The following is a 55,850-nucleotide window of genomic DNA, read 5'->3' as shown; positions in this document are numbered from 1 at the left end:
CGCGCACCGCACGGGGACGGTGGCCGGCGCCGGGCGGGCACGGTACGGCCGGCGGCGGCAAGGCCCGGTGGCACCGGCCCTGTTCAGCCCTGGATCTCGACGTGGCGCGGCTTGGCGGCCTGCGCCTTCGGGATCGTCACGGTGAGGACGCCGTCCGTGAGCGAGGCGGTCACGTCGTCGGACCGCACGTCCACCGGGAGCAGCGCCCGGTACTCGAACCTCCCGGTGGGGCGGCCGCGGTGGCGCAGCACGCCGGGCCGCTCGCACTCCTTGAGCTCCCCGGAGATGCTCACCTCGTGCTCGCCGACCTCGACGTCGATGCCCTCGCGCCTGATGCCGGGCAGCTCGCACTCGACGACGTACGCCTCGTCGGTCTCGTGCAGGTCGGCCGGCGGCGCGAAGGCCGGCGTCTCGGCCAGTGGCGAGGTGAACGCGGCGGACTCCAGGAAGTGGTTCATCCGGTCGAACAGCTCCTGGAACTCGGCCATCGGCCGGGGCCAGCCCGTCCCGCGCTCCCACAGGCTTCCGCGCTGGTGGCGGCTCGGCAGGTTCATCGGGGGTCACCTCCCGTACGGCGACTGAACGCTCCTGCTGCTTCCATGCTGGCCACCGCTGTCGGGCCGGCGCGACTCGGACGGGCCCCGGGTAGCTGACGATGCGTCAGGGATGGGCGGTCACTCGCCGTGGTAGAGCCGGTCCGCGCCGACCAGCAGGACCTCGCCCTTGGCCTCGGCGGCGCGCAGCTCCGGGCCGAAGCCGACGCCGCTGTAGCAGGTGAGCACGGTCTGGGCGGTGTCCTCGCCGGCCGCGGTGGCCAGGGCGAGGATCCGGCGCAGCCGGGCCAGGTGCGAGAGGTCCATGACCTCGTTCCAGCGGGCCAGCCCGACCGAGAGCAGTGCCCCGGGCCGCCCGTCGGCGGTGCCCCGGACGACGACCTCGACGTCGAGCCGGGTGTTCCCCTCCGGATCGGGGACGGTTCCGCGGACCGCCGAGTGCACCGCGCCGCCGAAGGTGTCCCAGGCGACGTACCGGGTGACCCACTCCCGGCAGAGCTGGGCGAAGTGCGGGGCGGCCACCGTGGCGTCGAAGTCCGGGCGGATCCGGCGCCACACCTCGACCGTCTCCTCCTGCTCCAGCGCCGCGCGGTGCGGCCAGGCGATGGCGTGCTCGAAGGCGAGCAGCGGTTCGGCGATGCGGTAGCGGGTCAGCCCGGGCCGGAACGCGTCCGCCTCGTCGTGCAGCAGCCCGTGGTGGCGCATCGCGGCCAGGACGTGGGAGACGTCGTGGAGCGAGGCGCCGAGGCGGTCGGCGATCCCGCCGGGGGTGGAGCGGCCGCCGGCGATGGCGACCAGGACCGAGTGGCACAGCGCGCGGTCCGCGTAGTCGCCCTCCTGCTCCAGCAGGTGGCGGGCCTCCCAGAACAGCGGCACCCGGGGGTTGAGGACGGTCCGGCAGATCCAGGCGTCGAAGTCGTCCGGGCCGGCGGGGGCGTCGTCGCAGACCAGGTCGCCGCGGTAGGCGGGGGTGCCGCCGACGACGGCGTGCACCTGCACGGCGAGCCGGGGTGCCCGGATGCCCCAGAAGCGGGCCGCCTTGCGGAAGCCGAACGGCCGCACCGCCACCTCCAGGGAGGCCAGGCCGTGCAGCGAGGAGGGGCCGGCGAACAGCCGGCGGATGACGGCGGGGCTGGCGCCGCTGAGGATCAGGCGGGTGCGGTTGTGCGGGCGCTCCTGGTGCACGCGGAGGAAGGCGCAGTGCAGGAGCGAGGAGAGCGCGGGGCTGTGTCCGACGAGTTCGGGGAAGTCGTCGATGATCACCGCGGTGGGGCGCTCGTCGCCCAGCGCGAGCAGCGCCTCGGCGGCCTCGTCCCAGTGGTGCCAGTGAGGCGGCCGGTCGGCGCCGGTGTGCTCGGCGAGCCGCTCGGCCAGGCGCCGCAGGGACTCCGCCTCGGCCGCCGCCTGCCCGTCGAAGTAGAAACCGCCGGTGGCCCGGCTGAGCGCCTCCAGCAGGACGGTCTTGCCCTGGCGGCGCTGGCCCGAGACCAGCGCGAGGGTGGCCCCGGGACGGGAGTCGCAGACGAAGCGCGCGAGGTCCGTCCACTCTTCGGCGCGGTCGAAGATCCGGTCGGGCCGGGCCGGCAGGGTCGTGGCATCCGATGGCGACACGGGTCCGCTCCCCTCGTTACGGGCCGCCGGCGGCGGCCGGCGGCCGTCCTCGCTGTCCGTACGGGTCGCTGTGGGTCAAGTACACCTCCGGCGTCCGGCCGCTGTCGCCCCGGCGGGCCGTACGGGGCACCGCGCTCCGGGGGCGTCGATCAGCCCGGTTCGGGGGCCGGTTGCCCGGGTCGGGCGGGGGTGGCGTCGGGTACGGCGGCGTCCCCGGCAGCGTCGTCGCGCGCGTAGGTGAGCCGGTCGACCACCTCGATGACGCCGTCCACGTTCTCGCAGAGCCGGACCGCGATCGGGAGCAGGCTCTTGCGCTCCAGGGTGCCGGTGAGGGTGACGGTGCCGTCGGCGACGTCGACGGTGACCGCGGACGGTGAGACGCCGAGCGTGCGGGTCAACACCTCCTCCAGGATCTCCTCCTGGATCGCCCGGTCCCGGCGCAGGAAGAGCTGGACGAGGTCGCTGCGGCTGATCACGCCGATCAGCCGCTCGGCGTCGTCGACGACGGGGAGCCGCTTGACCTTGCGCTGCTCCATCGTCCGGGCCGCCTCGACCACGCTCCACTCCGGCCGTGCCACCACGGCGGGACTGGTCATGATCGCCTCGGCGGTGGCGGCGCCGGCCTTGGACAGCTGCCGGCGCAGCAGGTCGGCTTCGGAGACCACGCCCACCGGCCGCCCGTCGTCGTCGACGACCGGTACGGCGGTGATGTCGTACTCGTCGAGCAGCCGCGCGATCTCCCGGAAGAGGGTGCCGCGCTGGACGGTGACGGCGTTGGGGGTCATCAGGTCGGCCACTCTGCGGTGCCTCATGGTGCGCCACTACCTCCGGATGTGCCTGGTTGGGTCGGCTCCGGCCGGTTTCGACCGGAGTCCTGTCTTCATGATCCCGCGTCGGGCCGCCGAACGGCGCACGGAGTCCGGGTGCGACGACAAAGCGGTGTCGCGGCGGCGCTCTGGCTAGGGCCTGTCCGACCCGGGCCCATCGGACAGGCCCTAGTCGTGCGGGACGACGGCAACGGGGCAGGTCACGTGATGGACGGCGGCATGGACGACGGGGCCGATGCGGGGTGTGGGCAGTCGTCGTTGCGCTCGGCGGCCGACCACCAGGAGCCCGGCGCCCTGGGCGGCCTCGACGACGGCGCGGGCCGGGCTGTCCGACAGCAGGGTCCGCTGCACGGGCACGTCGGGGAACCGCGCCCGCCAGGGGTCGAGCGCCTCCCGCAACTCATTCTCCGCGGCCGCGGTCACCTCGGCCGCCGCGTCCGGGTCGACGCCCCAGGGGGTGTAGACCTGCACCGGGAACGGGCGGCCGTGCACCACCTGGAGCAGCACACCGCGGCCGGCCGCCGCGTCGAAGGCGAACTCCAGCAGCCGCCCGGCCGGCCCACTGAGGCTGACCCCGACCACGACCCGCGGCCCGGAGACCGCCGCTTCCGCTGGGGCGGGCGGTTCTTCGACCGGCGGCCGCGGGCGGTCCGGCGTCGCCGGCGCGTCGGCTCGGACGAGGACGACCGGGCCCGCGGCCCGCGCCACCACGCTCAGACTGATGTCGCCGAGGACGAAGCTCTTCCAGGCCGACAGGGCCCGGGAGCCCAGGACCAGCAGTCGGGACTCCGCGGCGGCCCGCAGCAGCGCCGGCTCCGGCTCGTCCCCGACGAGGTCCTCGATGATCCGCAGTTGCGGGTGGCGGGATTGGACCGCGTCCGTGGCGGCGCGGATGACCTGGCGGGCGTACACGTTCTGGTCCCGCTCGGGGGCGGTGTCCGGTGCCTGGGCGGCCAGCAGTATCCAGGCGTGCAACAACCGCAGCACGGCTCCCCGCCGGTGGGCCTCGTCGGCGGCCCACTGCGCCGCGGCCAGGCTCTCCGCCGAGCCGTCGAGCCCGACGGTGATGATCTCCGGCTCCATGGCTGTCCCTCGACACGAACGGTGGGCGACGCGCTCGCCCGCGGACCGGGGGTATCGGCCCCGCGCTATCGAGCCTGCGCGCCCGCGCCCTGCAGGGCCAGTGGGCCGAAGGTCACCAGGTCGGGGCCGGACGCCCCGGGCCGACGGGGCCGTCAGCCGTCGGCCGTGGCCGCCCGAGGCCCGTCGGTCGGAGGGCTCTTCGGCAGGGTGACCGTGAACGCCGTCCGCCCGGGTCGGCTGACCAGGGCGACCGTGCCGCGGTGCGCGGTGACCACCGCGTGCACGATGGCCAGGCCCAGCCCGGTGCCGCCGGCGGCGCGGGAGCGGCCGTGGTCGGCGCGGACGAACCGGCCGAAGACCTCGGGCCGGAGCTCCTCCGGGACCCCCGGGCCGTCGTCGGCGACGGTCAGCCGTACGGTCCCGGAGGCGGCCCGCAGGCGTACCGTGACGGCGGTTCCGGCGGGGGTGTGGGTCCGGGCGTTGGCCAGGAGGTTGCCGACGACCTGGTGCAGCCGGTGCTCGTCGCCGGTGACCGTCACCGCCGTCTCGGGCAGGTCCAGCAGCCAGCGGTGGTCGGGGCCGGCCGCCCGGGCGTCGTCCGTGGCGACCAGGACCAGGCGGGTCAGGTCGACCGGCGTCCGTGCCAGGGCGCGGCCGGCGTCGAGCCGGGCGAGCAGCAGCAGGTCGTCGACCAGGCGGCTCATCCGTTCCGATTCGGCGTTGATGCGCTCCAGCGCGTGCCGGACCTCGCCGGGCACCGGCCCCCGGTGGCGGAAGGCGAGCTCGGCGTGGCCGCGGACGTTGGCCACCGGGGTGCGCAGCTCGTGGCTGGCGTCGGCGGCGAACTGGCGCAGCCGCTCCTCGCTGGCCTGGCGGCGCTCCAGGGCGTTGCCGACGTGGCCGAGCATCTGGTTCAGGGCGGTGCCGACCCGGCCGACCTCGGTCCGCGGGTCGACGACCGGCACCGGCGCCGGCATGGCCACCTCCCCACTGGCGAGCGGCAGTTGCGCCACTCCGGCCGCGGTGGCGGTCACCCGCCGCAGGGGGCGCAGGGACAACCGCACCCACAGCGCCCCGACCACGCCCGTGGCCAGGAGCGCCCCACCGAAGACGGCCGCCTCCACCGCTTCCAGCCGGTGCACGGTCTCCTCCACCGGGTGCATCGGCAGCCCGGTGACCAGGACGTCGCCGTCGTCCCCGGGCACCGCGTTGAGTCGGTAGCCGCCGACTGCGGAGAGGTGGACGGTGTGCCCGGTGCCGTCGGTCGGCAGTGCGGCCAGCGCGCTGCGGTCGTGGGCGGTGAGCGGTACCCGGGTGTCGTTGGTCTCCCGCACGACGGCGGCCTGTGTGGGGGCGCCGCGCAGCAGCCGCGCCCCGAAGGTGCCGTTCGCCTGGCCCCGGGTGTCGGGCTGGTTGTCGGCGTCGGGTTTCGCCTCGTGTTCCAGGCTGGCGGCGAACCGGCCGGCGGAGGCGGACAGTTGCTGGTCCAGGCGCCCCACGAGGAACCCGCGAAGGGCGAGGACGGTGGTGATACCGACGGCCGCGCAGGCGAGCGCGAGGAGCGCGACGAGCCCGGCGGTGAGCTGGCCGCGCAGGCTGCGCGGGAGGGGCGGCCTCATGCGGGGTCGGGCCTGAGGACGTAGCCGACGCCGCGCACGGTGTGGATCATGGCTGGCCGGCCGGCGTCGATCTTCTTGCGCAGGTAGCTGATGTAGAGCTCGACGACGTGGGCCCGGCCGCCGAAGTCGTAGGACCAGACGCGGTCGAGGATCTGTGCCTTGGACAGCACCCGCCGCGGGTTGCGCATCAGGAAGCGGAGCAGTTCGAACTCGGTGCGGGACAGCTCGACGAGGTCGGCGCCGCGGAACACCTCCCGGGCCTCCTCGTCCATGACGAGGTCCCCGACGACCAGCCGGTCCCCTGCCGGCTCCCGGGCCATGCCGGCCCGGCGCAGCAGTCCGCGCAGCCGGGCGATGACCTCTTCCAGGCTGAACGGCTTGGTGACGTAGTCGTCGCCGCCGGCGGTGATGCCGGCGATCCGGTCCTCGACGGAGTCCCGGGCGGTCAGGAAGAGCACACAGACGGTCTCCACTTCCCGGCGCAGCAGGTGCAGGAGTCGGAGGCCGTCGGTGTCCGGCAGCATCCAGTCGAGGACGACGGCGTGCGGGCGGAAGGCCCGGGCGGTGGCGAGCGCGGTGGCGCCGTCGGGTGCGGTGCGGACCTCCCAGCCCTCGTCCGCCAGGGCGCCGGAGAGGACCTCGGTGAGGTCCGGTTCGTCGTCGATCACCAGGACCCGGACCGGCGAGCCGTCGGCGGTGTTGAGGCGGGCGGGGGTGGTGCGGTGGTTCGTCATCGTGCCTCCAGCATCCCTCGCTCCGCTGTGCACCTGGTCGCCGGGGCCTCTCAGTTTCCTGTGAATCTTCCCGTGAATCCGGGGCCAAGCCGGCGCTCAGAGGTTCCTCAGAGGTTCCGCTGGCACGCTGGCGGCCCCCTCGGAAACGGAGCCCCATGAGTGTCCTCGCCCCTCCCCGCGCCGACGCCCCCAAGCGCCGGTCCTGGCGCCCGCCGGCCGTCGCGGCCCCGGTGCTGGCGCAGCTCGTCGTCTGGGCTGGTGCGGCCGGGGTCCTGGGCCTGTGGTGGGTGGACACCGCGTCGGTGACCGGGCCGGCGGGCTGGCTGACCGGCGCCGGCCGGATCACCGGGCTGCTGGCCGGGTACGCCTGCGCGGTGCTGGTCGCGCTGATGGCGCGGGTGCCGCTGCTGGACCACACCGTCGGCACCGACCGGCTGGCCCGTTGGCACGCGATGGGCGGGCGGTACGCCGTCGGGCTGGCGCTGGCCCACACCCTGCTGATCGTCTGGGGGTCCGCGCTCACCGTGCACAGCGGGGTGGTGCAGGAGACCGCCACCCTGGTGCTCCACTACCCGGACATGCTCAAGGCCACCGCAGGGTTCCTGCTGCTGGTCGGCACCGGCGTGGTCTCCGCACGGGCCGCCCGCCGCCGGCTGAGCTACGAAACCTGGCACTACCTGCACTGCCTCACCTACGCGGCGCTGTTCCTCACCTTCGGGCACCAGCTCTCCAACGGCGCGGACTTCGTGGGCAATCGGGCCGCGCAGTTGGCCTGGTACGCGCTGTACCTCGGGGTGGCGGCCCTGGTGGCGTGGTACCGCTTCCTGCTCCCACTGCGGCGGGCGCTGCGCCACCGGCTCCGGGTGACGCAGGTCCACCCGGAGGCGCCGGGGGTGTTCTCGGTGCACCTCACCGGGCGGCGTCTGTTGGACCTGGGGGCCGAGCCCGGGCAGTTCTTCCGTTGGCGCTTCCTGGCGCCCGGGCTGTGGTGGACCGCCACGCCGTACTCCCTGTCGGCGCCCCCGCGCCCCGACCTGCTGCGGATCACGGTGAAGGCGGCCGGTGGCCACAGCGCGGCGCTGGCCCGGCTCCGGCCCGGTACCCGGGTCTGGGCGGAGGGCCCCTACGGGGCGTTCACCGCGGCGCGGCGCAGCGCCCCGAAGGTGCTGCTGTTGGCGGGCGGCGTCGGCATCACCCCGCTGCGCACGCTCTTCGAGACCCTCCCCGGCGAGGTCACCCTGCTCTACCGGGTCCGCCGCCCCGAGGACCTCGCGCTCCGCGGGGAGCTCGACGCGATCGCCGCCGCCCGCGGCGCGGTGGTGCACTACTCCGTCAGCCAACCCGAGGGCGCCTCCTGGCCGTTGACGGCCCGCGCCCTCGGCCGGCTGGTACCGGACCTGGCGGCGCACGACGTCTACGTCTGCGGGCCGCCCGGCATGACCGAGGCCGCGCGCCGCGCCCTGCGGGCCGCCGGCGTGCCGCGGCACCGCGTCCACCACGAGTCCTTCGACTTCTGAACGCCTGAGTGCGTCCCGTTCCGATCCCCATCCGCATCCGCATCCGCATCCGCATCCGCAAGGAGTCCCGCGTGCGCCGAGCCGTCCTCACCACCGCGTCCACCGGTGCGCTGGTCGTCCTGCTGCTGTCGCTCAAACCGCACCAGCCGCCCGGCCCGCCGGCGGTCGCTGCGGCCCCGTCCCCGGCCAGCACCCGGCATCCCGGTGGCCGGCCCACCGACGGCACCTACACCGGCGCTCCGGTCGCCACCCGCTACGGGACCGTGCAGGTCGCCGCCACGGTCAAGGGCGGCCGATTGACGGCCGTGAAGGTGCTCCAGGTGCCCTCCGAGAGCGGGCGGGACCAGGAGATCGCCGCCTACGCGGTGCCCCGTCTGACGCAGGAGGCGCTGAGCGTCCACGGTGCCGCGATCGACGCGGTGTCCGGCGCCAGCTACACCAGCGCGGGCTATGTCCAGTCGCTCCAGAGCGCGTTGGACCGGGCCGGTGCCTGACCGCGCGCGGCCCGGGCGGGCGCCGGAGCGGCGGGGCACCGGGCTGCGGCACGTCGAGCATGTGATGGGGACGGTGTTCTCCTTCGACGTCCGCGCTCCCGTATTGCCGGGCGTGGCGGCCGCGTTGGAGGACGCGGTGGCCTGGCTGCACCACGTCGACCGGGTCTTCTCCCCCTACCGCCCGGACAGCGTGGTGAGCCGCCTGGCCCGCGGCGCCGCGCGGCCCGAGGAGTGCTCGGCGGAGGTGCGCGAGGTCCTCGCCCGGTGTGAGGCGGCCCGGCGCGCCACGGGCGGCTGGTTCAGCCCGGTCGCCGGCGGCGTCCTCGACCCGTCGGGCCTGGTCAAGGGGTGGGCGGTGGAGCGGGCCGCGGAACGGCTCCGGGCGGCTGGCGCGCGGCACGTGTGCGTCAACGGAGGCGGCGACCTCCAGTTCTTCGGCGGCTCGGCGCCCGGTGTGCCCTGGCGGATCGGGCTCGCCCATCCGTTGCGCCCGGGCGCCCTCTGCGCGGTCGTCACCGGCCACGACCTGGCCGTGGCCACCTCCGGCACCGCCGAGCGCGGCGCGCACATCCTGGACCCGCACACCCGGGCCCCGGCCCGCGGACCCGCCGCCGTGACCGTCGTCGGCCGCCGGCTGACCACGACCGACGCCTACGCCACGGCTGCCTTCGCGAGGGGCGCGAAGGCAGCCGACTGGTGGGAATCCCTGCCCGGTCACGAGGCGTTGGCGATCACCCGGGACGGCGGGTCGTGGCACACCACGGGTTTCCCCCGCTGGGGCACACTGCTGGTCGCCGGCCCCTGACCGCGGCGCTCACCGCAGCGGCACCGTCAACTCTGCCGGGGCGTTCGCCGGGGAGCCGAAGGCCACGGTGGAGCCGCGTGGGGTGCGGCCCCCGTAGAGCGGGTCCGCGGTGTCCAGCACCAGGGCCAGGTGGTGGCCGGCGGGGACGTCGTAGGCGGTGGGGAAGAGGGTGACGTCGAGGGCGACGGGGCGGCCGGGGTGGGTGCCGGTCCAGCTCTGGGGGGCGTGGGAGATCAGCTTGCCGATGCCGAGGGTGTTGACGTCGTAGAGGTAGGCGAAGGCGGTGCCCTGGGGGGCGGAGGCGGTGACGGTGGTGCGCAAGTGGGCGGCGCCGCGCAGGTGTTGGGGCGTCGCGTAGGGCGCCGACTGCCAGACCGCGGCGGAGCGGCGGGGCAGCAGCGGGACGGCCACGGTGGGCGGCAGGCCGATGACCTGGTCGAGGGTGCCGGAGAGCTCGGCGATGCCGCCGTCGGCGCCCGAGTCGGTGCCGCCGGCCACCTGCCGCGTCCAGCCGGTCGGGGCGGCGCCGGTGGCGAGGGTGCCGGTGCCGTGGGAGTCGGGGCGGCCCAACGACAGGTACTCCATACGGGAGTTGACGGTCTGCCAGTTGGGGTAGCTCTCCTGGCCGCCGGTCGGTCGGACCTGGAGTTGCACCCCTTCGCGCGTGGCGGCGGTCGCGGCGGCGCCCTTGAGGTGGCGGTCGAGCCAGTGGCGGGCGCTGGTCCAGGTGGCGTTGGGCAGGCCGAGCAGGCTGGTCAGCTCCTGGGTGGCGTGGTCGCCGGGGCGCAGTTCGAGCCGCTTGGGCACGGTCAGCCGCTGGTAGAAGGCGGTCATCTGGCCGGGGTTGAAGATGCTGTCGCCCCAGGCGTTGGCGAGGAAGACGGCGGTGCCGTGGGCGTTGATGCGGTCCACGTAGGTGGCCGGGGAGCGGGTGTGCGCCCACTGGACGACGCGGGGCATGTCGCGGTCGGCGTAGAGGTCGGAGAGCGTCCGGGCAAACTCGGGGCTGCGGCGGCCGGTGGGGGTCTGGACGGCGGCGAGCAGACCGGCGGCCTGGAGGTGCCGGGTGCGGCCGCTGTAGAGCGCGTCGGTCAGGTCCGCCCAACCGCTGAGCGAGGCGACCGCCTTGACCCGGGGATCGGAGGCGGCGCCCATCAGCGTCAGGCCGCCACCCAAGGAGAGACCGACCATGCCGATCCGGCCGCGGTCGGACGGGGTGTGGGCGAGGGACCAGTCGATCACCGAGGAGATGTCGCCCACGTCCTTGGGCCCCGCGACGTCGATCTTCCCGCCGGAGGCCCAGAAGCCGCGCACGGTGTACGTCACGGCGACGTAGCCGTCGGCGGCCAACGCCCTGCCCTGGGCCACGTATTCCAGGTCGTTCTGCCCCCAACTGGCCGGCTGGACGACCAGGGGGTAGTGGCCGTTGCGGTCGGCGCCGGGGGTGCCGGGCGCGGGGGTGAAGACATCGGCCTTGAGGACGGTGCCGTCCTTCATGGGGATGTCGACGAGGCGGAAGGCCGGGGCGGCGGACGCGCGGGCGGTGGCGGCCGTGGGCCGCCCCTTGCCGGTCATCGCCGCCGCGGGGCCGGCGGGCACGCCGACGGCCAGGGCGAGGGCAACTGCCCCCGCGCACAGGGACGTTGCCGTGCGGCGTCGTCGGCCGAGGGGGTTGCCTGCGGTTCGGCGGGGTCGCGCCATCGCTGCTCCTGGGGGGTCTGAGCACGGCGCCACGATGGCGTCCGTAGGGTGCGGTGATCGGGAGCGTAGAACCGGCCGACGGCCCCGGGCGAGATCATGATCGGCCAAATTACCGACGGGTAATGCACCGTTACCGGCGGCCACTTGAGGGCGGGCGCGAGGCGATATGCGTGGGATACGGCAAATGGTTTAGGGTACCCGGATGATCTTTATCGTTGTGAAGTTTCCCGTGAAGCCCGAGCACGTCGAGGAGTGGCCCGAGAAGGTCGCCGCGTTCACCCGCGCCACCCGGGAGGAGCCCGGCAACCTGTGGTTCGAGTGGTCGCGCAGCATCGAGGACCCGAACACCTTCGTGCTGGTCGAGGCGTTCCAGGACGACGCCGGCGAGGCGCACGTCAACTCCGACCACTTCCGCGCCGGCCTGGAGACGATGCGCCCGCTGCTGCGCCGCACCCCCGACATCGTGAGCACCACGATCCCGGGCGCCGAGGGCTGGAGCGCGATGGGCGAGCTCACCATCGACTGACGCCCGCGCACTGCACTGACGAAGCGGCGGATCGCCCCGGGGCGGCCGCCGCTTCGTCGTGTCGACGCGATGGCTCGCGTGCGGTGGCTCAACGGAGCCCGGGGGCGACCTCGGACGCGAAGAGGTGGAGCGAGCGCAGGGTGCGGTCCGGGCCGGGGTCGACGGGGTGGACCTGGATGATCAGGTCGGTGGCGAGGGGCAGCAGGCGGTCGGCGCGCAGCGCGGCGAGGACCTCGTCCGGGGTGCCGACGCAACTGTCGTTGCGGGCACCGCGGGCCGCCTCCGGGCCGGCCTGCGCGGCGTAACGGGCGAATCCGGCCTCGGCGTCGGCCAGCGCCTCGGCACGGGTGGGCGCGACGTAGACGGAGCGGGACAGGCCGATCCGCGGGGTGGAGTCCGGGCGCTTCCAGTGCGCCAAGTACGCCTCCACGAGCGGGAGTTGGGCCTCGCCGAGCGGGGTTCCGGGCGGCACCGAGCTACTGCCGGGGACGGGGCTGACCGAGGTGCGGGCCAGCATCAGCCCGCTGCCGTGCTCCGCCGCCCGCACCGCGCCGGGCACCCCGAAGGTGGCCTCCCACAGCCGGTCGGCCAAGCCGGGGGCCGGCGGGAACAGCGCGGGCCCGCCGGGCGCCAACTCCGCGCCGGCCAGGGCGTCGCGCACCACCCGCAGACCGTCGGCGTAGGCGGCCCGGCGGTCCGCCGGGGAGCGGCCGAAGAGGGCGGAGACGAGCGCGCCGCCGCCGGTGCCGAGGCCCAGTTCCAGGCGCCCGCCGCTGAGCGTGTCGAGCACCGCGGCGTCCTCGGCGAGCCGCAGCGGGTCCTCCATCGGCAGGGTGATGATGCCGGTGCCGAGCCGGAGCCGCCGGGTGCGGGCCGCCGCGGCGGCGAGGAAGACCAACGGCGAGGGCAGCCCGCCGTCCTGGCCGGCGTGGTGCTGGGCGACCCAGCCGCTGGCGAAGCCCCGTTCCTCCGCCGCGGCGAACAGCTCCAGCGCCTGCGCGTAGAGCTCGGCGGGCGGCGCGTCGTCCACGAGGCGGGTGAACACGCCCAGGCGGAGCGGTGGTTGTGCGGTCATCCGGTCCTCTCGTTCGGCGCGGGCGGTCACCTGACGGGACGCCCGCGGGGTGCGACGGGTGGTGGCGGGGTATCCCTGCCCGCTCGTCAGAGCCCTAGTGCTCCGGCGGCGCCGCGGGGCACGGCCCGACCCATGGCGCCGCCGGAGCCCTCTCGTTGGGGCGGGCCGTTCCGGGAGTTCAGAAGCGGACCGACGGGTCCCGGGTCACCTTCGGGACGGACAGGACCGCGTCGAAGGCCGCGGGGATCTGGGTGCGGACGCTGGCGCTCTGGGTGCGGATCCGGTTGAGCAGCGGCGTCCCGTCGGCGCCGCGCGGGGAGTTGCGGAGGTCGGTGAGGGTGGTCCGGTCGCCGAGCCCGGCGTCCAGGAGGGCGCCCTCGACGCTGCCGGGCTCCGGGGGTGCCAGGGGCGCGTCCGCGAGGGTGAAGCCGACCGGGCTGTGCTCGTCCGGGAGCATCTCGGGCACGCGGTCGGTGGTGTGGGTGAGGGCCACCGTGCGGTAGGCGTCGCCGAGGGTGCGCGCCAGGTGCCCACCCATGGGCAGCGTGCGGAAGGCGTCGCCGAACGCGATCTCGGTCTTCTGGATGTGGTTGTTGTGCGCGACGAGCACGATGCGGGTCCCGGGGGCGCTGTGCTCCAGGTGCCAACGGACCGACTCGGCGAGGTAGACCTCGCGGACCGCGAGGTCGCTGCCGCTGCCGCGGCCGGACTGGAGGGCGTGCACCGCCTGGAACAGGTAGTCCGCGTGGGCGGCGGCCTCCACCCGGCGCAGGGCGATGTCGTAGCGCTCCTGGCCGCCGTGGGCCACGCACTGCGGTTCGGTGGCCCGCAGCCGGAGCCGGAGCCTGGCGAGGGCGGCGGTCAGCGCGTCCTGGTCGGCGCGGGCGAGGCGGGCCCAGGCCGGTGCGGCGGTCATGCCGGAGCCGCCGCAGAAGCGGTCGCTGAGCTCCAGCGCGGTCTCCAGGAGCGGGACGGCGTCGGGGTCGGCCGCGCGGAGGTAGTCGCCGACGGGCTCCAGGGCGGGCCGCAGCGCCCCGCCGGCCTCGGGCAGATCGAGTCCGGCGAACCGCAGGGGGTGGCCGCCGGCGCGCTGGTGCCCGCGCAGCCAGCGCAGGAAGCCGCCGGCACCCCACTCGGCGGCCGCCCGGCTCACCTCCGCCAGGCCCTCGTCATCGCCCTCCCCCTGCACCCAACGGTCCACGGCGAAGGCTTCACTGAAGCCGAACTCGACGGCGAGGACGGTGAATCCACACCGCTCGGCGAGGAACCGCACCACCCGTTGGCGGGCGAGCCAGAACTCCTCGACGAAGTGCGCGCCCTCGCCCACGGCGACGACCCGGGCGCCGTCGGCGATCTCCCGGAGCGCCTGGAGGTCGTCGAGGGGTGCGTGCGGGTCGAGGGTGGTCAATGCGGTGGCGTGCGCGCGGAACCAGGGGGCGAGCGGGGCGTGCGGGGCGGTCTGGTCAGGCATGGGTATCTCACTTCTGCTCTGCGTACGGGAGGCGCTGGCCGCATGCGGGAGTCTCTGCTCCGCGTACGTCCCTGCTCCGCGTACGGAAGTCCGGGACGGTTGCGCGCCCATGGGCCGGCGGGGCCGCGGGGCGCGGGGGCGCAGGCGCGGTCGGCACCGGGCCGTCCGGCCGGCGGTGCGTCGCGCCCGTCGCGGGCGTCGATCAGAGGAAGTGAGTGTGTACCGGCATGCGGGCGACCATAGCCGCCGCCGTTTTGGCGCCGCACCCGAATTTCCGCCGGCCCGGCCGCGGCGCCGCTCCACCGTGGGGAACATTCTCGGCAAAAGGTGCACCTTGACAGTCATCGGGGCACGTTCTATGCAGATGATGTAGCCGGCTCGGCCGCGATATCGGCAGGTGAGAAGGGTTGCGAGGGATACGGCCGGACGCCGCCCCTCGGGACGGACCGTCCGCCGCGCCGTCGCCCCGGATCGGGCCGCAAGACGAGGAGAAGACCATGGCACGAGCAGTCGGTATCGACCTCGGGACGACGAACTCGGTGGTCAGCGTGTTGGAGGGCGGCGAGCCCACGGTGATCGCCAATGCCGAGGGCGCCCGGACCACCCCCTCGGTGGTCGCCTTCGCCAAGGGCGGCGACGTCCTGGTCGGTGAGATCGCCAAGCGGCAGGCCGTGACCAACGTCGACCGCACCTGCCGCTCGGTGAAGCGCCACATGGGCGACGCACAGTGGCACTTCCCGGAGAGCGGCGACATCGACGGCAAGCGCTACACCGCGCAGGAGATCTCCGCGCGGGTGCTCCAGAAGCTCAAGCGGGACGCCGAGAACTACCTCGGCGAGGAGGTCACCGACGCCGTCGTCACCGTCCCCGCGTACTTCAACGACTCCCAGCGCACCGCGACCAAGGAGGCCGGCGAGATCGCCGGGTTGAAGGTGCTGCGGATCGTCAACGAGCCCACCGCCGCCGCCCTGGCCTACGGCCTGGACAAGGAGAACGACCAGACGATCCTGGTCTTCGACCTCGGCGGCGGCACCTTCGACGTCTCCCTGTTGGAGATCGGCGACGGCGTCGTCGAGGTCAAGGCCACCAACGGCGACACCCACCTGGGCGGCGACGACTGGGACCAGCGGATCGTCGACCACCTCACCAAGCGGTTCAACAGCGCGTACGGCATCGACCTGGCCAAGGACAAGATGGCCACCCAACGCCTGCGCGAGGCCGCCGAGAAGGCCAAGATCGAGCTGTCCGCGGCCAGCGAGACCACGGTCAACCTGCCGTATCTGAGCGCCTCGCCCGAGGGGCCGCTGCACCTGGACGAGAAGCTGACCCGCGCCCAGTTCGAGCAGATGACCGCGGACCTGTTGGAGCGCTGCAAGGCGCCGTTCCACAACGCGATCGACGACGCGGGCATCAAGGTCGCCGACATCAACCACGTGATCCTGGTGGGCGGTTCGACCCGGATGCCGGCGGTGACGGACCTGGTCCGGCAGCTCACCGGCAAGGACCCGCACAAGGGCGTCAACCCGGACGAGGTGGTCGCCATCGGCGCCTGTCTCCAGGCCGGTGTGCTCAAGGGCGAGGTCAAGGACGTCCTGCTGCTGGACGTCACCCCGCTGTCCCTCGGCATCGAGACCAAGGGCGGCATCATGACCAAGCTGATCGAGCGCAACACCACGATCCCCACCAAGCGCTCGGAGACCTTCACCACCGCCGAGGACAACCAACCCTCCGTGCAGATCCAGGTGTTCCAGGGCGAGCGGGAGATCGCGGCGTACAACAAGAAGCTCGGGATGTTCCAACTCACCGGCCTGCCGCCGGCGCCGCGCGGCGTCCCGCAGATCGAGGTCTCCTTCGACATCGACGCCAACGGCATCATGCACGTCACCGCCAAGGACCTGGGCACGGGCAAGGAGCAGAAGATGACCGTCACCGGCGGCTCCTCGCTGCCGAAGGACGACATCGACCGGATGGTCCGGGACGCCGAGCAGTACGCCGAGGACGACCGCCAGAAGCGGGAGGCCGCCGAGACCCGCAACCAGGGCGAGCAACTCGTCTACCAGACCGAGAAGTTCCTCAAGGACAACGAGGACAAGGTGCCCGCCGAGGTCAAGGGCGAGGTCGAGACCGCCGTTGGCGAGCTCAAGGAGGCGCTCAAGGGCGAGGACACCGCATCCATCCGCACCGCGTCGGAGAAGGCCGCGGCGGTGTCCCAGAAGCTGGGCCAGGCCATGTACGCCGAGGCCCAGTCCGCGGCCGGTCCGGACGGTGCCGGCGGACACGGGGAGCAGCAGGCCAAGGGCGAGGACGAGGTCGTCGACGCGGAGATCGTGGACGACGACAAGCGGGAAGGAGGCGGACGATGAACCGTCCGACCGATGCCGGCCGTCTGCCCCGCCCGCCGCTGGCGCTCGTCGGGCGCACCGGGCCGGAGCGGGGCTCGGCGCCGCCGCCCCGGCCGGAGTCGGACCAGGTGCGGCCGGGCCGGGACGCCGGCCGTACGCCCCGGCGCGACACCGCGCCGCCCGGCCCCGGCGCCGGCGCCCGGCAGCCCGACGCCGAGCGACTGGTGTCCGAGGTGCGGGAGCGCACGGCCGATCTCCAGCGGCTCAAGGCGGAGTTCGACAACTACCGGCGCCGGGTCCACCGGGACCGGCTGGCGGTGGGCCAGATCGCCGTGGTCAACGTGTTGGAACGGCTGCTGCCGGTGCTCGACGCGATCGCCGAGGCCGCCGAGCAGGGCGAGGTGACCGGCGGCTTCCGGCGGGTCGCCGACCTCCTGGACGCGGAGTTGGCCTCCCTGGGGCTCGTCCCCTTCGGTACTCCGGGCGAGCCCTTCGACCCGAACGTCCACGAGGCGGTGACCTACCGCCCCACCGGAGCGGGTGCGCGCCCCGCGGCCGGCGAACGCCCGGTCTGCGCCGAGGTCCTCCGCCGGGGCTTTTGGGTCGGCGACCGCCTGCTACGCCCCGCCCAGGTGGGCGTCACCGGCGCCCCGACCACCAACTCCCCTAAGAGGAAGCGGCATTGAAGAAGAAGCGGCATGGACGACGCTGACGCCTACGACGCGGACGGCCGGCGCCGGATGAGCGCGCCGGCCACCAGCGCCCCGACGGCCACCAGGCACAGCCAGGCGAAGGTGTCCCCGATCCGGCCGTAGACCGTGGTGGTGCCGTGCAGCGGGACGTAGGCGACGGTGGCCTGGCGGTCGGTGAAGTAGTCCGTGGTGGCCAGCGTCCGGCCCTGGTCGTCGAACGCGGCCGAGACCCCCTCGGCGTCCTGGCGGAACAGCGCGTAGCCGGACTCGACGGCCCGGACCGCGGCCTTGGCGGTGTGCACCCGCCCGAACTCCGGCCAGTCGTGGGCCGGGACGAGCATGAGGTCGGCCGGGACCCGCATCAGGCCGGGGAAGTCGGCGTCGTAGCAGATGACGTTGGCGATCCGGCCGTACGGGGTGGCGGCGGTCGGGACGCGGCCGTCGCCGGGGGTGTAGGTCTCCGAGCCGGGGATGGGGTGGGCCTTCTGGTACGTCCAGTGCACGGTGCCGCGGGGGTCGATGAGGAACGCCTCGTTGCGGCCGTAGGACGGTGCCTGTGCGGTGTGGACGCGCAGGCCGACCTCCAGGTAGATCCGCGAGCGGCGGGCCTCTTCCCGGGCCGCGGCGAGGGCCGCGGGCTCGTCGGCGGCCAGCACCCGCGCGCCCTCCTCGGGCCAGACCACGATCTTGGCGCCGGCCGCGGCCTCCCGCCGGGTGGCGGCCAACAGGCCGTCGAGCACGGCGCGCTGGGCCGGCCGGAGGCCCAACGGCGGGTGGGCGACCAGGCCGGTCGGCCCGCCGGTGGCGCGGGCGTACTGCGCCTTCTGGGCCCGGACCAGGGCCGCGTCCGCGGTGACGCCGGCGATCCGGACCGTCGGCCCGGTGGGCGGGGCGAGGGCGAGCCGGGCGCCGCCGGCGAGGACGACGGCGAGCAGCACCGCGGCGCAGGTGAATACCGCGCGCCGGGCGGTGACCCAGGAGGCCGTCTCCCAGAGGTGGTTGAGGGTCGAGGCGCACCAGGCGATCAGGAAGCCGATCCCGTAGGAGCCGGTGACCGAGACCAGTTGCAGCAGCGGCAGCGCGCCGGTCTGGGTGGCCGCCAGCGAGCCGTAGACGGTGCCGAACGGGCTGAGCAGGGTGATCAGGAACTCGGCGCCGGCCGTCGCGGCCGGGAACGTCAACAGGGCCGCCCACGGCCGCAACCGCCCTATGAGCAGGCGGTCCAGGAGGAACGGCAGGGTGAGCAGCGCGGCGAGCCCGATCATGCCCAGCAGGACGACGGGGTTGAAGCCCACCGCCGACTCGGCGACCCAGAAGACCGCCGCCACGGAGTTGGCCGCCCACAGCACCAGGGCGCCGGTCCAGGGGCGGCCGGTGCGGGCGAAGCGCAGCAGCAGGGCGGGGAAGAGCCAGGCCGCGGCGGCGATGTCCCAGCGGCCGCCGACGGCGAGGAGGTGGGCCGCGGCGCCCAGGAGCAGCAGCGTCCAGCGGGCGCGGGCCGAGGTCGTCCGGGGGCCGTCGCGTCCCGTACGCCCGGCGGTACTCGTGGTGTTCACGTGGTTCGTCGATCCCTTCGACGGTCGGTGGGTCGGTGACTGACCGGGCGGTGCGCGGCGCGCCGACCGGTCGGATTCCGTGGGGTTTTGACGCTACGGAGGCGGGGGTGGCCGCGGCGTCGTCCTGGTTGCCGATCCGCCGCCGGGCCGCGCACCTTTGGTTGCGTCGGCGGGCGGCCCGTTTCCCTCCTCGCGGACGATCGCCGCCCCGGGGGCGGGTGGTTAGCCTTGCGACCCGTTATGGACATGCACCTCACGGCCGCCCTCCGGGGCGCCCACCGTCAACTCGCCAAGCGGCGGCCCTGGCTCGGCGATCTCGCGCTCGGCGGCGGGCTGACCGCGTTCGACATGCTGACCCTGCTCGCCCGGCACCCGGCGCCGAGTCCGGTCGGCGTGCTGCTCTGGGGGTTGCAGACCCTGCCGCTTATCTGGCGCCGCCGGTGGCCGCGGACGGTGCTGTGCGCGATGACCGCCGCGTTCGTCGCCTTCGAAGTCGTCGATCCGGTGCCGGGCAAGATCCCCGGCCCGTATCTGCTGATCTTCGCCGGGTATGCGGTGGCCCGCCGCACGCCGGCCCGCTCCGGGCTGCTGTGGACGGCGCTCTCGCTGCTCACGGCCGTGGCGACGGACCTGCTCACCGGCCGGACCGCAGCTCCGCAACTCGGCTCGCTGGAGCCGGTCACCGCCACGACCTTCGTGGTCTTCTACGGCGTCGCCTGGCTCCTGGGGTACGGGCGGCGGCGGATCGCGCTCCAGGCGGACCGGCTGCGCGACCTCAACCTCCGGCTCGGCGAGGCCAACGGGCGTCTGCAGGAGGCCAACTCCCGCCTGCGGGACGCCAACGAGGACCTGCGCGCCGCCCGGGAGCGCAACGCCCGTCAGGCCCAGGTCACCGAACGGGCCCGGATCGCCCGCGATCTGCACGACGTGGTCGCCCACCACGTCAGCGCCATCGCCGTCCGGGCGCGCGCCACCGACGAGGTGCTCCAGGACGACGTGGCGGACGGCCGGCGGGGCGTGGCGCGGATCGCGGCGACCGCCGACACCGCGCTGGTCGAAATGCGCCGCATCCTGGGCCTGTTGACCGCCGGCGAGGACCGGGACGGTGGTGCCGGCCCCGCGCCCGAGCCGTCCCTGGGCCACGTCCGGGCGCTGTTCGCGGCGGTCGAGGCGGCCGGCTGCCGGGTGACCGCGGAGCTGGACGACGCCCTCGGCGCGCTGCCGCCCGCGCTCCAGGTGTCGGCCTACCGCATCCTCCAGGAGGCCCTGACCAACGTCCTCAAGCACGCCGGCGGCACGGACGTGCGGGTCGTGCTGCGCCGCGGCGCGACGGCGCTGACCATAGCCGTCGACAACGGGCCGGCGGCCACCGGGCACCGGCCGCCGCCCGGTTCGGGCCGGGGCCTGCTCGGCGTCCGCGAACGCGTCGCGGCGTTCGGCGGCACCGTGCACAGCGGCCCGCGCCCGCACGGCGGTTGGCGAGTGTCCGCCACGCTCCCCCTGGAGGCCCTCGCATGACGATCCGGGTGCTGCTCGCCGACGACCAGGAGATGGTCCGCGACGCCCTGCGGGCGGTGATCGACCGTCGCCCGGACTTCGAGGTCGTGGGCACCGCCGCCGACGGCGCGGAGGCGGTCGCCCGGGCCCGCGAACTTCGCCCGGACGTCGTCGTCATGGACGTCCGGATGCCCGGCACCAACGGCATCGAGGCCACCCGCCTGCTGCTCGCCGACTGGCCGCACCCCGGCCCGCCGCCCCGCGTGCTGGTCCTGACCACCTTCGACCTGGACGCGTATGTGCACGCCGCGCTGCGCGCCGGCGCCTGCGGCTTCCTGCTGAAGAACAGCCCGCCGGACCAACTCGCCCACGCCCTGCGGGTGGTGGCCGACGGGGACGCGATGCTCGCGCCGAGCGTCACCCAGCGGCTGATCGGCGCCTTCACCGCGCTCCCGGCGGGCCTGCTGCCGGGCGCCCCGTCCCCGTCCACCGCCGCCGGTCGGCGCCTGGACGCCCTCACCGCCCGCGAGTTGGAGGTGCTGCTCCTGGTCGCCCGCGGCCGGTCCAACCTCCAGATCGCCGAGGACCTCGGGCTGTCCCAGCCGACCGTCAAGAGCCGGGTCAACCGCATCCTGACCCGGCTGGGCCTGGAAAACCGCGTCCAGGCAGCCCTCCTGGCCCATGAGGCGGGCCTCCTCGGACCCGCCACGGCCCGGCCGCACGACGCCGACGGCGCGCCCGACCGGCCGTGACGACCGCCGCGGGAGTGCGGTGCCCTTGCGTGGGTGGGGCGGTGGCGGCGAGGGTGGGCCCCGGCCCGTCCCCGCCGGGAGCGCCCGGCCCGGAACCAGTGGAGAGCGCGTGGCATCCTTCGACGGCCGCCTGACCAACGGGAACGGCACGACCACCCCGCACCCCGGCACCACCACGGCCAACGCGCCCAACACCCCGGCGATTCCCGACGTCTTCGACCCGCGCCGCTACGCCGAGGGGCTGCCGCTCGACGCCTACCGGCTACTGCGCGACCACCACCCGGTGGCCTGGCAGGACGAGCCCGAGGTGCTGGGCTGGCCGGCGGGCCCCGGCTTCTGGGCGGTGACCCGGCACCGGGACGTGGTCCGGGTCCTGAAGGACGCCCGGACCTTCTCGTCCCACCTGGGCGCCACCCAGATCCGCGACCCCGACCCGGAAGACCTGCCGTTCATCCGGCGGATGATGCTCAATCAGGATCCCCCGGACCACAACCGGCTGCGCCGCCTGGTCAGTCGGGCGTTCACCCCGCGCCGGGTGGACCGCTTCACGGGTGTCGTACGGGAGCGGGCCCGCGCCCTGTTGGGGGCCGCGGTCGAGGGCGCGCGCACCGGGGGCGACGGGGTGTGCGACGTCGTCACCGCGGTCACCGACGACTACGCGCTGCTCAACCTCGCCGACCTGCTGGGCGTTCCGCCGGGCGAGCGGGGGCTGATGCTGGAGTGGACCCGGCGGGTGATCGGCTACCAGGACCCGGACGAGGCCGGCCCGACCGTGGCCGGCGCGGACGGCCGGCCGGCCAACCCGCGCTCCCCCGCGCTGCTCCAGGACATGTTCGCGTTCGCCCGCGAGCTGGCGGCGCACAAGCGACGGCACCCGGCCGACGACCTGCTGACCGCGCTCGCCACCGACCCCGAACTGACCGTGCCCGAGCTGGAGATGTTCTTCTTCCTGCTGACCATCGCGGGCAACGACACCGTGCGCAGCGCCGCCCCCGGCGGGCTGCTGGCGCTGGCGCACCACCCGGAGGCCTACGACGCGCTGCGCACCGGCGCGGTGGCGGTGGGCACGGCGGTGGAGGAGCTGCTGCGCTGGCACACGCCGGTGCTGAGCTTCCGTCGGACCGCCGCCGAGGACACCGAACTGGCCGGCACCCGGATCCGCGCCGGCGACAAGGTCGTGGTCTTCCACGGCTCGGCCAACCACGACGAGCGGTCCTTCACCGACCCGGGCCGGCTGGACCTCGCCCGCACCCCGAACCCCCAGGTGTCCTTCGGGGACGGCCCGCACGTCTGCCTGGGCGCGCACCTCGCCCGGCTCCAACTGCGGGTGCTGTACGAAGAGACCTGCGCGCTGTTGCCCGCTGTGGCGGTCGCCGGACCGCCACAGCGGCTGGTGTCGAACTTCATCCACGGGGTGAAGTCGCTGCCCCTACGGGTGGCGACCTGAGGCGGGCGGTCAGCGCCGGGCCGGGGTGATGCGGGGCGCGGGGGCGTGTGCGGTGGTCCAGTCGACGATCTGCACGGCCGCCCCGGCGGCCTCCTGACCCCGGCAACGGGCGTGGTGGCGGCGGGCGATGGCGTCCAGGTCGAGGTGGCGGGCGAAGGCCGGGAGGGCGGCGAGCCGGCGGGCGTAGGACCACAGGCCGCGGTGGTCGGCTATCCGGTGCACGGCCGCGGCGTCCAGGTGCCAGCGATGGACGGTGTCGAGCTGCACCAGGGTGACCCACAACTGCACGTCGGCGACGGTGAGTTGGTCGCCGAGGAGGTAGCGACGGCCGGCCAGGCGGCGCTCCAGTGCGGCGAGCGCGTCGAGCAGGGTGGTCAGGACGGCCTCGTGGCCGGGGTGGTCGCTGCCCAGCGAACCGGCGTGCTGGGCGGCCTGGTTGATGTCCCGCTCGCAGCGCCGGGCCAGCGCGTCGATCGCGTCCCGGGCGTAGTCGGGGTAGAGGGCGGGTCCGTGGCCGCCGAACCGTTCGGCCAGGTCGCGGAGGATGTCCGGGGCGTGGGTGCTGACGATCCGTCCGGTCCAGTCGTCGCTGAGCACCGGGGCGGTGGCGGGGCCCTGGTATGGGTGCGCGCTGGCCTCGTAGAGCGGGCGCAGCGCGGTGTAGCCGCACTCGGGGGCGTCGGGGACGGCGGGCAGCAGGTCCAGCGGGAGAACGTCGTCGAGGTCGAGCAGGGCGTGGGTGAGGGCGATGCCCAGACAGTGCGGACAGGACGGGGAGAGGTGCAGGCGGTAGCGGTGCGGGGCCGGGTAGTGGCCGCTGCGCGGGTCGGGGCCGATCCGCCCCCGGAAGGCGGGCGTCGCGGCGGAAGCGGCGGTGGAGGCGGAAGTGAAGGAGGTCATACGAGTCCCTGGGTGCGAGGTCCGGTGGCGGGTCGTACGGGTGGGCACCCGGCGGCGGCCCCGCGCGAGCGCGGGCGGGCGCCGGCATGGTGGTGCCGGGCGCGGGCCGGGGCCCAAGGGGGGCGCGGCGTCAGCGGAAACCGGCCGCCGGCGCCCGGCGGCGGGCTATGCGGCGCTGCAGACGCGCAGCAGATCGATGTGCCGGCGGGAGGTGAGGAGGGGACGCGGCCGGTCCGCGCGTGCCGCGCGGTCGCCGTCCCGCTCTGTGTGCCCCATCGACTCCCACCCTGTTCGCCGTGGTTCTCGCCCTTGAGTCTCAGGGCCCCGCCGGGCCGCGTCAAGGGTGGTGCGCCGGCACGCTGCCGGGGGTGAACCGGCCGGCGCGCGCCGGGAATACCGGGTCGCGCCCCTCGTCAGGGGGGCGGGGCGACGGCCGGGCCCGACCGCTCGGGGATAATGCCACCATGCGGATTTCAGCCAGAGCGGACTATGCGGTGCGCGCCGCGCTCCAACTCGCGCACGCCCCGGACGGGGGTCCGCTCAAGGCGGAGGCGATCGCCGACGCCCAGGACATCCCGCACAAGTTCCTGGAGGGCATCCTGGGCGACATGCGGCGCGGCGGGCTGGTCCTCAGCCAGCGCGGCGGGAACGGCGGTTACCGCCTCGCCAAGGCCGCCGACGAGATCTCCATCGCCGATGTGATCCGCGTCGTGGACGGTCCACTGGTGTCCGTACGGGGCGTGCGCCCGCCGGAGTTGTCGTACAGCGGCCCCGCGGAGTCCCTGCTTCCGCTGTGGATCGCGCTGCGGGCCAACGTCCGTCAGATCCTCGACGGCGTCTCGCTGGCCGACGTGGCGTCGGCCGAACTCCCCCACCAGGTCTCGGCGCTGACCCGCGACCCGGCGTCCTGGATGAATCCGTAGCCGCCGGTACCCGGCTGACCTGCGAACGCCCCGCGACGGACGGCCGGAGGACCGACCCGGTGTCCGGAATGCGACCCTGATTCGTCCATCCCTCGAACACCCCTTGCCGGCCCCGAAGTTCAGGCCGCATCATGCAGCTATTCCCTACCAATCCAGTGGGAAAACTAGGGAAGCCCGACCGGGGGTCGGGCTCACAGCCCGGTTCCAGCCGACGAGGACGGTGAACGGCGCATGCCGAAAAGGTCCGCAGCACGTCCTGCCGCCCCGCAGTCCCGCCCCGCGGAGGAGGAGATCTGGCCCCGCGTCACCCGCGAGGTCGCCGACGACCTCGCCGTCGACGCGCTGGCCCGCGACCGGTCCGGCAAGCCGCCCGCCGACGAAGTCGCCCGGCTGCGCGAGGCCGGCCTGCCGGCCCTGCTGACCCCGCCCGGCCCGCTCCGCGGCGGCAGCGACTGGCGCACCGCCTGCGCCGTCATCCGGGAGATCGCCGCGGCCGACAGCTCCATCGGGGAACTCCTCGCCCGCCACTACGCGTTGACCTGGAACACCCGCTTCTTCGGCGGCCCGGACCAGGCCGACGCGTTCGAGCGCCGGGTGGCGGCACAGCAGTGGCTACTGGCCGGCGACACCGGCAACTCGCCGGCCGACGCCGAGCCCGCGGCCTCGGGCACCGCCCCCGACCTCACCCTGACCCTCACCCCGAACGGCAACGGCCATCTCCTGCACGGCCGCCGGTCGTTCGCCGCCGGCGTCACCGTCGCGGACCGCCTGGTCGTCGGCGCCACCTGTACCGAGACCGGCAACTGGCTGACCGCGCTGGTCGACCCGGCCCACCCCGGCGTCACCACCGACCCGGCCCATGACCGCCTGGGCCAGCGCCTCACCGGCGCCGGCAGCGTCGCCTTCGACGGCGTCCCGGTGTTGCCCGACCAACTCCTCGGCACCGTCTCCCACGACGAGCAACACATCACCCCGTACGCCACACTGGCCCCGCTCGCACTGCGACTGGCCCTGGTGCACGTCGCGTTGGGCATCGCCGAGGGCGCGCTCGCCGAGGCCCGCGACCTCAGTCGCGCCGCGCCCGGCGGCTGGCCGACCGACGCCCCCGCCCTGGCCCCGTACGCCGAACGACCGGGCGGCGACCCCTACTTGCTGCTCGCCTACGGCGAACTGGTCGCCGCCGCGCACACCGCAGCGGCCGTCGTGGAACCGGCCACCGAGGCGCTGGCCAGAGGCCTGCTGATGGGTCGGGAACTGGGCGTCAACGAGCGCGCCGACATCGCGGTGCTGGTCGCCGCGGCCGAGGCGGTGACCAACCAGTCCGCGCTCCAGATCACCACCCGCATCCTGGAGTTGACGGGCACCGCCGACTCCCCCGCCGGCGACCCGGGGTTCGACCGGTTCTGGCGCAACGCCCGCGTGCTGACCGCCCAGCGCTCGCCCGCCCACAGTCTCCGGGCCATCGGCGACCACTACTTGAACGGGACGCACCCGCCGCTGACCCTACGGATCTGAAGCCGGCGGCCGCCGCACCATACGGGAGGGGCGGGGCGCCACCCCGGCCCCGTCCGGGACCCGGGCGGCGCCCCGCCCCCACCACTACTCCTGACGCCGTATCAGGCCGCGGCCAGCAGGCTCCGGCCGAGCCAGTCCGAGCCGTCCCGCACGCCCGGCAGGGCGTAGAAGTACCCGCCGCCGGTCGGCGAGATGTAGTCCACCAGCGGCTCGTCGATCAGCCGCTCCTGGGTGGCCTCGAACTGGCGGCGGACGTCCTGCTGGTAGCAGCAGAAGGCCAGCCCCATGTCCAGGTTGCCGACGCTGTCCACGCCCCGGTCGTAGTTGTAACCGCGGCGCAGGATGCGGGAGTCGTCGGTCTTGGCGGTGCGCGGGTTGGCGAGCCGGATGTGCGAGTCCAGCGGGATCGCGGTGCCGTGCGGGTCCTTGTGGTACGCGGGCACGTCGAACTCGCCCGCGCCGTCCAGCGGGGCGCCGGTGTCCTTGCGGCGGCCGAACATCTTCTCCTGCTCGGCCAGCGAGACCCGGTCCCAGAACTCCACCAGCATCCGGATGATCCGGATGACCTGGTAGCTGCCGCCGGTCGCCCAGGCCGGCTCGCCCAGGCCGTCGCGGACCCACACCAAGTGGTCCATCTCCCGCCCCGACTTCACGTCGGGGTTGGCTATTCCGTCCTTGAAGCCGAGCAGGTTGCGCTGGGTGCCGCTGGGCCGGGGCGCGTTCTGGAAGCCGTCGATCCGCCACTTGATCTGCATGCCGCCGCGGGTGTGCCGGGCGATGTCGCGCAGCGCGTGCAGCACGGTGTCCTGGCGCTCCGCGCAGATCTGCAACGACAGGTCGCCGTGGCACTCGGCGGCCTGGAGGTTGTCGTTGGGGAAGGTCCGCATCGGGCCCAGCTTGCGCGGCTTGGCCTTGGCGAGGCCGTAGCGGTCGTCGAAGAGCGAGGCGCCCACCCCGAGCGTGACGGTCAGCGCGTCGGCCGGGACGACCGGGCCGAGGATCCCGTTGTCGGACGGCGGGGCGCCGACGCCGAGGTCCTGCGGGGCGCCGCCGGCGGTCAGGAAGCGGGCCCGCTCGGTGATCGTCCGCAGCAGGTCGGTGAGTTCCTTGCGGTTCTCCGCGATGACGTTGAGCGAGACGAACGCCGCGGCGGCGGGCTGCGGGGTGAGGATGCCCGCCTGGTGGACGCCGTGGAACGGCACCTTGCCGGCGTCGGCGGTGTCGGCGGCGCGCGCGGTACCGGACTGGCCCTGGGCCAGGGCGAAGCCGCCGCCGGCCAGTACCGCGCCGGCCGCGCCGGCGCCGAGCGCGGTCTTCACGAACGAGCGCCGGTCGGCGGGACAGCGGCCCTGCGGGCCGGGCGTTTCGGCGGACATCTCGTGGATCCCTTCGGAGCGTGCGCGGGGTGGTGCGACGGTTGCGGGGTGAATGGGGTGATGGGGATGGATACGGGCGGGGGCCCGGTGGTCGGCGGTGGTGCTCGCGTGCACGGTCCGACGGTCCGGGCGCCCCGATCCGTGGGCGGTCAGGCGGACTTGCGGATCTCCAGGAGGTCCGGCACCGGCGCCAGGTGTTCCAGCAGCTGCCCAGTGACCCCGTTCAACCGCTGCCGGGTGGTGGCGTCCAGCTTCTCCACCGGCGTCCAGGCATCGCCGTGGTGCGCCGCGTCGAGCAGCTTCTGGAGACCGGCGATGTCGGCGTCGATGGTCTTCAGCAGCTGCGGGTCGCGCTTGGTGATCAGCGGGCGCAGCACGTCGAGGAGTTCGCGGGTGCCGGTGAGGTTGGCGTCGGCGGTGGCGAGGTTGCTGCCGCTGCCCTGGTCGGTGTCGGCGGTCAGCTCGAACTGGAGGGTGTTCTCCAGGATCTCGTGGGTGCGCAGCGGCAGGTCACCGGGGTCGAAGTCCTGGGTGGGGAACGCCTTCCGCAGCCCCATCACCTCACCGTGCAGCTGCTCTGCCGGCCCGGTCAGCTCGTCGGCGGACGCACCGTGCCAGAGCCCGTACTCGATCCGGTGGAAGCCGCTGAAGCCCTTGTCGTGCACGCCGCCCGGGAGCCCGTCGGCCCGCCCGTTGATCTTCTTGTCGAAGTCCTGGAACGTGCCGTAGGCGGCACCGAGCGAGGAGTAAGTCCGGTGCGCGGTGAGCCAGTCGGTGCGGGCCGCGTCCAGGTCGCCGCCGGCGAGGTCGTCGCTGAGCCGCTGGGTCTGGTCGGTCAGCGTCGCCAACCCCGCGTCGACGTACTTCTTGTACGCGCGCAGCGGCCCGGCGAGGTCCTCCTCGGAGACCGGCACGACGGCCTTGGCGCCGCCCCCGCCACTGACCCGGACGGCGGCCGAGGTGACGGCCTTGCCGCCGGTGGGGACGCAGCGCCAGGCGTACGAGCCGCCGGCGATGGTGGCGACCAGGTCGCGGGTGGTGCCGGGGGCCAGGCCCTCGATCTCGCCGTAGACCGCGTTGCTCGTCGGGTCGACGAGGTACACCTCGGAGGTCTTGTCGCCGGTGTTCTGCATCTGGAAGGTCTGCCGCCCCGTCTTGGGCGCGGTGAAGCCCTTGCCGCACTCCGTCTCGGACACCGCGACGGTCGGCGCCCCGGCCGGCTTGGACTTGCCGAAGGCGACGATCCCGCCCGCGACGACGGCGGGCACGGCGACCACGGCAACGGGCAACACCCAGGCGGGGCGCTTCCGTCGGGCCGCGGCGGCGACCGGCTCGGCTTCCTTCTCCGGCTCGGATTCGCGCGCGGTCGCGGTCACGGGCTCGGCCTCGGGCTTGGCCTGAGCCTCGGTCTCGGACGAGGACTCGGAGCGTGAGCCGGACGCGGTCGCCGACTCCGCCTCGACCGGCCTCACTTCGGCCGACTTCACTTCGGCCGGCTGTGCCTCCGCCGCCTTCGCCTCGGTCGCACGCGGCGCCGGCGCCGGCTTCGCGGCCGTCCGCACCCCGCGGACGAACAGCGTCATCACGACGACGAGGTACGCCGCGTACCCGAAGACCTGCAACCACGTCATGGCCGGCATCAGGTTGAAGACGCCCTGCACCAAGGTGGAGTACCAGGCGCTCGGGTCGATGCTCTGGCTGAGGTCGAAGGCGAACGCGGTCTTGCCGGGCAGCACCCCGCCCTCCTGGAGGTCCCGCAGGCCGTACCCCAGGACGCCGGCGGCTATGACGATCAGCACGGCCCCGGTCGCGGTGAAGAACTTGGTGAGGTTGATCTTGAGCACCCGGCGGTAGAGGCCCCAGCAGAGCCCCGCCGCGATGACCAGTCCGACCCCGGCGCCGATCATCGGGCCGACGGATTCGCCGGCCGCCCGCGCCGTGGTCCACAGGAACAGCGCGGTCTCCAACCCCTCGCGGCCCACGGCCAGGAAGGAGGTGACGATCAGCATGCCCGCGCCCATCGCGAGCGCCCCGGTGACCTTCTCCTTGATCTCACCGGAGAGGCTGCGCGCGGAGCGCCGCATCCAGAACACCATCGCGGTGACGAAGGCGACCGCGATGACGCTCAGCGTGCCGCCGAACGCCTCCTGCGCGGTGGCCGAGAGTGAGGCGGCGGTGAACGTGAGGACCGCGCCGAAGCTCAACGACATCGCGATGGCGGCCAGTACGCCCGTCCACACCTGCGGGAGGCGGGACTTGGCCCCGGCCCGGACGAGTGTGGCAACGAGGATCGAAACGATCAGCCCGGCTTCAAGACCCTCTCTCAAGCCGATCAAGAAGCTCGGAAACGCGTCGTCCCACATAGTCGTCCTCTCCGGCCCGCACGACCGCACCGGTATGCCTTACCTCAGTTAGCGAAGGCATACCTTAGTCAGACGATCTGGAGATGTCTACACGACTGTAGTCACGTGGTCACGAGCGGATAACGACCCTAGCCCAGGCCCCACACGCCCCCGACGGAACCCCCGACCACCCCGTCGTGACTCCCACCCGCACCGCGCGTTCTCCAGACATGACCAACTCGCACACCCCCCACGCCCCGCGCGCACGCCGAGTACCGCGCGCCGCCGCGACCCTCGCCCTGACCGCCCTCGCCACCCTCGCCGCGACCGCCCCGGCACGCGCCGCCGACGACACCATGCCCAACGTCAACGGCAAGTCCCTCTCCGCCGCCTACCAGGCACTCCACAACAACAAGGACGTCCAACTCCAGGACGGCAGGGGCGCCGGGCGCCACGTGCTGTGGCCCGCCAACTGGAAGGTGTGCGCCCAACACCCCCAGGCCGGCGCCCCGTTGCAGCACCAGAAGGTGAAGCTGACCGTGGTCAAGTCCCGCGAACTCTGCGGCAACGGCCGGTAACCCACCGCGCCCCACCCCGCTCGCGGCCGCCACGCCCCCAGACACACATCAGGCCCGGGAAGAGCTCCCGGGCCGCCTCATCAATCCATCCCGAACTACAAACCGTTCCGAACAACTCAGTCCCCGGAAGTCCACATCGTCACCATCTACCTCAGTCGTCGCCGAGGCTCCGGTTCGCGGGGCTTCCGGGGGCCTAGCCAGAGCCATGCTAAGGGTCTCCTGTCAACGAACGTCTTCGTCAACGGTGCGGCTCTCCGGTTGTCTGGTTAGAACCCAGTTTCCTCCCGATTTGCACGCAGTCAAGGGGTATGTCTCGGGGGTTGGGTAAAAAGCCCGCGACGCAAGCACCGGCGCGCGGTGCTGCACATTAAGGACGCGTAAAGATTGCCGGGATGCGGCAATGTGCGGCGGCCGAACCGCGTGTCACGATCGTCCTCGTTCGAGCGGAATGAGCGAGTGCGGGAGGGCTGAACATGGCCTGGTTTCTTGGTCTCGGCATCGGCGGGATCGTCGTGCTCGCGCTGTCACTGATCTTCGACGGCGTGCTGGAGGGCCTGTTCGGCGGCGTGCTGGCGGGGCCCTTCGACGGGCTGCTGTCGCTGCCGGTCATCGCCGGCTTCCTGTCGATGTTCGGGTTCGCCGGCGCGATCGTGCACGGCGGTACCGGATTCGGCCCCGCGGCGGCCGTCGGCATCGGGCTGGCGGCCGGCACCGCGGCCGGGGCGGCCACCTGGCGGTTCAGCCGGGCCCTGATGGACGACCGGACCGACCCGGCACCGCGCCGCGAGGACCTGGTCGGCACCGCGGGCTCGGTGGTCACCCCGATCCCCACGAACGGGTACGGCGAGGTGCTGCTGCACCTCGCGGGGCATCCCGTGAAGCTCTCGGCCCGGAGCGCCGTCCCGGTGGCCCGGGGTGCCGAGATCTGGGTGGAGGCGTCGCTGTCGTCCACCTCGGTGGCGGTCCGCCCCGTCGAACGCTGAGCGGGGGCGGCCCGGACCCGGACGCCGATGCGGGTCGGCGCCCGCCCCCGCTCGCCCGGTCCCGGCGCGCTCCGCGCCGCGGGACCGATCATGCACAACCCACTTCTTGATCTGCCTACCCCCAGGAAGGCAGGGGGGATTTTTCATGAGTTCAGTAGTTATCGCCGTCATAGGTGCCGTCGTCCTCGTCGTGCTGCTCGCCCTCGTGGTGATCACGCGCTACAAGGTCGCCGGACCGAATGAGGCGTTCATCATCACCGGCCGCCGCGGCAAGAAGTCCACCGACCCGGAGACCGGTCAGGTCAGCGTCGACAACAGCGGCCAGAAGGTCGTGGTCGGCGGCGGCGTCTTCGTCGTCCCGTTCGTGCAGCAGCGGTTCTCGTTGGACCTGTCCAGCCGGCACCTGCCGGTGGCGGTGCGCGGCGCGGTCACCCTGCGCGGCGTGAAGGCCAACCTCGACGGCGTCGCGATCGTCAAGGTCGGCGGCAGCGAGGACGCCATCCGGGCCGCGGCCCAGCGCTTCCTCCAACAGCAGGACGGCATCGTCGGGTTCACGCAGGAGGTGTTGTCGGGCGCGCTGCGGGCGATCGTCGGCCGGATGGCCGTCGAGGACATCATCCGCGACCGGGCCGCGTTCGCCGGGCAGGTCGCCGAGGAGGCGGAGGCCAGCCTCTCCGGGCAGGGCCTCATCCTGGACGCGTTCCAGATCCAGGACATCACCACCGAGGGCTCGTACCTGGAGGACCTGGGCCGGCCGGAAGCCGCGCGGGCCCGCCAGGAGGCGGACATCGCCGAGGCCAACGCCAAGCGGGTGTCGGAGCAGGCGCGCCTCAAGGCCACCGAGGAGATCGCGGTCGCGGAGCGCACGCTCTACCTCAAGCAGGCCGAGATCCGCGTCGAGACCGAGGCGGCGGCCGCCAAGGCGAACGCGGCGGGCCCGCTCGCCGATGCCGCGCGCCAGCAGGAGGTGCTGTCCGAGCAGGAGAAGGTCGCCGAGCGACAGGCCGCGCTCACCGACCGGGAGTTGGACACCAAGGTCCGTAAGCCCGCGGACGCCGCCCGTTACCAGGCCGAGCAGGAGGCCGAGGCCCGCCGGATCGCCGAGGTCAAGGAGGCCGAGGCGACCGCCGAACGGGCCCGTCTGACCGGTGAGGGCGAGAAGCTGCGCCGCGCCGCGCTCGCCGAAGCGGTGCGCCTGGAGGGCGAGTCGGAGGCGGCGGCCCTCGCCTCGAAGGGTGCCGCCGAGGCCGACGCCATGCAGAAGAAGGCCGACGCCTTCGCCCGGTACGGCGACGCGGCCGTGCTCCAGATGCTGATGGAGGTCCTCCCGCAGGTCGTCGCCAAGGCATCCGAACCGCTGGGCGCGGTGGACAAGATGACCGTCATCTCCACCGACGGCGCCGGCCAGTTGCCCCGCACGGTCGCCAACAACGTCGCCCAGGGCGTGGAGCTCCTCAACTCGGTCTCGGGCGTCGACCTGGCGAGCATGCTCAAGCGCGTGACCGGCGGCACCAACGGTCACGCCGCCCCCGAGACCACCCCCGACACCGGCCTCGTATCGGCCACGACCTCTCCGAACGGAAAGATCGAAGTCACCGACTAGCGCCTCTGGGCGGGCAGTTGACGCTCCCCGCCGAAAGCCACGGCACAACCGTCGAGCCGAACTCACCCCTCCCACAGCAAGGGCTGCCGGGCCGGAACCTCTCTCCGCCCGGCAGCCCCCCTTTGCGCGACACTCCCGCCACGCCAAGGCCCCTGGGGGTATCTGGGGGAATCGATCGGCCCGCCACCCGGCGGGTTCCGCCTTGATCCGATCCGATCCGAGTTCCGAGTGAGGGCCTGGTCTACGACGGCGCCTGCCCGGAACGGTAGCCAGGTGTCAATGAACGTGAAGGTGCCTGGCCTCTTGCACAATCCCCTCATGCAACCTCTGCCGGTTCCTTGCCCCGCCCACCTCATCCCCGACGCCAGCGGCACCCGGGCCTTCCACGCCGCATACCGGCAGGCCATGACGGATCGCGCCGTGTTCGTGGCCATCGAATCGGACGGGCCGCGGTGGACGGTGAAGGCGGACACCCTCACCGCCGGCCCGGAATACTCCCTCGACGATGCCGCGAACGACGCGATCCGGGCCGCGATCGACCGCCTGGTCCGCAACCGCGAGGTCGGCTTGGACGCCTACGCGGGCCCCGTCTACTTCATGATGCACAGCGTCACGAGTGAGAACCGAGCCCGCGAACTCGCAGCCGCGCTCCACGCCGCACTGCACGGGGACCTGGAACCCCTCAACCGGGCCGTCACCCACACGTCCTGACCCGCCAGAATGCCACCTGCCGCGCCGAGCCCCCACTGACCGGCGAAAGAAGCAGTGACAGGACCTGCCGCCACAGCCCGCTCACCACCACTCCACCTCGCCCGTCGGCTCGGTGTGTCCACCGAGGAGGCACAAAAGCCGCCGTTGGTGGACCCGGCCGCGCGTCTCCGCCTGTCCGGCCGTAGCCTGCCGCCATGACCAAGACCCTGACGCCGACTCCCGATGACGCCTTCGAGATGCTGCTGTCCGGCAACCAGCGGTTCGTCACGGGCACGCCCGAACACCCCAACCAGGACGCCGCCCGCCGCGCCGAGACCGCACCGGCACAGAGCCCCTTCGCGGTGATGTTCGGGTGCTCCGACTCCCGGCTGGCCGCCGAGATCATCTTCGACCAGGGGCTGGGAGACTTGTTCGTGGTCCGCACCGCCGGGCACGTGGTCGGCTCGGAGGTGCTGGGCAGCATCGAGTACGGCGTGAGCGTGCTGGACTGCCCGCTGGTCGTGGTCCTTGGTCACGACTCGTGCGGGGCCATCGCCGCTGCTCGGGCCGCCGCCGACGGCGGCCGGGCGCCGTCCGGCTTCGTCCGCGACGTCGTCGAGCGGGTGACCCCGAGTGTGCTGGCAGCCCGCGCCGCCGGCCGCGAGACGGCCGACGAGATCCTGGCCGAGCACATCAGGCACACCGTCGATCTGCTGCTGGACCGCTCCCGCGTCCTGGCCGAGCGGGTCGCCGCCGGCCGCCTCGCCGTGGCCGGCCTGTCCTACCGCCTGGCCGACGGCAGCGCCCAACTGGTCGCCTCCCACGGCCTGACCAGGACTACAGCCCCCACACACTGAACCCCACAGCCGGCGCCCGCGGTCCGAGGTCGCCAGTTGGGCCCGACGGCCCGTCACCCGTCGTCGGCGATCGCCCACTACAGCAAAGTCGGCCTCTTGCCTTCCGGCACCGCGGCGCCGCCGGCATTTCCACCCCGCTCCGCGGGGCGCTCCTTCGGGATGGCTCCCTTTCTCACCGCTGATCACGGACCTGTGCTGGCGTCCATCACCGTCACCAACGGAGCAACCTGGCTCCCCTCCCCGCTGACGAAGTGGCTCTCGACAAACCGCCGTAAGCAGTGCGCCTGCGCGGGAAGGAAGGCTGTGCGGGCCGGGTCGTGCTTCCTGGCGCCCGAGGAGAACCTGGCGGCGGTGGTCGGGCTCGTCGGCGGCAATCCAGTACGGGCCAGCCATCTCCCGATCGGAGCTTCCGCAAGGGGCTTCTTCTTCTGGTCCGCGAACGTGTCACGGTGAACTGCGCGCCGCGGCGGCGGGATACGGCGCGCTCTACGCGGCCTGGGTGAGTTCGGCGCGGCCGAACAACAGGGCGAAGCCGGTGGGGAGTTGGTGCAGGATGCGGGTGAGGAGGTCGGGGCCGGCCAGGGTGGCGACGGCGGCGAGTACGGTTCCGGTGTCCCAGCGGGTGGTGGCCTGGGATGTGCCGCTCCGGGCGGCGAGGTCTTTGACAAAGGCCCAGCCGGTCAACGGTTGGGTGTCGGGGATCTGCGCGGTCAGGATGCGCGCGGCTTCGAGGGGTAGACGGGCGGCGAGTTCGACGCGTTCCTCTCCGGTCAGCTGACGTCCCAGCCCCGCGAGGACGAGGCGGACGACTTCCTCGGCCCGCTCGCGGGTGGAGTAGGCGCCTTCGTAGCGGACTTTCTCCAGCATCTGCTCGTACGACATCGCGGGCATGGGCTGCGCAACGCGCGGGTCGGTGAACACGTGCTGTGGTTGCCTTTCTGTTGCCGGGACGGTGGTCACCGGATGAGTGGGTGGGTCAGGTGGGCTGGGGACGGCCGAAGAGCAGGTCGTACCCGGTGGGGAGCTGGAGCAGGATCTGTCCCAGTAGCTCCTCGCCGGCAATGTCGGCGACGGTGCTGAGCACGGCGCTGACGTCCCAGGTGGCGGTCTGCTCGGTGGCGCCCTCGATCCAGGCCGCCGTCGCCCGCACGAACCGCTCCGGCGTCAGGGGCTCGGCGCTCTGCAGCGGGTTGAGGAGGATCAGGGCGTAGTCCTCGGGCAGGCGCGCCGCGAGTCGGGCGCGTATCTGGCCGACGAGGTGGGCACCGAGCAGGGCGAGAATCACGCGGGCTGCGCGCTCGGCTTCCTGGACACTTTCGTACTCGCCGCGTTCTGTGACCTGGTCGAGAAACGCTTGACGTCGCCATGTCACGTCGGCTGCCACCTTCCTTGTTTTTGCGGAAGAGGCAGCGGAGGACGGGAGAGGGGAGTTCGGGATGCCCGTCCTCCGCCGCTGCCTGGGTGTCTCGTCGCCCCGGCTCAGCCGGAGAGCTCCTTGCGGGAGGATTCCCCGCCGATGGTGATCTTGCGGGGCTTGGCGCGCTCGACGATCGGAATGCGCAGGGTGAGCACGCCGGCGTCGTAGTCGGCCTTGATGCGCTCGGTGTCGAGCGTGTCGGCCAGCACGATCTGGCGGGAGAAGACCCCCAGCGGCCGCTCGGAGAGCTCCATCTGCACGTTGTCGGACTTTGTCGCGGGCCGGCGCTCGGCCTTCACGGTCAGCATGTTCCGCTCGACGTCGATGTCGATCGCCTCCGAGCTGACGCCGGGCAGGTCGAAGGCCACCACGTACTCGTCGCCCTCACGGTAGGCGTCCATCGCCATCGTGGACGGCCGCGACCAGGTGCCCGGGCTCATCAGCTGTTGAGCCATCCGGTCCAGCTCACGGAAGGGGTCAGTGCGCATCAACATGTGAAAACACCTCCACCAGGTTCAGGCAGTTGCTGCCAATGCGCCTCACTGAAACTGTTGTAGCATGTCATCCATTGGATGACAAACACGGTGTCATCGAATGGATGACGACAGGAGGTGCTCGTGACAGCAGCCGACCAGCCGAACCCTGCCAGCGCCGGCCCGGCCAGCCCGGCCTCGTTCCTCGCCGCCGCAGCCGCTCTGCAGGCCATAGACGACGCCCTGCGTACCGCCCGGCGGCAGACGCCCTCCGATGGCTCCGCCGACACCCCAGGGCCGGAACAGGCTTTGGCCTCCCTGTCACTGCTGCGGCAGGTCCGCGAACAGCTCGCCGGATGGGAGAGCGGCCTGATCGAAACCGCCCGCGACGCAGGCGCCAGCTGGGCCGACCTCGCCCGCCCGCTCGGCGTCGCCAGTCGTCAGGCCGCCGAACGCCGCTACCTGCGCGGCCGGCCAGGCCCCGCCGGAACCACCGGCGAACAACGCGTCCAGGCCACCCGCGAGCGTCGCGCCGCCGACCGCACGCTCGCCACCTGGGCTCGCCTCAACGCCGCCGACCTGCGCCGCATCGCCGGCCAGATCACCGCACTCACCGACCTTCCCACCGCCGCCCGTCCCCCCGTCCGCGAACTCGACGCGGCCCTCGCCCAGGACGACCCCACCGCCCTCATCCACCCCTTGGGTGCGACCCGCCCCCACCTGGCAATGGCCCACCCCGAGCTCGCCGCCCAACTCGATGCCCTAACGAACTCCGCGAAAGCCACGCTCGCACCCCCCAACGGACTCGCCCCTGGCGCCACCGACTGAGCGGCGATCGCGCTTCTGCATGACCGCCGCGAAGCCGGTGAGGCGCCGGGGCCCTTGAAACGGTGCCGTGTTCCCTGGTTACGGTCTCCTGCACGAGGCGGCAGTGCGGAGCAGCCGTGACGGGCGTCCGGTCCACACTTCGCGGTCGGCTTGAGATAGCCCCATCGCCTCAGGCTGAGGGCTCCGACTGCGACTGCCCGCCTTGGGCGCGCAGTTGCTCATTGATGCGCCGGGCCTCTTCGAGCTGGTCTTCGAGGATGACGATGCGGCAGGCGGCCTCTATGGGCGTGCCCTGATCGACGAGTTCACGGGCGCGAGCGGCGATGCGCAACTGGTAACGGGAGTAGCGACGGTGGCCACCTTCCGAGCGCAAGGGAGTGATCAGGCGGTGTTCGCCGAGGGTGCGGAGGAAGGCAGGAGTGGCGCCGAGCATCTCGGCGGCCCGGCCCATGGTGTAGGCGGGGTAGTCGTCATCGTCGAGATTGTCGGCGGGCCGGGTACTGCGAGGGGGCATAGACCTCTTCTTCCTGGGGCGCGTCGGGGGGCCCGGGTGCCATGCGGCACCCGGGCCCCGAGCTTGTAACACCATCTACCGGCCAACTGCGCCGGCTTTCGTTGTCCGCAGGCTCCCCCTGGGAGGGCGGGGCTGCGGAGATAGCGGATGCGTGACCGGGGACCACCTTCCAATCCGGGGCCTGGGGTACCCGGACGGGCTGTCTCCCCGCCCGGGCGATCCCGATGGTGCTCTGCTCCTTACCTTCGGTTACTCGGTTGTACTGCTGGATACCGCGGGTACTGCTCGCGATCCCCGTGGATCGCGCCCTGCTTGACCTGCTCGCACGGCAGTTCATCTCTGCCGTGCCCACTTGGACTTCCTGGATACGACAGTGACAGTAACCCGACAGGCACCTCATGTCTACCCTCGCCACGACAGATTTCCTGCGTGCCCATTGCAAGGATTTCTGCCTCAAATACAACCGGAAAAGTGCTGTCCTTGGTTGAATCCCGACTCAGCGGGCATGGGCTAAGCCTGGCGGCACAACCGACCGAGGGAGGGTGGTGGCACATGGCCGACACGGAGACCGTCGGACCCCCGGCCCCGCCGCTGCAGATGCGCCTTCCCGCACGACCGGCGACGAGATCACCAATGATCACCACGATCGCCGCAAGCCCCCGAAGCATCGGACATCCCGGCTACAACGCCACACACCCCTGCACGGCCGAGACCGCCGCTGCCGCACGGCGCTTCGTCCGCATCACCTGCGCCGCCTGGGGCCTGGACGCCCACGCCGAGACCGGCGCACTGATCATCTCCGAACTCGTCACCAACGCCGTGCACCACACCAGCAGCCACAGCATCCGCGTGATCGTGGAACGCCCAACGGCCACCCAGGTACGCCTGGCCGTGGTCGACAAAGCCCCCTACCTTCTCCCCACCCGGCTAGCCCCTCGGCCCGACGACGACCGAGGTCGTGGTCTCCACCTGGTCGACCATCTCGCCGATCGCTGGGGATACGACATCCTTGGCCCCTCCAGGCGCCCCTGGGGCAAACGTTGTTGGGCTGAACTCCGCGTCGAGGCTGACCCCCAGCAGCTCTAACCCTGCCGGGGTCGGGGAGCCACCCCGGATCCACCACCCAACACCCCTGCGCCTCAACCCCGCTCCGACGGATACCGCCGAACACGTCCCGGGCGATCGACCGCATCCCCAAACCAGCGAGCGACACAACCACACGTCGGTGCAACCGAGTTGAACTCGACCGGCGCGAGCACATGCAACTGCGGCAACAGGGTCTCCTGGACCTCGGCCGGCTTCGCAACCCCAAGCCACCAAGGGGCCCGCATTCATGCCCATGGCCAGCGGCGATCACCCGGTCGAGAACCGTTGCAGGGTGATGAGCGCACCCCGATCGCCCAGCTCTTCGCGCACCCCTCAACGCCCCATCCGGTGCAGCCAACCTTCCGCGACGTCCCCTGCTGCGAACGCACTGGGGATCGATCATCCGGGAGGTGCATGGAGGGTTTCGCCGAAGTGCACATCCGCGGTGTCGTGGCGTCATCTCAGCCGAGTCACAGGCTTGTTGCCCATCCATCGGGCGCCTGCAGCACCACAGCATCCCGTTCCAACGTTCCAGGCGGGTGATGCTTCTCCAGCTCAGGGGCGGTTTTCGCATGCGCCTTTCTCGAACCGGCCGCTGCCTGTGGTGCCTGGGACAGGTCCACGTGCAAGCTCGGGTCGTCCGAACACGTCGCGTCGGTCGGCTGCGACAGAAAACGTCTGCGCCCGCGCGGCCCGCCGTGGTCGAACGAGGAACGGGGCGACAACCACCGTCCCGCTGACCGCAGTTGGCGACGGCGTGGTGAGATCACCGAGTCCCGCCTCGACGAGAACCATGGAGTGTCCGTGACCTTACGGATAGCGATCACCGCTGAGCCGATTCCCTCGCATGTGTCCGCACTGGATTACGTCATCTGCCCGGTCGTCGAGCAGGAGCACCGTGTCGCGCTGCACGCTCCGCCCATGTTCCGCCGCGAAGTCCTGCGGCGCGGGGCGGAGTTCCACCGAGCCGGGACGAACTGGACCTGCGATCCCCTCGTTCAGCAGACGGCGAGCGAGGTCTGGAAGGACTGGGGAAACGCGCCCTTCAACCGGTACGCCTTCGCTCATCTCTGGCCGGAACAGGCCGAGGCGAAGGCCCGTGACCTGCTCGCCGCGTGGACAGCGGACCGCCCGGATCTGGTGATTGCCGAGTGCAGCGATCTCGGCGCACACCTGGCGGCCACGGTCTTGGGACTGCCCCTGCTGGCAGCGGACAACGGCCTCGGGCCGGTGCTCCTGGACCTCTGGGAAACCGACATCGCACCCGCGCTGCTTCCCCTCTACAAGCAGTACGACCAGGATCCGCCCGTGCTGCCGCCGATGGTTACCTCTGCGCCGGTCTCGTGGTTCTACCCTGCTCCCCCGTCCTCGGTGCACGCGGTCCGACGCACCGTGGCGGAGTTCCGAACCACCCTGCCCGAGCGGCTGGACCGCTCCGCCTCCTCCCGTCCTCTCGTCTACGTGAGCCTCGGCACCTTGACCACCGCAATGGCCGATCTCCGCACCGTCGTGAGCAGCGCCTACCGGGAGATCATGGCCGCGCTGTCCGCGATCGGCTGCGACGCGATCGTGTCCGCCGGCGATCTCGCGGCGCACCTACGGAGCGCCGACCCCCGCATCAAGGTCGTCGAGCGCGTCGCGCAGCCCGCGCTGCTGCACCACGCCGACCTGTTCGTCACGCACGGCGGCCGGGCGTCCCTGCTCGACGCGGTGCAGGGCGCAACGCCCGTCCTGGCCATGGGAGTTCTCGCCGACCAGCCCGCCAACGCCGCCGCGTTCGCCCGTCACGACCTCGGGCGCGCACTGGACCTCACCGCGCCCCGCGGCGAAATCGCCGACGCCATCACCGCCATGCTCGGCGCTCCGCGCTACGGCGCCGCGATGCGTGCCGCGCGCGCCGAGTTGTCCCGACTGCCGGCACTCGACCTCGTGGCACAACGGGACAGCCTGTCAGGCCATCAGAACTGAGGCGTCGAGCGTGTGACCGGACCGCGTTTCGCCGTCCGGCCCCGTCATCCAACGACCCTGCGCGAGATGGTCGTTGCGCGGGACGTCGGCGTTCTCCGCTCCGGCCCTGCGACCAAGCGCCGTGACGAGGCGCTGGCGTGCATGCGCAATTCCGCGGCCCGCACAAGTCTGAATGCCGGGAGCGGCTACAGTCCTGACGCATGGACGAGGTGATGTCGGGTGGGAGGTTCTCCCGCCCTGTGCGCCGGGGTGATGTGGTCGAACGCGCGCCGAGTAACCCCAACGTGCGCGGGCTTCTGCGGCACTTTGAACGCAGCGGGTTCTCGCTGGCTCCGCGGTTCCTCGGCACCACCGCGGGAGGAACGCGTGACCGCCTGACGTTCATCGAGGGGAAGGCCGCGCACTATCCCCTCACGGAGGCGCAGCGGTCCGATGAGGCCCTGGTGAACGTGGTGTTGGCGGTCCGCGCGATGCACGACGCTTCCCAGGGCTTCGTTGCTGAGAACCCGCTGGCGTGGCAGCACCGTGAGGTCGCAGCGCCGGTGCGCGTCGACTGCATCGGCCATCACGACCTGGCACCGTGGAACATGACCTTCAACGGCACGGAAGTGACCGGCATCATCGACTGGGACTTCGCCGGCCCCTCCAACCGGGCCTGGGACCTCAGCTACGCGGCGCACAGGTTCGTGCCGCTGTCCTCCTCCCGCCTGGCCCAGGCTTTCGGCTGGAGCACTCCCCCCGACCGCGCTACCCGACTTCGGCTGGTCGCCGATACCTACGGTCGCGGCATCGTCCCGGCTGAACTTCTCGACCTGGCCGTGGTACGCCTGGCCGCCGTGGCCGCCAACATCGAGCAGCAGATCCGGACCGGCAACCCCGCCTTCGACGTGCACCGTGAGGAGCGGCATGCCGACGGCTATCGCGAAGACGTCCAGTTCCTCCTTGCCCACCGCGACGCTCTCCTCCGCGCGGGCTGAGGACGTCTCATCTGCCTGACGCAGACTCCGCACCACCAGAACACCACGAGTTGATCTGTCGCCGGGTGATCAGGCAGCAGGCGGGTTTGAGGAAGGCTTCGTGCACGTCGGCTCGGTGTTCCCAGCGGATGCGGAGTCGTTTGAAGCCGTGGCGTCAGGCGGTTGGGGCGGCCGCGCGGTGAGGCGCTCGCCACGAGGCGAGTCCTGTTCCGCGCAGCCGCCCGCCGAACCGGACATGACGGTTTCCCGGTCATCCGGCTCGCCAGTGATTACGGCGTGAGTAATCTGGCTGACTGTTCTGAACGGATGCGATCGTGGCAGCCGCCGCAGGCCACAACTGTTTTGCGGCGCCGGCGGAGCATCACGCGGCTGTTCGCCGCGGTCTATCCCGAAGCCGTCGCCCGGCCGCGTCCGCGGTCCCCTCCCCGGCTCGATGTAGTTCGGCGCAGAAGGCGGGGACGCCGAGGTCGTGGCTGCCCGGGCCGGCTTGTGGGTGTCCCCGGGCCGCCACTCGCCTTGGGGCGCACCAGACGTTGCGCTCCGGGAGAATCAATTTCTGCGTTCGCGGAGGGAGAGTTTAACGAGCCGCGCAATAAGGGTTTTGGGCGCAACGAGCGGAGTGAAATTATTCGCCGCTCACGGACGGTCGAGACGTGCTACTGTCGCTTCCGTTGCAGTTGTGGTTCCCAAAACTTCAAGTGCTCCTGATCAGATGTTCAGGGTGGGAGTACTTTCGTGTTGACCGGTTTTTTCCGGCGGGGTGATCATTGCGGCGACACGGCATCCGCAGAGCGTGGATCCCGATGCACTGCCCCAAAGGAGATCGACATGGCTAATGGCACTGTGAAGTGGTTCAACGCGGAAAAGGGATTCGGCTTCATCGAGCAGGATGGTGGCGGCGCCGACGTTTTCGCCCACTACTCGAACATTGCCGCCCAGGGCTTCCGTGAGCTCCTCGAAGGCCAGAAGGTGACCTTCGACATCGCGCAGGGCCAGAAGGGCCCGACGGCCGAGAACATCGTTCCCGCCTGATACGCGCAGTTTGCAGCTGGGGCCCGCATCCTTTGGGGTGCGGGCCCCAGCTGCACGATTTTTCCGTAGTTGCTTCACCTGCGGGGCTCTGCTTGGTGAGATCTGCAGCCCAGCGCGGGCGGATTATCACGCGGGGAGGGGCGGGGACACGTCCCAGCACGCCCCAAAACCGGGACCCGGTTCTCGCTCCCTCGTCACGCCATCCATTTCAGCGCCTTCGCCCGCGCATTCTTTTTGCCGGTCAGCTCCGCTGCCGTTTTCCATCGGTACATTCTTGTAATTCTCTGCGCCGTTCGTTCTGGCGGGAATTCCTTGATATGCACCGCATCGAGGAAGGTTCCCACATGAACCGCACACGTACGAACGACCGTTTCAGCCGCACCCGTGGCGGCAGTACCGATGCGGGAAAGGGCGGGCGACACTTCGGTTCGCCGGCCCCGCGCCGTTCCGGCGGGCCCGCTCGGTCCGGCGGTTACGGCCGTCGGAACGCTGCGCCGCAGCGTGAGTTCGCGCTTCCCACAACGATCACTCCCGCGATTCCCGCCGTGGAGGACTTCGCCGATCTCGACATGTCCCCGCAGTTGCTGGCCGAACTCGGCAGGCAGGGTGTCACCGCACCGTTCCCGATCCAGGGTGCGACGCTGCCGAACTCCCTAGCAGGCCGTGACATCTTGGGCCGTGGGCGCACCGGCTCCGGCAAGACCCTCGCCTTCGGGCTCGCCCTGCTCTCCCGCATCGCCGGACAACGCGCCGAGCCCCGCCAACCGCTGGGGCTGATCCTCGTACCCACCCGCGAGCTCGCCCAGCAGGTGACCGACGCGCTCACTCCCTACGCCCGCGCCGTCAGGCTCCGCCTGGCCACGGTCGTCGGCGGGGTGTCGATCGGTCGACAGGCCGGCGCGCTGCGCGGCGGAGCCGAGATCGTGGTGGCGACCCCGGGCCGTCTCAAGGACCTCATCGACCGTGGTGAGTGCCGACTGAGCCAGGTCGGCATCGTCGTGCTGGACGAAGCCGACCAGATGGCGGACATGGGCTTCATGCCGCAGGTCACCGCGCTGCTCGACCAGGTGCGCCCCGAGGGGCAGCGCCTGCTGTTCTCCGCCACGCTGGACCGCAACGTCGACCTCCTGGTGCGCCGGTACCTGACCGACCCCGTTGTCCACTCGGTCGACCCGTCGGCCGGTGCGGTCACGACGATGGAGCACCACGTTCTGCATGTCCAGGGCGCCGACAAGCACGCCACCACCACCGAGATCGCAGCCCGCGACGGCCGCGTGATCATGTTCCTGGACACCAAACACGCCGTCGACCGACTGACTCAGGACCTGCTCAACAGCGGCGTGCGTGCGGCCGCGCTGCACGGCGGGAAGTCACAGCCCCAGCGCACCCGCACCCTGCAGCAGTTCAAGACCGGGCACGTCACCGTGCTCGTCGCCACAAATGTCGCCGCCCGCGGCATCCACGTCGACAACCTCGACCTCGTCGTCAACGTCGACCCGCCGACCGACCACAAGGACTACCTGCACCGCGGCGGCCGTACCGCCCGCGCCGGCGAGTCCGGCAGCGTCGTCACCCTCGTCACGCCGCATCAGCGCCGCGGCATGGTCCGCCTCATGTCGGACGCCGGGATCCGGCCGCAGGTCACCCAGGTCCGCTCCGGCGAGCCGGAACTGCACCGCATCACCGGTGCCCGGACTCCCTCCGGAATTCCGGTTGTCATCACCGCGCCGGTGGTCGAACGCCCCAAGCGCGGCACCGCCTCCCGTGGCCGTCGCCGCCCCGCGTCGGCGAGTCGGCGCGTGTCCGTACAGCAGCGCCCAGCCGAGAAGGCGGCCTAGCACCTTCGTGGTCAGGAAGCTGATCCCTCTCTGTAGGAGACATCTTTTGACGCTGGTTCAGATGCAGCTCCACCCGACGAACGCCGACACCACCCCCACGGCGGTGGCAGACGCCGCGGAGGAAGCCGGGCCGCGGGTCCGGGACGACATGACGGTCGAGGTCGCCTTGTCCGTCATGGCCAGCGCCCGAGTCGGGCACCTACTCCTCTGCGACGAGGACGACAGGCGTATCGGCCTGATCACCCTGGCCCGGCTCACCGCCGTCCGTGACGGCTCCGGATACACGGACCGGATCCGCCTGCGTGACATCAGCGGAGGCAGCGAACCATTCCCCTCGCCGCCGACCAAGGCCGAGGCCGCGCACCCGCAGGGCTGCGACCGGCCCGGCACCCTGCCCGTGGGTGACGGGCGCCCAAGTGCCCTGGACGTCCTCGGCCTCGCCCGCTGAATCATTGGGTTCACCACCGCCTCCCCCTCTCCTTGTGAGGTCTCATGCGCTGTGTCATTGCCCGCTTCCCGTTCGACCTGACCAAGGCCGGCGTGCTGGAATCGATGAAGGGCGTCAAGCCCGAGCCGGTCACCGGTGAGTCGGTGATCATCGGGCGGCGCCAGTACCCCGTCAAGCAGGTCGGCCAGGTGATCACCCGTCAGGACCGCCGCGACTTCAGTGCCGGCGAAGTCATCCGGGCCATGACCCGACTCGGCTTCACTTGCCGTGCGGTCCCCACGGCCGCGCCCGCGCTCACTCTCAGCCCGCTCCAGCGGGCTTCCGCCATGCTGGGGACCAACGTGGCCTGAGCAACGAGGGCAGGCGCGAGACGACACCAGAACAACAGCGAGGGCCCGACCGGGACGACCGGTCGGGCCCTCGCTGCGTGCCGGACCGTGGCCGTATCGCCGCAGGCCCGGCCTCCTCAGTCATCCATATGCCAGCGGACCGGATTACCTCATCGGCAGACTCCCAAAAAACTATCCTCGCTGGAGTAGACATTGGATCCTCGCCTGGTTAAGGTCTCTGTTGTAACCGAGATCGATACAGGCTCGGCAGACACGAACTGCCGGGGAGCAATGCACGCATCACGGTCCGGTGGTGGAGTTTCGAAGCCAGGAATGTTGCCCGACGGTGACGGGGCTGACCACCGGACCGGGTGGCCCGAGGTGATCAGGGGCCGCCATCAGCAAGAGAGCGAATGAACCAGAGGGAAGAACGGAGGAATCGATCACCATCAGGATCGCCCGGGCGCATGACTGAGCCCGGGTACCGCAGGACATCGATAGGCAGGTGGTCTCCGGTCACGCATCCGCGATCCCCGCACTCCCGTCGACATTCCCGACGGTCATGCGGAAACAGAAGGCCGACGCAGCATCATGGTCGGCAGATGGTGTACTAGTTCCTTCGGGGCCTTGGTGCCGTACGGCGCCAAGGCCCCTCAACGCGTTCCGCAGAGAGGTGAAATGACAGCAAACAAATCGCTGGGCCGTCTCGATGACGACGACTACCCCGCCTACACCATGGGCCGGGCCGCCGAGATGATCGGCGCCACTCCTGGCTTCCTGCGCGCCATCGGCGAGGCACGGCTGATCACGCCCCTGCGCTCAGAGGGTGGACACCGCCGCTACTCCCGCTACCAGCTGCGGATCGCAGCCCGCGCGCGTGAGCTCGTCGATCAGGGCACCCCGATCGAGGCCGCATGCCGGATCGTCATCCTCGAAGACCAGCTCGAAGAGGCCCAACGCATCAACGCCGAGTACCGACGCGCCGCCGAATCCTCCGACCCGACGACCACGGCCTGAGGTGAGCGCCAGTCCAGCCCGGTGGAACCGGCCCCGCCATCCGCGAGCTGGCTGAACCCGCTGCCGATGGTGCGGTCCAGCCGCCGAAGGCGGACCGCGGGACGGCATGGGCCTGATCGCCTTGGATGCGCTCGCTTCGCCCGGGCCGACATGCGCAAGGCATTTCGGACCGCGCTGCCTCAATGGTGCCGTTCGTTGCGCGAGGGTTCACCGTCACCTGCGCCATGGATCCGAGATCGTCTGCGCTGAGAACTTCGCCTGCCAGTGTTGGGCAACCAACGACGACTCCACCTGCCCGGCAGCGGCGACTCACTGGCTTTCATCGACCCTGGGGTGGGCACCAACTCATGGAAATCCGGCGCCACTTCCGCGATGAGTACCGCTGGGCGGTCACGGCCCCTCTGGACCAACCGGTAGGACGCCTCGAAGATAGCTGACGCAACGTCAGTGAAGTCGCCAGCTCGACTCCCCTCGCCGGGCTGCCCGGGCGGAGCAACTTCCGTCCGGGCAGCGCCATTTGGGGAGTTGGGGCGGTGCGTTGCGGGCGGGTCGCCCGTCGGCGTGCGGTGGTTAGGGGGTCGGCGCCTGGACGCGGGTCAGGTGGAAGAAGCAGTCCGCGGGGGCGCCCTTCTTGTCCATCACGCACAGGAGGACGTCGTCGGTGAGCCGGCGGAAGTGGTCGATGATGGGCAGTTGGTCGTAGACCATGGCCGTGGACGGCTTGCCGCGGAAGACCACCTCGTGCAGCGTCGCCAGGCCCATCTCCTCGAAGGAGAACACCGCACCCTGCTCGTCCCGGCACAGCAGGGGCTCCACGTGGTCGGCGTCCACGAACCGCTTGCCGTACCACCGCATCTGCGTCAGCAGCCTGGCGTTCTCGCTGGTCCGCTCGAAGCCGCCGCCCTGCCACGTGCCGATCAGGAGGGCGGTGTCGACCGGTTCGAGTCGGTCGAAGAGTGCGGCCAGTTCCTTGCCGTCGCACTCGCCTCCGGATGCGATGGCGTCCAGGACTTCCTGCTCGCTCAGAGCCTTCTGCTCGCTCAGGACTTCCTGCTCGATGCCCATGGGTGGGGCCTCCTTCGACCGAGGGGTGCGCGGGGTGGGTCGGGTGTCTGTGGTGGTGCCTGGGTTGTTGCTCGGGGGGCTTGGAGTGGTGTCTGTCGCGGGGGTTGGGGTGGTGGTCGGGCCGGCCGGGAGGGGGGAGGGGGCCGGCCCGTCGGGGCGTACGGGGTCGAACCGGTGGTACATGCGCGCGTGCCAGAGGGCCGCCCGCTCCAGCGCCACCGCGGAACCATACCCGGCGGCGGTGAGCGGAGCCAGGACCCGTCGACAGTCGTCGATCGCCGTCTGCGCCCTGGCGTACGCCTCCTGTTCGGTCAGGCCGAGGGCGAGCGCGTCGACCTTTCCCTCGTCCCGTTCGCGGTGGTGTCCGCGCAGGTCGTTGAGGAGGCGGATGGCGATCGCTGCCTGGCGCAGCGCGCCGAGCAGTACGGGGAGGCGGTGTGGCAGATCGGGTTCGTCGAGGAGCGTCCACAGGGCGGTGACCTGCTGTTCGACTCCGATGGTCCGGGCGCCGTGCGTCAAGTAGTCCGCTAGTGGGGGCAGTTGGCCGCCGGTGGCCGCGGTCCGCGTCGCCCGGCGTTCGTGGGCCATGCCGTCCAGGGTCTGATGCATGCTTTCCCGCCAGACGGCGACGAGTTCGGGCCGGCCGTCGCGCTCCAGGCTCGCGACGAGGTCCGCCAGTGCCCGGGCCATGGGGTCGGGACTGGCCGCACCGCTGTCGTGACCTGCGAGGACGCGGTGCCAGGCACGGACCCGGGCGTCGGTGGGGTCCGAGCCGGCGCGGTCCGCCGCCCGCCGGTCGTCCGGTGCGTCCAGGACGTTGTCGATCGCCATCAGCCAGAGCATGAGACGCGAGATCCGGGAGCAGCTTTCGGCCGGTAACCAGGGCGTCATGAAGGCGGTTTGCAGGCTCATCAGGGGGACCAGCGAAGCGCTCACCGGGAGTCCGAACTCTTTGAGCCAGATCTCCAACGGCGGCATGTTCTGTAGTGCGGTGGAGCATGTGTCCGCTATGGAAACGATCTCCAGGGGAGGGTGACTGGCCGGTTGCGAGGTGTCCACGCCGCCAGGCTACGTCCGCAGGTCTGCGGCTCGGGCGACAGGGGACGAGGCAGGACCAGGTGGGACGAGGCGGAGTCGTAGCGGGAGTTGGAGGGGCAGGAAACCGATGTCATCAGGATGTGCGGTACCCGCGATATCGGGGGCACCGAAGTCGCCAAAGAGGGTGGAGGTAGCGGGAGTTCGGGTGTCGTCGGCCCTTTTGGCCGGGGTGCACGGGGCCGTCGAACGCGCCACCGAGTATGCCCTCGCCACTCAGTTGGGCAACGGTTCGTGGTGTGCCGTCCCGGACCCTCGGATCACCGAGACCGCGCTGTGCACGCTGGCCCTGGCGCGATCGCCACACCCGGGCGCCGGCCGGGCCGTCGAACGCGGCAGTGCCTGGCTGGCCGCCGGTCCCGACCCACAGCGCCACCATCCGGTGGCCCATGCCGTGGAGAGCGCGCTGCGGTCCCTGGCGCTGGGCACCGGTGAGCCCGTCGACGTCAGCCATGCCGGCTTCGCGGACCGGGCGTTATCGGCCCGCGCCAGGCTGCTCCAGGCCGTCGCCCTGCACGCCGGCCGGCCGACCCGCGGCGGCGCCGAACCGGCCGCGCTGCGCGCGCAGTTGGCCACGGCGGTGGCGTCCCCGGAACGGCTCAAGCGGTGGACGCAGGTGGAGGTCTGGGCCGCACATGCGCTGGTGGAGAGCCACTTCGGCGACCGGGCGTCCGCCAGGCACGCCGCCCTGGCGATCGCCGACCGGCAGTCCCCCGCGGGTGACTTCTTCGCCAATCCCGTCACCACCGCCCTCGCCGCCCTCGCGCTCCGGGCCGCCGCCCCGGACACGGCGGCGGCCGGGCGCTGCGACGCGTATCTGGTCGACAGTCAACGCCCCGACGGCACCTGGCGCTTCGCCACCAGCGATGTCTGGGACACCGCGCTGACCATGCGGGTCTTTGGCGGTGCGGCGGCCTTCGGCCGCAGTGCGCTGCCGGGCGCCGTCGCGTTCCTGGTCGCGGCGCAGAACGCGGACGGCGGCTGGCCGTACCGCTCCGGCGTGGAGTCCGACAACGACACCACCGCGGCCGCCCTGATCGCCCTGGGCGGCGTGCACGCGGCGGGCCTCGCCCCGGATGCGACGATCCGGGCCGGTCTGCGCCACCTGGCCGGGCAGCAGTTACCCGACGGGCTGTGGCGGACCTGGCAGTCCGCCGGCGACCCTCCGGTGGACGACGTGATCGCCCATGTCGTCACCGCCTTGGACCGCCACGCCGGGCATCGCATACCGCTGGCGGCGGCGCGTGACTGGCTCGCCGAACGCCTGGCGACGCAGGGGCGTTGGCGGGCCGGGTGGTACCGGGGGCTTCCGTACGCCACCGCCGAGGTGTTGCCGGCCCTGGGCGCGGCGGCGCACGAGGGCGGTCATCCGGCCGCCCTGGCGCTGGCTGCGACCCGCAACGCCGACGGCGGTTGGCCCGTCGAGGCGGGTGACCCGAGCACTCCCGCCGCGACCGGACTGGCGCTCGCCGCCCTGGAACGCGGCGGCGTCCACGCGCACGCGTACTGGGCTCAAGGGTTGGAATATCTCGTGAAGTCCCAGCGCAGGGACGGCAGTTGGCCGGGCGTGCCGTTGATGTACGGTCCGCGCCCGCTGCTGACGCACTTCCCCACCCAGAACCACGCACTGACCGCCGACGGCCTCTTCGCCGGGTTGCGCCGCCTCCGGGCCGCCACCGCGCCGGCCGTCGCCCCCGCTCGCGAAGCAGGCTGACATGGGATCGAGCACCGAAGGCACGTCACGACGCCCGGGAGCCCGCACCGTCCCCACCGCCCCCGGCCGTCTGCCGTTGGTGGGGCACGCCCGCGCGCTCCACCATGACGCGTTGGGGTTCCTCTGCCGGCTGCGGCGGCACGGCCCGGTGACGAAGATCTACATCGGGCCGCGACCGGTGCATCTCGTCAACGACCCCGAACACATCAGGGAGTTGCTGACCGTACAGGCCCGTTCCTTCGACAAGGGGGCGATGTTCGACGCGCTGCGCGTTCCGCTCGGCGACGGGCTGATCACCGCCGCCGGCGACCGTCACCTCCGCCATCGCCGGCTGATGCAACCCGCCTTCCACCACGACCGGATCGCGGGCTACGCCCGGGTGATGTCCGAACGGTGCCAGGCACGGGCCGCTGACTGGGAGCCTGGCACCACCCGCGATCTGGTGCCGGAGATCCACCGCCTGACCCTGGACGTCCTGTTGCGCACCCTCTTCGCCAAGCCGCACGATCCCGCGCTGAGCGGGGCCGTCAAGGAGTGGCTGACGGTCAAGTACCACTCGATGCGGCTGGCGTTGTCCCCGCTGCACGCCTGGGCGGAACGCGTTCCGCTGCTGCCTGGCTGGCGGCCGCCGGACGCCGGCCCGTTGCAACGGTTGGTCGACGTTCAGCTCCGGATCATCGATGACTACCGTGCGGACGGCCGGGACCGCGGCGATCTGCTGTCGATGTTGCTGCTCGCGGGCGGCCCGCAGGGCGCGCTCTCCGACCCCGAGGTGACCGACGAACTGATCACCCTCTTCCTGGCCGGCACCGGGACGGTCAGCGCGTCGCTGGCCTGGGCACTGCACGAGATCTCCCGCCGCCCGGACGTCCAACGCCGGATCCACGACGAGTTGGACGGCGTGCTCGACGGACGGCCGCCAGGCTTCGAGGACGTGCCCGAACTCACCTACACACGACGGGTGTTGGCCGAGACGCTCCGCCTGTATCCGCCGTCCTGGCTGCTGATGCGCCGCGCGGTGCGACCGGTCACCCTCGGCGACGTCCGACTGGCCCCCGGCGACGAGGTGTTCTTCAGCCCCTACGCCGTGCACCGCGATCCGCAACTCTACGAGAATCCGCAGGAGTTCGAGCCGGACCGCTGGCCCCCCGAGGCCGCCGCGAAGGCGCCCCGGCACACCTTCCTACCGTTCGGCGCGGGCAGCCGCCTGTGCATCGGCGAGGACTTCGCCTGGACCGAACTGACCCTGGCCGTGGCCGCGTTCACCGCCCACCGCCGTCTGACACCGGCCGCCTCCGACGCCGTCCGGCCCCTGGTCGGCACCGTGCTGCGCCCGGACCGCCTGCCACTGACCGCGCACGCCCGCCCGTCCTGAGTCCCCGGCCCCGCGCCGCCCTCACCCCCTCCCCCAGGCAGGAGCCAGACATGCCAGCATCCGCACGGCCCTTCGACGCCTCGGCCCGGTCCGCGCCGCGGTCCGACCGGCTACGGGATCGGCTCGCGCTGGTCGTCGGCGGCGCCTCGGGGATCGGTGCGGCGTGCGCGGTGCGCCTGGCCGCGGAGGGTGCCGAGGTGGTGGTTGCGGACCTTGACGAGGACGGCGCGGCCCGGGTTGCCGAGCGGATCACCGCGGCCGGTGGCTCGGCCCTGCCACGCCGGATCGACGTCACCGATCCGGACGGCGTCGCCCAAGTCGTCGCGGAGGTCGCCGACCTGCGTGGCGGTCTGCGGATCGCGGTCAACTGCGCGGGCATCAACGGCCCGCTGAGCCCGCTGGCCGAGCTCCCGCCCGCCGACTTCGACGCCGTATTGAAGGTGAACCTCTACGGCGTCTTCCACGCGATGCGCAGCCAGCTCCCCGCGATGGCCGGCGCGGGTGGCGTCATCGTCAACCTCGCCTCCATCGCGGCCCATTCGGGCTTCCGCCGGCACGCCGCCTATGCCGCCGCCAAGCAGGGGGTCCTCGCCCTGACCCGCACCGCGGCCCGGGAGTACGCCGAGCAGGGCATCCGGGTCCTGTCCGTGTCGCCGGGCGTCGTCGACACCCCGATGGTGGCGGCGCTGCCGCCCGGCGCCACCGACGGCCTGCTCGCCGCCGTCCCCCTGGGGCGCACCGCCGGCCCCGCCGAGGTCGCGGCGCTGGTGGCGTTCCTGGTGTCCGACGACGCCTCGTACCTGACGGGCAGCGACCATGTGGTCGACGGCGGCTACCTGGCCAAGTAGCGGCGCGGCGGGCCGAGCACCCCAAATCCCTGTGACGACTCGACTACGGACGGCGCCAACACCCCTTCCGAGCAGGCACGTTGAGCGGTCCATACACTAAGCAATATCGATCATGACGTGTCCATATATTGGACAGACATGCGTCTCTGGGCGTCCACTGGGTCTTGGGCGCTTCGCGAGCGAGCCTGGCGCCCTCCCTCTCGACAATCGAATGCGGGAGAGGCCGGCGCGACCCCTCGGGCGCCCTGAGCCACGGACGTGGGCGGTCCGGCGGCACGCCGCTCTCCCTGGAGGCCAAGATGCAGAAGGAAGACGTCGCGCGGCTGGTCACCACCCCGCTGGACTCCCCCGCCTATGCGCCCACCCGGTACCGCTTCACCCACCGCGAATACCTCAACATCTACTACCGCACCGACCCCGAGGCGCTGCGCCGCCTCGTTCCCGAGCCGCTGACCGTCGCCGAGCCGGTGGTCCGCTTCGAGGTGATGCGGATGCCCGACACCACCGGGCTGGGCGACTACACCGAGGCGGGCCAGCTGATCTCCGTCGAACACGAGGGTGAGCGGGGCGAGTTCAACCTGGCGATGTACGTGGACAGTGTGCCGGCGATCTCCAGCGGGCGCGAGCTCAGCGCGTACCCGAAGAAGTCCGGTGCGCCCCGGCTCTACGTCGACTCCGACACCCTGGTCGGCACCCTCGACTACGGCACCCTGCGGGTGGCCACCGCCACCATGGGCTACAAGCACCACGCCCTGGACCTGGACGCGGCCCGCGCCGAGGTCTGCGCCCCCAACTTCATGCTCAAGACCGTGCCGCACTACGACGGCACGCCCCGCATCTGCGAGTTGGTCCGCACCCGGATCACCGACGTCACCGTCCACAGCGCCTTCACCGGCCCGGCCCGCCTGGAGCTCTTCGGCCACGCGCTGGCCCCGCTCGCGGACCTGCCGGTACGCGAAGTCGTCCGCGCCAGTCACCTCGTCACCGACCTGAGCCTCAACCCCGTCGAGCCGGTCTACGACTACCTCGCCGCCTGAGGGCGCCCGCGGGCCAGTCGGTAGCCGCCCCGCCCGCGTACCTCAGCCAGCCCGGTGCGCCCGCGCCAGGCACATCTGCTTCGAGAAGTTCCAGACATTCGAGAAAGCTGCGCAACCATGACCTCCACCCCTGCGCCCGCCCCGGCCGCCACCCCCGGCCGGGACGGAACTGCCGCGCTGGACTCCTACCGGCGTGCCGCGATCATCGGCGGCGGTGTGATCGGCATTTCCTGGGCCGGTCTCTTCCTCGCCCGCGGCATCGACGTCGTCATCAACGACCCCCGGCCAGACATCGAGGACCTCGTCCGCGCGGGCCTGGACGAGATCACCCCCGCCCTGGCCGCCCTCGGCCTGCCCACCGACCACCTCACCGACGGCCTCCGCTTCGAGGCCGACCTGGCCACCGCCGTCGCGGACGTGGACATCGTCCAGGAGAACGGCCCGGAGCGGTTGGAGCTCAAACAGCAGATCTGGGGGACCATCGAGCGGTCCGCCCCCGCGCACGCACTGCTCGCCACCTCGACCTCCAGCATTCCGGCCACCGCGATCGCCGAGGCGCTGCGGCACCCCGAACGGCTGGTGGTGGGCCATCCGTTCAACCCGCCGCACCTGGTGCCGCTGGTGGAGATCGTGCCCGGTCGGCAGACCTCCCCCGCCGTCGTCGAACGGGCCCGGGCGTTCTACGCCGCGCTGGGCAAGCGGCCGCAGGTGCTGCGCAAGGAGATCCCCGGCTTCGTCGCCAACCGCCTCCAGTCCGCCCTCTTCCGCGAGGCCGTCTCCCTCGTCGCCCAGGGCGTGGTGACCGAGCAAGAGCTCGACGACATCGTCACCGCGTCGATCGGGCTGCGGTGGGCCGTCGGCGGGCCGTTCCGCACCTTCCACCTCGGCGGCGGGCCCGAGGGGCTGCCCCACTTCATCGAGCACCTCGGCCGTGCGATGGCGACCGACATGTGGCCGGCGCTGGGCAACCCCACCTTCGACGACACCACCGTCGCCACCCTCGTCAGCCAGGCACGCGAAGCCTTCGGCGACGACACCGTCGCGCAGCTCGCCGCCGTGCGCGACCGCGCCCAGATCGCCCTCATGCGCGCCCTGGGCGAGACGCCGGACGCCAACTCCGGCTCCGCCGAACGCGCCTGACCCACCATCCGCACACACCCGAGAAACGAAGAGGCCATGTCCCTCACCGAAAAGATCAACCGGGCGATCGCCAACCCCGCCACCGACGACGCGTTCGACGTCCAGGCGGAGACGGCCGAGGTGCTCGCCGGCATCGGGTTGACGCCGCAGGACACCGGCGGCGCGATCACCTTCGAGGGCGCGGACCCGGTGGTGCCCAGCACGCTGCGCCTGGGCGCTGCCTCCGGCATCGCGCTGGTCGCCAAGTCCGCGGCCCTCGCGGCGCTTTGGAAGGACCGCACCGGCCGCGGCCAGGACATTCACATGGACCTGCGGGTGGGCCCGCACCGCCTGTGCCCGTTCTACGAGCAGAAGTGGGAACTCCTCAACGGCTACACCGGCGGCCATCCCTCCATCATCAACATGGCGCTCGCCAACAACTTCTACCGGACCGCCGACGGCCGTTGGATGATGCCCTTCAACATCTACCCCAACATCAAGGTCGCAGCGGAGCGGCTGCTCGGCGTCGGTGACGTCCCCGAGCACGTCGCGGCCGCGATCGCCAAGTGGGACGCCCGCGAGCTGGAGCGGGCCGGTGCCCAGGCCGGCTGCGTCATGCCGATGGTCCGCACCCCCAGCGAGATCCTGACGGAACGTCAATACACCGACGTACTGGCCGACATGCCGCTGGTGGAGATCACCCGGGTCGGCGACAGCGCGCCCGAGCCGCTGCCCGCGGGCGCGAGCGCCCCGCTGGACGGGGTGCGCGCGCTGGGCATGGGCCACATCATCGCCGGCGCCGGCGCCGGCCGCGCGATGGCCCTGCACGGCGCCGATGTGCTCAACCTGTGGCGACCCTACGAGCTGGAGCACGATGTCACCTACCTGACGACCAGCGTCGGCGTCCGCTCCGCGACGATCAGCCCCTACACGCCGGAGGGGCTGGCCCGCATCCACCAACTCCAGTCCGGTGCCGACGTGTTCTACGCCAACCGCCGCCCCGGGTTCCTCGACTCCATCGGCCTGTCCGAGGAAGAGGCCACCGCCCGGCGCCCCGGCCTGGTCTACGCCACCGTCTCGCTCAACGGCCAGACCGGCCCGTGGCGCGACTACCTCGGCTTCGACCAGACCGCCGGCGCGCTCACCGGCCTGCTGCACCTGGAAGGCGACGGCGACGAGCCCGCCCTGCCGCCCATCACGGTCGTCAACGACTACCTCGTCTCGTGGTTCCTGACCGCCGGCATCACCGAGGCCCTGCGGCGCCGCGCCGTCGACGGCGGCAGCTACCGGGTGCACGTCTCGCTCTCCCGCGTCGCCCTGTGGATCCTGTCGATGGGCATCTTCGACAAGTCCTACGCCCAACAGGTGGCCGGCACCGGCGACCGCCACGCCTACCCCGACCCCGAGGTCTTCACCGCGGAGACGCCGCTCGGCCACTACCAGGGCATCACCGACCAGGTGAAGATGTCGGACACCCCCGGCGCCTACCGACAGATCCTGGTGCCTCGCGGCTCGCAGCGCGCGGAGTGGCTGCCGACCGCCTGAGCCACATCCCGACTGGCCGACTGGCCGACTGGCCGACTGGAAAACCCATACCGCC

50 protein-coding genes are annotated in these 55,850 nt (G+C 72.3%); 31 read left to right on the top strand and 19 right to left on the bottom strand.

The genetic code is table 11. The features are described from left to right. Positions 1 to 83: 83 nt before the first annotated feature. The 6 genes from ACFVFQ_RS00500 to ACFVFQ_RS00475 all read right to left on the bottom strand — a co-directional run bounded on the left by ACFVFQ_RS00500 (position 84) and on the right by ACFVFQ_RS00475 (position 6,428). Positions 84 to 554, bottom strand: coding sequence for an Hsp20/alpha crystallin family protein (locus ACFVFQ_RS00500; RefSeq protein ID WP_383406094.1), 471 nt, complete (start codon positions 552 to 554; stop codon positions 84 to 86). A 120-nt stretch (positions 555 to 674) separates the two neighbouring features. Further along, positions 675 to 2,165, bottom strand: a complete 1,491-nt coding sequence (locus ACFVFQ_RS00495) for an ATP-binding protein (protein ID WP_383406091.1) — start codon at positions 2,163 to 2,165, stop codon at positions 675 to 677. A 149-nt stretch (positions 2,166 to 2,314) separates the two neighbouring features. Then, positions 2,315 to 2,977: a CBS domain-containing protein gene (locus tag ACFVFQ_RS00490; protein WP_383406088.1), complete on the bottom strand. Its 663-nt coding sequence runs from the start codon at positions 2,975 to 2,977 to the stop codon at positions 2,315 to 2,317. A 183-nt stretch (positions 2,978 to 3,160) separates the two neighbouring features. Then, positions 3,161 to 4,075, bottom strand: a complete 915-nt coding sequence (locus ACFVFQ_RS00485) for a universal stress protein (protein WP_383406084.1) — start codon at positions 4,073 to 4,075, stop codon at positions 3,161 to 3,163. Positions 4,076 to 4,227: 152 nt separating this feature from the next. After that, positions 4,228 to 5,694 carry a sensor histidine kinase gene (locus ACFVFQ_RS00480; protein WP_383406081.1) on the bottom strand — a complete coding sequence of 489 codons (1,467 nt, stop codon included), beginning with the start codon at positions 5,692 to 5,694 and terminating at the stop codon, positions 4,228 to 4,230. Then, a complete protein-coding gene (locus tag ACFVFQ_RS00475; RefSeq protein ID WP_383406078.1) occupies positions 5,691 to 6,428 on the bottom strand; it encodes a response regulator transcription factor in 738 nt (245 codons plus the stop codon). The genes ACFVFQ_RS00480 and ACFVFQ_RS00475 overlap by 4 nt, the downstream gene beginning before the upstream one ends. Before the next feature lie 155 nt (positions 6,429 to 6,583). Between ACFVFQ_RS00475 and ACFVFQ_RS00470 the strand changes: the two genes are divergently transcribed. The 3 genes from ACFVFQ_RS00470 (at position 6,584) to ACFVFQ_RS00460 (ending at position 9,244) form a co-directional block, all read left to right on the top strand. After that, positions 6,584 to 7,945 (top strand): ferric reductase-like transmembrane domain-containing protein, encoded by a 1,362-nt coding sequence (locus ACFVFQ_RS00470; protein WP_383406075.1) that lies wholly within the window; start codon positions 6,584 to 6,586, stop codon positions 7,943 to 7,945. Positions 7,946 to 8,016: 71 nt separating this feature from the next. Then, complete coding sequence (locus ACFVFQ_RS00465) at positions 8,017 to 8,439, top strand: FMN-binding protein (RefSeq protein ID WP_383406071.1); 423 nt, start codon at positions 8,017 to 8,019, stop codon at positions 8,437 to 8,439. A gap of 64 nt (positions 8,440 to 8,503) precedes the next feature. Beyond that, entirely contained in the window at positions 8,504 to 9,244 is a 741-nt protein-coding gene (locus tag ACFVFQ_RS00460) for an FAD:protein FMN transferase (RefSeq protein WP_383406981.1), read from the top strand. A gap of 9 nt (positions 9,245 to 9,253) precedes the next feature. Here the strand turns inward: ACFVFQ_RS00460 and ACFVFQ_RS00455 are convergent, their stop codons facing one another. Next, positions 9,254 to 10,945, bottom strand: a complete 1,692-nt coding sequence (locus ACFVFQ_RS00455) for a CocE/NonD family hydrolase (protein WP_383406068.1) — start codon at positions 10,943 to 10,945, stop codon at positions 9,254 to 9,256. Between the two features lie 202 nt (positions 10,946 to 11,147). Here ACFVFQ_RS00455 and ACFVFQ_RS00450 point away from each other — a divergent pair, with 202 nt between their 5' ends. Next, positions 11,148 to 11,471, top strand: a complete 324-nt coding sequence (locus tag ACFVFQ_RS00450; RefSeq protein ID WP_383406065.1) for a putative quinol monooxygenase — start codon at positions 11,148 to 11,150, stop codon at positions 11,469 to 11,471. Positions 11,472 to 11,559: 88 nt separating this feature from the next. Here ACFVFQ_RS00450 and ACFVFQ_RS00445 read toward each other — a convergent pair whose 3' ends face one another. Together ACFVFQ_RS00445 and ACFVFQ_RS00440 are read right to left on the bottom strand one after the other, a co-directional pair. Continuing rightward, the gene (locus ACFVFQ_RS00445; RefSeq protein WP_383406063.1) at positions 11,560 to 12,546 is read right to left on the bottom strand and encodes an LLM class flavin-dependent oxidoreductase; all 987 of its coding nucleotides are present in this window, start codon (positions 12,544 to 12,546) and stop codon (positions 11,560 to 11,562) included. A gap of 178 nt (positions 12,547 to 12,724) precedes the next feature. Then, the gene (locus ACFVFQ_RS00440) at positions 12,725 to 14,017 is read right to left on the bottom strand and encodes an erythromycin esterase family protein (protein ID WP_383406060.1); all 1,293 of its coding nucleotides are present in this window, start codon (positions 14,015 to 14,017) and stop codon (positions 12,725 to 12,727) included. Between the two features lie 497 nt (positions 14,018 to 14,514). On the opposite strand from ACFVFQ_RS00440, the gene dnaK reads away from it, so the two are divergent. Both dnaK and grpE read left to right on the top strand, forming a co-directional pair. Beyond that, positions 14,515 to 16,380 carry a molecular chaperone DnaK gene (dnaK, locus tag ACFVFQ_RS00435; RefSeq protein WP_383406057.1) on the top strand — a complete coding sequence of 622 codons (1,866 nt, stop codon included), beginning with the start codon at positions 14,515 to 14,517 and terminating at the stop codon, positions 16,378 to 16,380. Next, positions 16,377 to 17,045: a nucleotide exchange factor GrpE gene (grpE, locus tag ACFVFQ_RS00430; RefSeq protein WP_383406053.1), complete on the top strand. Its 669-nt coding sequence runs from the start codon at positions 16,377 to 16,379 to the stop codon at positions 17,043 to 17,045. The genes dnaK and grpE overlap by 4 nt, the downstream gene beginning before the upstream one ends. A 29-nt stretch (positions 17,046 to 17,074) precedes the next feature. Here the strand turns inward: grpE and ACFVFQ_RS00425 are convergent, their stop codons facing one another. Further along, positions 17,075 to 18,607: a nitrilase-related carbon-nitrogen hydrolase gene (locus ACFVFQ_RS00425; protein ID WP_383406050.1), complete on the bottom strand. Its 1,533-nt coding sequence runs from the start codon at positions 18,605 to 18,607 to the stop codon at positions 17,075 to 17,077. A 240-nt stretch (positions 18,608 to 18,847) separates the two neighbouring features. On the opposite strand from ACFVFQ_RS00425, the gene ACFVFQ_RS00420 reads away from it, so the two are divergent. From ACFVFQ_RS00420 to ACFVFQ_RS00410, 3 genes are all read left to right on the top strand, one after another. Beyond that, complete coding sequence (locus tag ACFVFQ_RS00420) at positions 18,848 to 20,125, top strand: sensor histidine kinase (RefSeq protein WP_383406046.1); 1,278 nt, start codon at positions 18,848 to 18,850, stop codon at positions 20,123 to 20,125. Continuing rightward, complete coding sequence (locus tag ACFVFQ_RS00415) at positions 20,122 to 20,856, top strand: response regulator (RefSeq protein WP_383406043.1); 735 nt, start codon at positions 20,122 to 20,124, stop codon at positions 20,854 to 20,856. The genes ACFVFQ_RS00420 and ACFVFQ_RS00415 overlap by 4 nt, the downstream gene beginning before the upstream one ends. Before the next feature lie 202 nt (positions 20,857 to 21,058). Continuing rightward, positions 21,059 to 22,303 carry a cytochrome P450 gene (locus tag ACFVFQ_RS00410; protein ID WP_383406978.1) on the top strand — a complete coding sequence of 415 codons (1,245 nt, stop codon included), beginning with the start codon at positions 21,059 to 21,061 and terminating at the stop codon, positions 22,301 to 22,303. 9 nt (positions 22,304 to 22,312) lie between these two features. Here ACFVFQ_RS00410 and ACFVFQ_RS00405 read toward each other — a convergent pair whose 3' ends face one another. Then, positions 22,313 to 23,203 carry a glutathione S-transferase C-terminal domain-containing protein gene (locus ACFVFQ_RS00405; RefSeq protein ID WP_383406040.1) on the bottom strand — a complete coding sequence of 297 codons (891 nt, stop codon included), beginning with the start codon at positions 23,201 to 23,203 and terminating at the stop codon, positions 22,313 to 22,315. A gap of 165 nt (positions 23,204 to 23,368) precedes the next feature. After that, positions 23,369 to 23,479, bottom strand: a complete 111-nt coding sequence (locus ACFVFQ_RS00400) for a putative leader peptide (RefSeq protein ID WP_342456883.1) — start codon at positions 23,477 to 23,479, stop codon at positions 23,369 to 23,371. A 188-nt stretch (positions 23,480 to 23,667) separates the two neighbouring features. Between ACFVFQ_RS00400 and ACFVFQ_RS00395 the strand changes: the two genes are divergently transcribed. Next, positions 23,668 to 24,126: an RrF2 family transcriptional regulator gene (locus ACFVFQ_RS00395; RefSeq protein ID WP_383406032.1), complete on the top strand. Its 459-nt coding sequence runs from the start codon at positions 23,668 to 23,670 to the stop codon at positions 24,124 to 24,126. Between the two features lie 231 nt (positions 24,127 to 24,357). After that, a complete protein-coding gene (locus tag ACFVFQ_RS00390; protein ID WP_383406026.1) occupies positions 24,358 to 25,641 on the top strand; it encodes an acyl-CoA dehydrogenase in 1,284 nt (427 codons plus the stop codon). 101 nt (positions 25,642 to 25,742) lie between these two features. Here the strand turns inward: ACFVFQ_RS00390 and efeB are convergent, their stop codons facing one another. Both efeB and efeU read right to left on the bottom strand, forming a co-directional pair. Further along, positions 25,743 to 27,017, bottom strand: a complete 1,275-nt coding sequence (efeB, locus tag ACFVFQ_RS00385; protein ID WP_383406023.1) for an iron uptake transporter deferrochelatase/peroxidase subunit — start codon at positions 27,015 to 27,017, stop codon at positions 25,743 to 25,745. A gap of 149 nt (positions 27,018 to 27,166) precedes the next feature. Further along, positions 27,167 to 29,380 (bottom strand): iron uptake transporter permease EfeU, encoded by a 2,214-nt coding sequence (gene efeU / locus ACFVFQ_RS00380; RefSeq protein WP_383406020.1) that lies wholly within the window; start codon positions 29,378 to 29,380, stop codon positions 27,167 to 27,169. 209 nt (positions 29,381 to 29,589) lie between these two features. Between efeU and ACFVFQ_RS00375 the strand changes: the two genes are divergently transcribed. From ACFVFQ_RS00375 to ACFVFQ_RS00355, 5 genes are all read left to right on the top strand, one after another. After that, entirely contained in the window at positions 29,590 to 29,937 is a 348-nt protein-coding gene (locus ACFVFQ_RS00375) for a PASTA domain-containing protein (protein WP_383406017.1), read from the top strand. A gap of 473 nt (positions 29,938 to 30,410) precedes the next feature. After that, the gene (locus ACFVFQ_RS00370; RefSeq protein WP_383406014.1) at positions 30,411 to 30,920 is read left to right on the top strand and encodes a hypothetical protein; all 510 of its coding nucleotides are present in this window, start codon (positions 30,411 to 30,413) and stop codon (positions 30,918 to 30,920) included. Positions 30,921 to 31,065: 145 nt separating this feature from the next. Continuing rightward, positions 31,066 to 32,523 carry a flotillin family protein gene (locus tag ACFVFQ_RS00365; RefSeq protein WP_383406012.1) on the top strand — a complete coding sequence of 486 codons (1,458 nt, stop codon included), beginning with the start codon at positions 31,066 to 31,068 and terminating at the stop codon, positions 32,521 to 32,523. A gap of 318 nt (positions 32,524 to 32,841) precedes the next feature. Then, complete coding sequence (locus ACFVFQ_RS00360) at positions 32,842 to 33,234, top strand: hypothetical protein (RefSeq protein ID WP_383406007.1); 393 nt, start codon at positions 32,842 to 32,844, stop codon at positions 33,232 to 33,234. A 194-nt stretch (positions 33,235 to 33,428) separates the two neighbouring features. Continuing rightward, on the top strand, positions 33,429 to 34,070 hold the full coding sequence (locus tag ACFVFQ_RS00355; RefSeq protein WP_383406004.1) for a carbonic anhydrase: 642 nt from the start codon (positions 33,429 to 33,431) through the stop codon (positions 34,068 to 34,070). 486 nt (positions 34,071 to 34,556) lie between these two features. Here the strand turns inward: ACFVFQ_RS00355 and ACFVFQ_RS00350 are convergent, their stop codons facing one another. The 3 genes from ACFVFQ_RS00350 to ACFVFQ_RS00340 form a co-directional block, all read right to left on the bottom strand. Continuing rightward, positions 34,557 to 34,991 carry a DUF2267 domain-containing protein gene (locus ACFVFQ_RS00350; protein ID WP_383406001.1) on the bottom strand — a complete coding sequence of 145 codons (435 nt, stop codon included), beginning with the start codon at positions 34,989 to 34,991 and terminating at the stop codon, positions 34,557 to 34,559. Between the two features lie 55 nt (positions 34,992 to 35,046). Continuing rightward, positions 35,047 to 35,442 carry a DUF2267 domain-containing protein gene (locus ACFVFQ_RS00345; RefSeq protein ID WP_383405998.1) on the bottom strand — a complete coding sequence of 132 codons (396 nt, stop codon included), beginning with the start codon at positions 35,440 to 35,442 and terminating at the stop codon, positions 35,047 to 35,049. Between the two features lie 107 nt (positions 35,443 to 35,549). Further along, positions 35,550 to 35,981, bottom strand: coding sequence for an Hsp20/alpha crystallin family protein (locus ACFVFQ_RS00340; protein ID WP_383405995.1), 432 nt, complete (start codon positions 35,979 to 35,981; stop codon positions 35,550 to 35,552). 123 nt (positions 35,982 to 36,104) lie between these two features. On the opposite strand from ACFVFQ_RS00340, the gene ACFVFQ_RS00335 reads away from it, so the two are divergent. Next, entirely contained in the window at positions 36,105 to 36,788 is a 684-nt protein-coding gene (locus tag ACFVFQ_RS00335) for a type III effector protein (protein ID WP_383405992.1), read from the top strand. Positions 36,789 to 36,957: 169 nt separating this feature from the next. Here the strand turns inward: ACFVFQ_RS00335 and ACFVFQ_RS00330 are convergent, their stop codons facing one another. After that, on the bottom strand, positions 36,958 to 37,302 hold the full coding sequence (locus ACFVFQ_RS00330) for a MerR family transcriptional regulator (protein WP_383405989.1): 345 nt from the start codon (positions 37,300 to 37,302) through the stop codon (positions 36,958 to 36,960). A 633-nt stretch (positions 37,303 to 37,935) separates the two neighbouring features. Here ACFVFQ_RS00330 and ACFVFQ_RS00325 point away from each other — a divergent pair. The 8 genes from ACFVFQ_RS00325 to ACFVFQ_RS00290 all read left to right on the top strand — a co-directional run bounded on the left by ACFVFQ_RS00325 (position 37,936) and on the right by ACFVFQ_RS00290 (position 45,997). Continuing rightward, entirely contained in the window at positions 37,936 to 38,388 is a 453-nt protein-coding gene (locus ACFVFQ_RS00325) for an ATP-binding protein (protein WP_383405985.1), read from the top strand. 804 nt (positions 38,389 to 39,192) lie between these two features. Further along, the gene (locus ACFVFQ_RS00320; protein WP_383405982.1) at positions 39,193 to 40,356 is read left to right on the top strand and encodes a glycosyltransferase; all 1,164 of its coding nucleotides are present in this window, start codon (positions 39,193 to 39,195) and stop codon (positions 40,354 to 40,356) included. A 200-nt stretch (positions 40,357 to 40,556) separates the two neighbouring features. Further along, a complete protein-coding gene (locus ACFVFQ_RS00315; protein ID WP_383405979.1) occupies positions 40,557 to 41,333 on the top strand; it encodes a phosphotransferase in 777 nt (258 codons plus the stop codon). An 828-nt stretch (positions 41,334 to 42,161) separates the two neighbouring features. Continuing rightward, entirely contained in the window at positions 42,162 to 42,365 is a 204-nt protein-coding gene (locus ACFVFQ_RS00310; protein ID WP_055566644.1) for a cold-shock protein, read from the top strand. Positions 42,366 to 42,709: 344 nt separating this feature from the next. After that, on the top strand, positions 42,710 to 44,203 hold the full coding sequence (locus ACFVFQ_RS00305) for a DEAD/DEAH box helicase (protein ID WP_383405976.1): 1,494 nt from the start codon (positions 42,710 to 42,712) through the stop codon (positions 44,201 to 44,203). A 46-nt stretch (positions 44,204 to 44,249) separates the two neighbouring features. Beyond that, a complete protein-coding gene (locus tag ACFVFQ_RS00300) occupies positions 44,250 to 44,651 on the top strand; it encodes a CBS domain-containing protein (RefSeq protein WP_383405973.1) in 402 nt (133 codons plus the stop codon). Positions 44,652 to 44,695: 44 nt separating this feature from the next. Next, positions 44,696 to 45,001: an SCO5918 family protein gene (locus ACFVFQ_RS00295; protein ID WP_383405970.1), complete on the top strand. Its 306-nt coding sequence runs from the start codon at positions 44,696 to 44,698 to the stop codon at positions 44,999 to 45,001. 657 nt (positions 45,002 to 45,658) lie between these two features. Continuing rightward, positions 45,659 to 45,997 carry a MerR family transcriptional regulator gene (locus tag ACFVFQ_RS00290; protein ID WP_383405967.1) on the top strand — a complete coding sequence of 113 codons (339 nt, stop codon included), beginning with the start codon at positions 45,659 to 45,661 and terminating at the stop codon, positions 45,995 to 45,997. A gap of 570 nt (positions 45,998 to 46,567) precedes the next feature. Here the strand turns inward: ACFVFQ_RS00290 and ACFVFQ_RS00285 are convergent. Continuing rightward, the gene (locus ACFVFQ_RS00285; protein WP_383405964.1) at positions 46,568 to 48,121 is read right to left on the bottom strand and encodes a DUF4334 domain-containing protein; all 1,554 of its coding nucleotides are present in this window, start codon (positions 48,119 to 48,121) and stop codon (positions 46,568 to 46,570) included. Positions 48,122 to 48,305: 184 nt separating this feature from the next. Between ACFVFQ_RS00285 and ACFVFQ_RS00280 the strand changes: the two genes are divergently transcribed. The 6 genes from ACFVFQ_RS00280 (at position 48,306) to ACFVFQ_RS00255 (ending at position 55,795) form a co-directional block, all read left to right on the top strand. After that, positions 48,306 to 49,871 carry a prenyltransferase/squalene oxidase repeat-containing protein gene (locus tag ACFVFQ_RS00280; RefSeq protein WP_383405961.1) on the top strand — a complete coding sequence of 522 codons (1,566 nt, stop codon included), beginning with the start codon at positions 48,306 to 48,308 and terminating at the stop codon, positions 49,869 to 49,871. A 1-nt stretch (position 49,872) separates the two neighbouring features. Then, positions 49,873 to 51,246, top strand: coding sequence for a cytochrome P450 (locus ACFVFQ_RS00275; RefSeq protein ID WP_383405958.1), 1,374 nt, complete (start codon positions 49,873 to 49,875; stop codon positions 51,244 to 51,246). Between the two features lie 50 nt (positions 51,247 to 51,296). Further along, on the top strand, positions 51,297 to 52,094 hold the full coding sequence (locus ACFVFQ_RS00270) for an SDR family NAD(P)-dependent oxidoreductase (RefSeq protein WP_383405955.1): 798 nt from the start codon (positions 51,297 to 51,299) through the stop codon (positions 52,092 to 52,094). Positions 52,095 to 52,393: 299 nt separating this feature from the next. Beyond that, positions 52,394 to 53,131 carry an acetoacetate decarboxylase gene (locus tag ACFVFQ_RS00265; protein ID WP_383405949.1) on the top strand — a complete coding sequence of 246 codons (738 nt, stop codon included), beginning with the start codon at positions 52,394 to 52,396 and terminating at the stop codon, positions 53,129 to 53,131. A 117-nt stretch (positions 53,132 to 53,248) separates the two neighbouring features. Then, a complete protein-coding gene (locus ACFVFQ_RS00260) occupies positions 53,249 to 54,271 on the top strand; it encodes a 3-hydroxyacyl-CoA dehydrogenase NAD-binding domain-containing protein (protein ID WP_383405946.1) in 1,023 nt (340 codons plus the stop codon). Between the two features lie 36 nt (positions 54,272 to 54,307). Then, positions 54,308 to 55,795, top strand: coding sequence for a CoA transferase (locus tag ACFVFQ_RS00255; protein ID WP_383405941.1), 1,488 nt, complete (start codon positions 54,308 to 54,310; stop codon positions 55,793 to 55,795). The last annotated feature ends 55 nt before the right edge of the window (positions 55,796 to 55,850 follow it).

It is taken from the genome of Streptomyces sp. NPDC057743 (assembly GCF_042798755.1).
In the GTDB taxonomy this organism is placed as follows: domain Bacteria; phylum Actinomycetota; class Actinomycetes; order Streptomycetales; family Streptomycetaceae; genus Streptomyces.
Note: the sequence above shows the minus strand (reverse complement) of the source record. Positions and strands in the feature narration are given on the sequence as shown.

Bases quoted from the DNA above. Each gene is read 5' to 3' on its own strand.
- ACFVFQ_RS00325 (WP_383405985.1), top strand. From the start codon at position 37,936: ATGATCACCACGATCGCCGCAAGCCCCCGAAGCATCGGACATCCCGGC.
- ACFVFQ_RS00275 (WP_383405958.1), top strand. From the start codon at position 49,873: ATGGGATCGAGCACCGAAGGCACGTCACGACGCCCGGGAGCCCGCACC.
- ACFVFQ_RS00440 (WP_383406060.1), bottom strand. From the start codon at position 14,017: ATGCCTGACCAGACCGCCCCGCACGCCCCGCTCGCCCCCTGGTTCCGC.
- ACFVFQ_RS00265 (WP_383405949.1), top strand. From the start codon at position 52,394: ATGCAGAAGGAAGACGTCGCGCGGCTGGTCACCACCCCGCTGGACTCC.
- ACFVFQ_RS00420 (WP_383406046.1), top strand. From the start codon at position 18,848: ATGGACATGCACCTCACGGCCGCCCTCCGGGGCGCCCACCGTCAACTC.
- grpE (WP_383406053.1), top strand. From the start codon at position 16,377: ATGAACCGTCCGACCGATGCCGGCCGTCTGCCCCGCCCGCCGCTGGCG.
- ACFVFQ_RS00415 (WP_383406043.1), top strand. From the start codon at position 20,122: ATGACGATCCGGGTGCTGCTCGCCGACGACCAGGAGATGGTCCGCGAC.
- dnaK (WP_383406057.1), top strand. From the start codon at position 14,515: ATGGCACGAGCAGTCGGTATCGACCTCGGGACGACGAACTCGGTGGTC.
- ACFVFQ_RS00395 (WP_383406032.1), top strand. From the start codon at position 23,668: ATGCGGATTTCAGCCAGAGCGGACTATGCGGTGCGCGCCGCGCTCCAA.
- ACFVFQ_RS00310 (WP_055566644.1), top strand. From the start codon at position 42,162: ATGGCTAATGGCACTGTGAAGTGGTTCAACGCGGAAAAGGGATTCGGC.
- ACFVFQ_RS00455 (WP_383406068.1), bottom strand. From the start codon at position 10,945: ATGGCGCGACCCCGCCGAACCGCAGGCAACCCCCTCGGCCGACGACGC.
- ACFVFQ_RS00260 (WP_383405946.1), top strand. From the start codon at position 53,249: ATGACCTCCACCCCTGCGCCCGCCCCGGCCGCCACCCCCGGCCGGGAC.
- ACFVFQ_RS00500 (WP_383406094.1), bottom strand. From the start codon at position 554: ATGAACCTGCCGAGCCGCCACCAGCGCGGAAGCCTGTGGGAGCGCGGG.
- ACFVFQ_RS00330 (WP_383405989.1), bottom strand. From the start codon at position 37,302: ATGCCCCCTCGCAGTACCCGGCCCGCCGACAATCTCGACGATGACGAC.
- ACFVFQ_RS00340 (WP_383405995.1), bottom strand. From the start codon at position 35,981: ATGTTGATGCGCACTGACCCCTTCCGTGAGCTGGACCGGATGGCTCAA.
- ACFVFQ_RS00405 (WP_383406040.1), bottom strand. From the start codon at position 23,203: ATGACCTCCTTCACTTCCGCCTCCACCGCCGCTTCCGCCGCGACGCCC.
- ACFVFQ_RS00450 (WP_383406065.1), top strand. From the start codon at position 11,148: ATGATCTTTATCGTTGTGAAGTTTCCCGTGAAGCCCGAGCACGTCGAG.
- ACFVFQ_RS00360 (WP_383406007.1), top strand. From the start codon at position 32,842: ATGCAACCTCTGCCGGTTCCTTGCCCCGCCCACCTCATCCCCGACGCC.
- ACFVFQ_RS00295 (WP_383405970.1), top strand. From the start codon at position 44,696: ATGCGCTGTGTCATTGCCCGCTTCCCGTTCGACCTGACCAAGGCCGGC.
- ACFVFQ_RS00255 (WP_383405941.1), top strand. From the start codon at position 54,308: ATGTCCCTCACCGAAAAGATCAACCGGGCGATCGCCAACCCCGCCACC.
- ACFVFQ_RS00445 (WP_383406063.1), bottom strand. From the start codon at position 12,546: ATGACCGCACAACCACCGCTCCGCCTGGGCGTGTTCACCCGCCTCGTG.
- ACFVFQ_RS00365 (WP_383406012.1), top strand. From the start codon at position 31,066: ATGAGTTCAGTAGTTATCGCCGTCATAGGTGCCGTCGTCCTCGTCGTG.
- ACFVFQ_RS00270 (WP_383405955.1), top strand. From the start codon at position 51,297: ATGCCAGCATCCGCACGGCCCTTCGACGCCTCGGCCCGGTCCGCGCCG.
- ACFVFQ_RS00460 (WP_383406981.1), top strand. From the start codon at position 8,504: ATGGGGACGGTGTTCTCCTTCGACGTCCGCGCTCCCGTATTGCCGGGC.
- ACFVFQ_RS00470 (WP_383406075.1), top strand. From the start codon at position 6,584: ATGAGTGTCCTCGCCCCTCCCCGCGCCGACGCCCCCAAGCGCCGGTCC.
- efeU (WP_383406020.1), bottom strand. From the start codon at position 29,380: ATGTGGGACGACGCGTTTCCGAGCTTCTTGATCGGCTTGAGAGAGGGT.
- ACFVFQ_RS00315 (WP_383405979.1), top strand. From the start codon at position 40,557: ATGGACGAGGTGATGTCGGGTGGGAGGTTCTCCCGCCCTGTGCGCCGG.
- ACFVFQ_RS00390 (WP_383406026.1), top strand. From the start codon at position 24,358: ATGCCGAAAAGGTCCGCAGCACGTCCTGCCGCCCCGCAGTCCCGCCCC.
- ACFVFQ_RS00480 (WP_383406081.1), bottom strand. From the start codon at position 5,694: ATGAGGCCGCCCCTCCCGCGCAGCCTGCGCGGCCAGCTCACCGCCGGG.
- efeB (WP_383406023.1), bottom strand. From the start codon at position 27,017: ATGTCCGCCGAAACGCCCGGCCCGCAGGGCCGCTGTCCCGCCGACCGG.
- ACFVFQ_RS00305 (WP_383405976.1), top strand. From the start codon at position 42,710: ATGAACCGCACACGTACGAACGACCGTTTCAGCCGCACCCGTGGCGGC.
- ACFVFQ_RS00290 (WP_383405967.1), top strand. From the start codon at position 45,659: ATGACAGCAAACAAATCGCTGGGCCGTCTCGATGACGACGACTACCCC.
- ACFVFQ_RS00375 (WP_383406017.1), top strand. From the start codon at position 29,590: ATGACCAACTCGCACACCCCCCACGCCCCGCGCGCACGCCGAGTACCG.
- ACFVFQ_RS00485 (WP_383406084.1), bottom strand. From the start codon at position 4,075: ATGGAGCCGGAGATCATCACCGTCGGGCTCGACGGCTCGGCGGAGAGC.
- ACFVFQ_RS00475 (WP_383406078.1), bottom strand. From the start codon at position 6,428: ATGACGAACCACCGCACCACCCCCGCCCGCCTCAACACCGCCGACGGC.
- ACFVFQ_RS00400 (WP_342456883.1), bottom strand. From the start codon at position 23,479: ATGGGGCACACAGAGCGGGACGGCGACCGCGCGGCACGCGCGGACCGG.
- ACFVFQ_RS00370 (WP_383406014.1), top strand. From the start codon at position 30,411: ATGGCCTGGTTTCTTGGTCTCGGCATCGGCGGGATCGTCGTGCTCGCG.
- ACFVFQ_RS00355 (WP_383406004.1), top strand. From the start codon at position 33,429: ATGACCAAGACCCTGACGCCGACTCCCGATGACGCCTTCGAGATGCTG.
- ACFVFQ_RS00490 (WP_383406088.1), bottom strand. From the start codon at position 2,977: ATGAGGCACCGCAGAGTGGCCGACCTGATGACCCCCAACGCCGTCACC.